This is a genomic window from Pseudomonas simiae (genome assembly GCF_900111895.1).
Lineage (GTDB): Bacteria > Pseudomonadota > Gammaproteobacteria > Pseudomonadales > Pseudomonadaceae > Aquipseudomonas > Aquipseudomonas simiae.
Window position 1 is genome coordinate 55,532 of record NZ_FOKB01000014.1, and the last position, 49,270, is coordinate 104,801.

At 60.6% G+C, this 49,270-nt stretch carries 43 protein-coding genes, 1 rRNA gene and 1 pseudogene (1 of these 45 only partly in view); 15 read left to right on the plus strand and 30 right to left on the minus strand.

Features of this window, described 5'->3' with window-relative positions:
- Positions 1–138: the 3' portion of a zinc ribbon domain-containing protein YjdM gene (locus tag BMZ57_RS27700; RefSeq protein WP_010206496.1), read on the plus strand. Its footprint begins 204 nt before the window's first position; the window shows 138 of its 342 coding nt (coding positions 205–342); its start codon lies beyond the left edge, outside the window; the stop codon is at positions 136–138.
- A 161-nt stretch (positions 139–299) separates the two neighbouring features.
- Positions 300–557 carry a PA4570 family protein gene (locus BMZ57_RS27705; protein ID WP_003194088.1) on the plus strand — a complete coding sequence of 86 codons (258 nt, stop codon included), beginning with the start codon at positions 300–302 and terminating at the stop codon, positions 555–557.
- A gap of 135 nt (positions 558–692) precedes the next feature.
- Here the strand turns inward: BMZ57_RS27705 and bamJ are convergent, their stop codons facing one another.
- Positions 693–1,310 (minus strand): BamJ family beta-barrel-assembly machinery protein, encoded by a 618-nt coding sequence (gene bamJ, locus BMZ57_RS27710; RefSeq protein WP_010206497.1) that lies wholly within the window; start codon positions 1,308–1,310, stop codon positions 693–695.
- A 386-nt stretch (positions 1,311–1,696) separates the two neighbouring features.
- On the opposite strand from bamJ, the pseudogene BMZ57_RS30315 reads away from it, so the two are divergent.
- Both BMZ57_RS30315 and BMZ57_RS30320 read left to right on the plus strand, forming a co-directional pair.
- Positions 1,697–2,626: pseudogene (locus tag BMZ57_RS30315) on the plus strand (methyl-accepting chemotaxis protein); the annotation flags it as partial.
- The gene (locus BMZ57_RS30320; protein WP_370636473.1) at positions 2,618–3,481 is read left to right on the plus strand and encodes a methyl-accepting chemotaxis protein; all 864 of its coding nucleotides are present in this window, start codon (positions 2,618–2,620) and stop codon (positions 3,479–3,481) included. The pseudogene BMZ57_RS30315 and the gene BMZ57_RS30320, both read left to right, overlap by 9 nt.
- A gap of 317 nt (positions 3,482–3,798) precedes the next feature.
- Here BMZ57_RS30320 and BMZ57_RS27720 read toward each other — a convergent pair whose 3' ends face one another.
- Genes BMZ57_RS27720 through BMZ57_RS27735 form a run of 4 tightly spaced genes read right to left on the minus strand, consistent with a single transcriptional unit; the run spans position 3,799 to position 7,884 of the window.
- Positions 3,799–4,167, minus strand: a complete 369-nt coding sequence (locus tag BMZ57_RS27720; protein WP_010206499.1) for a glyoxalase superfamily protein — start codon at positions 4,165–4,167, stop codon at positions 3,799–3,801.
- 29 nt (positions 4,168–4,196) lie between these two features.
- Positions 4,197–5,660: an N-acyl-D-amino-acid deacylase family protein gene (locus BMZ57_RS27725; RefSeq protein ID WP_044287868.1), complete on the minus strand. Its 1,464-nt coding sequence runs from the start codon at positions 5,658–5,660 to the stop codon at positions 4,197–4,199.
- Between the two features lies 1 nt (position 5,661).
- On the minus strand, positions 5,662–6,522 hold the full coding sequence (locus BMZ57_RS27730; RefSeq protein ID WP_010206501.1) for a MurR/RpiR family transcriptional regulator: 861 nt from the start codon (positions 6,520–6,522) through the stop codon (positions 5,662–5,664).
- A 12-nt stretch (positions 6,523–6,534) separates the two neighbouring features.
- A complete protein-coding gene (locus BMZ57_RS27735) occupies positions 6,535–7,884 on the minus strand; it encodes a GntT/GntP/DsdX family permease (protein WP_010206503.1) in 1,350 nt (449 codons plus the stop codon).
- A 248-nt stretch (positions 7,885–8,132) separates the two neighbouring features.
- On the opposite strand from BMZ57_RS27735, the gene BMZ57_RS27740 reads away from it, so the two are divergent.
- Positions 8,133–8,513 (plus strand): lysozyme inhibitor LprI family protein, encoded by a 381-nt coding sequence (locus BMZ57_RS27740; RefSeq protein ID WP_010206504.1) that lies wholly within the window; start codon positions 8,133–8,135, stop codon positions 8,511–8,513.
- A gap of 123 nt (positions 8,514–8,636) precedes the next feature.
- Here the strand turns inward: BMZ57_RS27740 and BMZ57_RS27745 are convergent, their stop codons facing one another.
- The 5 genes from BMZ57_RS27745 to BMZ57_RS27765 form a co-directional block, all read right to left on the minus strand.
- A complete protein-coding gene (locus BMZ57_RS27745) occupies positions 8,637–10,082 on the minus strand; it encodes a SulP family inorganic anion transporter (RefSeq protein WP_042571634.1) in 1,446 nt (481 codons plus the stop codon).
- Positions 10,083–10,278: 196 nt separating this feature from the next.
- Complete coding sequence (locus BMZ57_RS27750) at positions 10,279–11,172, minus strand: NAD-dependent epimerase/dehydratase family protein (protein ID WP_021492160.1); 894 nt, start codon at positions 11,170–11,172, stop codon at positions 10,279–10,281.
- 103 nt (positions 11,173–11,275) lie between these two features.
- Positions 11,276–12,172 (minus strand): LysR family transcriptional regulator, encoded by an 897-nt coding sequence (locus BMZ57_RS27755; RefSeq protein ID WP_045791637.1) that lies wholly within the window; start codon positions 12,170–12,172, stop codon positions 11,276–11,278.
- A 30-nt stretch (positions 12,173–12,202) separates the two neighbouring features.
- Complete coding sequence (gene mdaB / locus BMZ57_RS27760; protein ID WP_010206516.1) at positions 12,203–12,793, minus strand: NADPH:quinone oxidoreductase MdaB; 591 nt, start codon at positions 12,791–12,793, stop codon at positions 12,203–12,205.
- 120 nt (positions 12,794–12,913) lie between these two features.
- On the minus strand, positions 12,914–13,678 hold the full coding sequence (locus BMZ57_RS27765) for a sulfite exporter TauE/SafE family protein (RefSeq protein ID WP_010206517.1): 765 nt from the start codon (positions 13,676–13,678) through the stop codon (positions 12,914–12,916).
- Positions 13,679–13,801: 123 nt separating this feature from the next.
- Here BMZ57_RS27765 and BMZ57_RS27770 point away from each other — a divergent pair, with 123 nt between their 5' ends.
- Positions 13,802–14,692, plus strand: a complete 891-nt coding sequence (locus tag BMZ57_RS27770) for a LysR family transcriptional regulator (RefSeq protein ID WP_010206518.1) — start codon at positions 13,802–13,804, stop codon at positions 14,690–14,692.
- On the opposite strand, the gene BMZ57_RS27775 is transcribed toward BMZ57_RS27770, so the two are convergent.
- A complete protein-coding gene (locus BMZ57_RS27775; protein ID WP_010206519.1) occupies positions 14,638–16,044 on the minus strand; it encodes an amino acid permease in 1,407 nt (468 codons plus the stop codon). The genes BMZ57_RS27770 and BMZ57_RS27775 overlap by 55 nt on opposite strands.
- A 136-nt stretch (positions 16,045–16,180) precedes the next feature.
- Positions 16,181–17,431, minus strand: a complete 1,251-nt coding sequence (gene kynU, locus BMZ57_RS27780; protein ID WP_010206520.1) for a kynureninase — start codon at positions 17,429–17,431, stop codon at positions 16,181–16,183.
- A 144-nt stretch (positions 17,432–17,575) separates the two neighbouring features.
- Between kynU and BMZ57_RS27785 the strand changes: the two genes are divergently transcribed.
- Positions 17,576–18,049 carry an Lrp/AsnC family transcriptional regulator gene (locus tag BMZ57_RS27785; RefSeq protein ID WP_003176072.1) on the plus strand — a complete coding sequence of 158 codons (474 nt, stop codon included), beginning with the start codon at positions 17,576–17,578 and terminating at the stop codon, positions 18,047–18,049.
- A 104-nt stretch (positions 18,050–18,153) separates the two neighbouring features.
- Here the strand turns inward: BMZ57_RS27785 and catA are convergent, their stop codons facing one another.
- The 3 genes from catA to BMZ57_RS27800 are packed head-to-tail and all read right to left on the minus strand — an operon-like array spanning position 18,154 to position 20,555.
- Positions 18,154–19,083 carry a catechol 1,2-dioxygenase gene (gene catA / locus BMZ57_RS27790; protein ID WP_021492162.1) on the minus strand — a complete coding sequence of 310 codons (930 nt, stop codon included), beginning with the start codon at positions 19,081–19,083 and terminating at the stop codon, positions 18,154–18,156.
- 41 nt (positions 19,084–19,124) lie between these two features.
- Positions 19,125–19,415 carry a muconolactone Delta-isomerase gene (gene catC, locus BMZ57_RS27795; RefSeq protein WP_010206522.1) on the minus strand — a complete coding sequence of 97 codons (291 nt, stop codon included), beginning with the start codon at positions 19,413–19,415 and terminating at the stop codon, positions 19,125–19,127.
- 12 nt (positions 19,416–19,427) lie between these two features.
- Positions 19,428–20,555: a muconate cycloisomerase family protein gene (locus BMZ57_RS27800; protein ID WP_010206523.1), complete on the minus strand. Its 1,128-nt coding sequence runs from the start codon at positions 20,553–20,555 to the stop codon at positions 19,428–19,430.
- A 114-nt stretch (positions 20,556–20,669) separates the two neighbouring features.
- Here BMZ57_RS27800 and BMZ57_RS27805 point away from each other — a divergent pair, with 114 nt between their 5' ends.
- Positions 20,670–21,545, plus strand: coding sequence for a LysR family transcriptional regulator (locus tag BMZ57_RS27805; RefSeq protein ID WP_010206524.1), 876 nt, complete (start codon positions 20,670–20,672; stop codon positions 21,543–21,545).
- Between the two features lie 133 nt (positions 21,546–21,678).
- Here the strand turns inward: BMZ57_RS27805 and BMZ57_RS27810 are convergent, their stop codons facing one another.
- Positions 21,679–22,659 carry an AraC family transcriptional regulator gene (locus BMZ57_RS27810; RefSeq protein ID WP_010206525.1) on the minus strand — a complete coding sequence of 327 codons (981 nt, stop codon included), beginning with the start codon at positions 22,657–22,659 and terminating at the stop codon, positions 21,679–21,681.
- A gap of 312 nt (positions 22,660–22,971) precedes the next feature.
- Between BMZ57_RS27810 and antA the strand changes: the two genes are divergently transcribed.
- The 4 genes from antA (at position 22,972) to BMZ57_RS27830 (ending at position 27,404) form a co-directional block, all read left to right on the plus strand.
- Positions 22,972–24,363 (plus strand): anthranilate 1,2-dioxygenase large subunit, encoded by a 1,392-nt coding sequence (gene antA, locus BMZ57_RS27815; protein WP_010206526.1) that lies wholly within the window; start codon positions 22,972–22,974, stop codon positions 24,361–24,363.
- Positions 24,363–24,854 carry an anthranilate 1,2-dioxygenase small subunit gene (gene antB / locus BMZ57_RS27820; protein ID WP_021492163.1) on the plus strand — a complete coding sequence of 164 codons (492 nt, stop codon included), beginning with the start codon at positions 24,363–24,365 and terminating at the stop codon, positions 24,852–24,854. Before antA ends, antB begins: the two co-directional genes overlap by 1 nt.
- Before the next feature lie 66 nt (positions 24,855–24,920).
- Complete coding sequence (antC, locus tag BMZ57_RS27825; RefSeq protein ID WP_021492164.1) at positions 24,921–25,928, plus strand: anthranilate 1,2-dioxygenase electron transfer component AntC; 1,008 nt, start codon at positions 24,921–24,923, stop codon at positions 25,926–25,928.
- 72 nt (positions 25,929–26,000) lie between these two features.
- The gene (locus tag BMZ57_RS27830; protein WP_010206530.1) at positions 26,001–27,404 is read left to right on the plus strand and encodes an amino acid permease; all 1,404 of its coding nucleotides are present in this window, start codon (positions 26,001–26,003) and stop codon (positions 27,402–27,404) included.
- Positions 27,405–27,561: 157 nt separating this feature from the next.
- On the opposite strand, the gene kynA is transcribed toward BMZ57_RS27830, so the two are convergent.
- Positions 27,562–28,419: a tryptophan 2,3-dioxygenase gene (gene kynA / locus BMZ57_RS27835; protein ID WP_010206531.1), complete on the minus strand. Its 858-nt coding sequence runs from the start codon at positions 28,417–28,419 to the stop codon at positions 27,562–27,564.
- The gene (kynB, locus tag BMZ57_RS27840; RefSeq protein WP_010206532.1) at positions 28,416–29,066 is read right to left on the minus strand and encodes an arylformamidase; all 651 of its coding nucleotides are present in this window, start codon (positions 29,064–29,066) and stop codon (positions 28,416–28,418) included. Before kynB ends, kynA begins: the two co-directional genes overlap by 4 nt.
- 385 nt (positions 29,067–29,451) lie before the next feature.
- On the opposite strand from kynB, the gene BMZ57_RS27845 reads away from it, so the two are divergent.
- Entirely contained in the window at positions 29,452–29,796 is a 345-nt protein-coding gene (locus tag BMZ57_RS27845; protein ID WP_010206533.1) for a cupin domain-containing protein, read from the plus strand.
- Between the two features lie 48 nt (positions 29,797–29,844).
- On the opposite strand, the gene mmsB is transcribed toward BMZ57_RS27845, so the two are convergent.
- Entirely contained in the window at positions 29,845–30,732 is an 888-nt protein-coding gene (gene mmsB / locus BMZ57_RS27850) for a 3-hydroxyisobutyrate dehydrogenase (protein WP_010206534.1), read from the minus strand.
- Between the two features lie 15 nt (positions 30,733–30,747).
- The gene (locus BMZ57_RS27855) at positions 30,748–32,265 is read right to left on the minus strand and encodes a CoA-acylating methylmalonate-semialdehyde dehydrogenase (RefSeq protein WP_010206536.1); all 1,518 of its coding nucleotides are present in this window, start codon (positions 32,263–32,265) and stop codon (positions 30,748–30,750) included.
- A 131-nt stretch (positions 32,266–32,396) separates the two neighbouring features.
- On the opposite strand from BMZ57_RS27855, the gene BMZ57_RS27860 reads away from it, so the two are divergent.
- Positions 32,397–33,344, plus strand: coding sequence for a LysR family transcriptional regulator (locus BMZ57_RS27860; protein WP_010206538.1), 948 nt, complete (start codon positions 32,397–32,399; stop codon positions 33,342–33,344).
- Between the two features lie 330 nt (positions 33,345–33,674).
- Positions 33,675–33,965, plus strand: coding sequence for a DUF3077 domain-containing protein (locus BMZ57_RS27865; RefSeq protein WP_010206539.1), 291 nt, complete (start codon positions 33,675–33,677; stop codon positions 33,963–33,965).
- 45 nt (positions 33,966–34,010) lie between these two features.
- Here BMZ57_RS27865 and BMZ57_RS27870 read toward each other — a convergent pair whose 3' ends face one another.
- The 10 genes from BMZ57_RS27870 to rrf form a co-directional block, all read right to left on the minus strand.
- Positions 34,011–34,958, minus strand: a complete 948-nt coding sequence (locus tag BMZ57_RS27870; protein ID WP_010206541.1) for a LysR substrate-binding domain-containing protein — start codon at positions 34,956–34,958, stop codon at positions 34,011–34,013.
- Positions 34,958–35,806, minus strand: a complete 849-nt coding sequence (locus tag BMZ57_RS27875; protein ID WP_010206542.1) for an EamA family transporter — start codon at positions 35,804–35,806, stop codon at positions 34,958–34,960. The genes BMZ57_RS27870 and BMZ57_RS27875 overlap by 1 nt, the downstream gene beginning before the upstream one ends.
- 123 nt (positions 35,807–35,929) lie before the next feature.
- Positions 35,930–36,808, minus strand: coding sequence for a TauD/TfdA family dioxygenase (locus BMZ57_RS27880; protein WP_010206543.1), 879 nt, complete (start codon positions 36,806–36,808; stop codon positions 35,930–35,932).
- 349 nt (positions 36,809–37,157) lie between these two features.
- On the minus strand, positions 37,158–37,649 hold the full coding sequence (gene yfiB / locus BMZ57_RS27885) for an outer membrane lipoprotein YfiB (protein ID WP_010206544.1): 492 nt from the start codon (positions 37,647–37,649) through the stop codon (positions 37,158–37,160).
- A 4-nt stretch (positions 37,650–37,653) separates the two neighbouring features.
- Complete coding sequence (gene dgcN / locus BMZ57_RS27890; RefSeq protein WP_010206545.1) at positions 37,654–38,916, minus strand: diguanylate cyclase DgcN/YfiN; 1,263 nt, start codon at positions 38,914–38,916, stop codon at positions 37,654–37,656.
- On the minus strand, positions 38,913–39,488 hold the full coding sequence (gene yfiR, locus BMZ57_RS27895; RefSeq protein WP_010206546.1) for a regulatory sequestration protein YfiR: 576 nt from the start codon (positions 39,486–39,488) through the stop codon (positions 38,913–38,915). Before yfiR ends, dgcN begins: the two co-directional genes overlap by 4 nt.
- 142 nt (positions 39,489–39,630) lie before the next feature.
- Positions 39,631–41,700 carry an exodeoxyribonuclease V subunit alpha gene (gene recD, locus BMZ57_RS27900; RefSeq protein WP_069673198.1) on the minus strand — a complete coding sequence of 690 codons (2,070 nt, stop codon included), beginning with the start codon at positions 41,698–41,700 and terminating at the stop codon, positions 39,631–39,633.
- Positions 41,697–45,371 carry an exodeoxyribonuclease V subunit beta gene (recB, locus tag BMZ57_RS27905; RefSeq protein ID WP_045791630.1) on the minus strand — a complete coding sequence of 1,225 codons (3,675 nt, stop codon included), beginning with the start codon at positions 45,369–45,371 and terminating at the stop codon, positions 41,697–41,699. The genes recD and recB overlap by 4 nt, the downstream gene beginning before the upstream one ends.
- Entirely contained in the window at positions 45,368–48,820 is a 3,453-nt protein-coding gene (gene recC / locus BMZ57_RS27910; RefSeq protein ID WP_069673197.1) for an exodeoxyribonuclease V subunit gamma, read from the minus strand. Before recC ends, recB begins: the two co-directional genes overlap by 4 nt.
- Before the next feature lie 144 nt (positions 48,821–48,964).
- Positions 48,965–49,080, minus strand: a 5S ribosomal RNA gene (gene rrf, locus BMZ57_RS27915).
- Between the last annotated feature and the right edge of the window lie 190 nt (positions 49,081–49,270).

Below are 49,270 nucleotides of genomic sequence, written 5' to 3' on the forward strand. Positions count from 1 at the left end.
AAGGGCACTTCCCTGGTCGTGAAGGTCGGCACCAAGGTCAAGAACATCCGCCTGTGCGATGGCGACCACGATATCGACTGCAAAATCGACGGTATCGGTCCGATGAAGCTCAAGTCCGAGTTCGTGCGCAAAGTCTGAACGTATTGCCTCCATCCCGCGCCCGCCGCGGGATGGCGTTTCGCCCTCCCGTTTGATCCCGCGCAATATCCACACAGAAAAAACCAGAAACCGCCAATAGGCACTTGCTATTCTACGAATAAGAATTATTCTCATTGAAACCCATCAAGGAGATGAGAACCATGACTTATTTGATAGACGCCTGGCTGGACCGACCACACCCTTACCTGCGGATCCTGCATCGGGAAACCGGTGAAGTCTGTGCGGTGCTGGAAGAAGAAGCGCTGAACGAACTGCAGGACCAGGGTGACCTGGACGTCAACGGGCTGAGTTCGAGCGAACCCGGTGTGTTGAAGGAAGTGGTGCGCAATCTGTTTCTGTTCTGCTATGCCCGAGCGTTGCGCCCGGCGACGGAGCTGAATGGCAAGTTCCATCCATGAGCGACCACGCAAAACACTGTAGGAGCGAGCTTGCTCGCGAAGAACTTGAAACCGCCGCGCTACACCAGACGCGCGGCGTTATCGTTGACGTTTTTCGCGAGCAAGCTCGCTCCTACAGGTAATCAACAACAGGTCTTACAGAACGTCGAGCAGTTCGACGTCGAACACCAGAACGCTGTGCGGCGGGATGCTGCCAACGCCTTGAGCGCCGTAAGCCAGTTCGCTCGGCACGTAAAGGCGCCATTTGCTGCCGGCATTCATCAGTTGCAGGGCTTCGGTCCAGCCGGCGATCACGCCGCCCACCGGGAATTCTGCAGGCTGGCCGCGCTCGTAGGAGCTGTCGAACACAGTGCCGTCGATCAAGGTGCCGTGGTAATGAGTGCGCACTTGGTCTTCACGGGTCGGCTTGGCGCCGTCACCTGCGGTCAACACTTCGAATTGCAGGCCGGAAGCCAGGGTGGTGATGCCATCACGCTTGGCATTTTCAGCCAGGAACGCCAGGCCAGCGCCCGCTGCAGCTTCAGCCTTGGCGGCCGCTTCGGCTTGCATGACTTCACGGATCACTTTGAAGCTGGCGGCCATTTGCTCTTGGTCCACACGGCTTGGCTTGCCGCCGAAGGCGTCGGTCAGGCCAGCCAGGATTGCGTCCAGGCTCACACCTGGTGGCGGGTTGTCACGCAGTTGGTCGCCCAACTGACGGCCGATACCGTAGCTGACGCGGGTTTCGTCGGTGGACAGATTAACTTCGGACATGAAGAGGCTCCGCTGTAGGACAACACTGGTTTTCCCAGGCTACCCAGAACTAAAAGGGCCCGCAGACTAGCACACAAGATCGCCCCATGATCAGCCCCCCTCCCCGCGCCACGACTGCAGTGCGCCTCTTCGTCGCACCCGGCAAATTAGCATTTCAGATTCAACGCCCGCCGCCGATACAGCCCTACACAGCAGCTGGCTCCAAAATCAATAACCGTCCAGCACACCCCATCATTCTTGCGGAGCATTCGATGAATAGCTGGTTCGGCAACATCAGCGTCAACCTCAAACTGGGCCTGGGCTTCGGCCTGGTGCTTGTCCTCACGTCGATTCTGGCATTGACCGGCTGGACCAGCCTGGGCGGCCTGATCGACCGCAGTAACTGGATGAGCGATATCACCCAGCTCAACGCGTCGTTGACCAAGCTGCGTATCGTGCGCCTGCAATACATGCTCGCCAACGGCGACGAAGCGGTGGCCCAGAACGTACAGACCAACCTGGACGCTTTCGCTGCCCAGCAGCAGAAGCTGATCGACAGCTTCAAGAGCCCGGAAAACCTCAAGCTGCTCAACGAGCAGAAAGCCATCATCACCGCTTATCAGCAGTCGCTGAACAAAATGCGCGAGGCCTACCGCAACGGCAACGCCTCACGCCAAGTGATGGGCGACAAGGCGGATATTGCCAATGCACAGATCAACGCATTGGAAACCAGCGTGAAGCAAATGCCTGACAGTTCGGAACACCTGGCGCAGTTCCAGGCGGTGGCCGACGCCAAGATGCAATTCCAGTTGGCTCGCTACGAAGTACGCGGCTACACCGGTAACGTCAGCCCGGAGACCGAAGCGCGCGCAGCTGCACAGATTGAAAAAGCCATCGCCGGCTTGAAAGACCTCAACGCCACCTTTGGCGCCAGCCAGCAAAGCGCGCTGACCGCATTGGAAACCGCCCTGGGTGCCTACCGCAGCGCGGTGCAGAACTACAAGGCAGCCAACGCCAACATCGTGACTGCCCGTGCCGAAATGACCACCCAAGGCGCTGATATCGTCACAATCAGCGACAAACTGTACGAAATCCAGCTCACTCGCCGCGACGCAGAAAGCGCCCAGGCTCGCAGTCTACAGTTGATCAGCACCTTGCTGGCCTTGCTGGTTGGCGTGATCGCCGCACTGGTCATCACCCGTCAGATCACCCGCCCGATCCAGGAAACCCTGGCGGTGGTGGAACGCATTGCCTCCGGCGACTTGAGCCACAACATCCAGGTCACTCGCCGGGACGAACTGGGCGTGCTGCAACAAGGCATCCAGCGCATGGGCACCACCTTGCGTGAATTGATCAGCGGTATTCGCGACGGCGTAACTCAGATCGCCAGCGCTGCCGAAGAACTGTCGGCCGTCACCGAGCAGACCAGCGCCGGCGTGAACAGCCAGAAGATCGAGACAGATCAGGTCGCCACGGCGATGCACGAAATGACCGCCACCGTGCAGGAAGTGGCGCGCAACGCGGAGCAAGCTTCCCTGGCCGCCGCCGATGCCGATGGCCAAGCCCGCGCAGGCGACAAGGTGGTGGCCGAGGCCATCGCCCAGATCGAGCGCCTGGCCGCTGAAGTGGCGCGTTCCACCGACGCCATGACCCACCTGCAACAAGAGAGCAACAAGATCGGCAGCGTGATGGACGTGATCAAGGCCGTCGCCGAACAGACCAACCTGCTGGCCCTCAACGCGGCGATCGAAGCAGCGCGGGCGGGTGAAGCCGGGCGTGGGTTTGCCGTGGTGGCTGATGAAGTGCGCGGCCTGGCCCAGCGCACGCAGAAGTCCACCGAGGAAATCGAAGGCCTGGTCGCCGGGTTGCAGAATGGCACCCAGCAAGTGGCCAATGTGATGAACAACAGCCGTAGCCTCACCGACAGCAGTGTCGAGCTGACCCGCAAGGCCGGCGTGTCGCTGGAGAACATCACGCGTACGGTGTCGAATATCCAGTCGATGAACCAGCAGATCGCCGCCGCCGCCGAGCAGCAAAGCGCCGTGGCTGAAGAGATCAGCCGCAGCATTGTGAATGTGCGTGATGTATCGGAACAGACCGCTACGGCGAGTGACGAGACGGCCAAGTCGAGTGTGGAACTGGCGCGGCTGGGCAGCCAGCTGCAACAGATGGTCAGTCATTTCCGGGTGTAAGCAACCAAAAAGCCGCCTCGGCCTAAACCCAGGCGGCTCCACTTCTCAGACCTTAGCGGTCATCGAAGCTGTCTCGCAGGAACTTCCAGACGTGATAAGCACGCAGGCAGTTCACGACGAGGTTCCACGTACGTCGTGCAAACTTAGATATACTCGGCCCTCCGTGAGTTAGGCCTTACCTCCAGCGCACTTACCGGAACACATGAGCCTTTGGACGCGGGTCATCGCATCTTTGAGACAGCAACCCCAGCCACTAACTGGGATTGCAAAAAAAACCGCCCTACCAAGGCGGTTTTTTATTGCCTGCGATTTGCCCTTCAGCCCTCGCCTTCCTCGACAAACACCACGCGATTCCCGAACGGGTCCTTGATGCTCATCTCCCGCGATCCCCAAGGTGTTTCCTCAACCCCAGGCTTGGCATACCGATAATCCTTGCCCGCCAACTGCTGCTGATAGGCGTCCACCCCTTGCGCCTGGATCCGCACCGCAGCACCCGGCGAGGCATCGCCATGATGCTCAGTCAAATGCAGCACACACTCACCCAACGACACCTGCAAATACAGCGGGAAATTCGCCTCGAAACGATGCTGCCAATCCACCTTGAACCCCAGGAAATCGACGTAGAATTCCAACGCCTTGGCCTCGTCGAAAATCCGCAGGATGGGGGTGACTTTTCCTAAGTGCATGGCGACCGCTCCGTTTAAAAGAGCCCCCACTATAGAGACGAAAAACCCCGACGCAAATCCCCGCTGCGTGCCAGGAAGCGACCCGGCCGCTGACCGTTCGCCTGCCCCTCGCTGTAGCTCAGCACACCGTTGATCCACACCCCATCAATACCTTCCGCCGCCCGCTGCGGCGCCTTGAAATCTGCCACGTCGCGCACACGCAACGGGTCGAACAGCACCAGGTCAGCCCAGTGCCCTTCACGAATCTCCCCGCGCTCAGCCAAGCCAAACCGCGCCGCCGACAACCCGGTCATTTTGTGCACGGCGGTGTGCAACGGAAACAATCCGATATCCCGGCTGAAATGCCCCAATACCCGTGGAAACGCGCCCCACAAACGCGGATGCGGGAACGGATCCTCGGGCAACCCATCCGACCCGACCATCGACAGCGGGTGCGCCAGGATGCGCCGCACATCCGCTTCATCCATCCCGTAATACACCGCGCCTGCCGGTTGTAGCCGACGTGCTGCGTCCATCAACGAAACATCCCACTCAGCGGCAATATCCTGCAAGTCACGCCCGCTCACTTCCGGATGCGGCGTCGACCAGGTGATGGTGATACGAAACGCGTCGGTCACCTGCTTGAGGTCCAGGGTCGAGGAACTTGCCGCATAGGGATAGCAGTCGCAGCCCACCGGATGGGTTTTCGCCGCCAGTTCCAGCGAGGCCAGCAACTGCGGACTACGTCCCCAATTGCCGGCGCCGGCACATTTGAGGTGGGAAATAATCACCGGCACCTTGGCATGCCGGCCGATCAGGAAGGCTTCGTCCATCGCCTCCAGCACCGGCTCGAACTCACTGCGCAGGTGAGTGGTGTACACCGCACCGAACGCGGTGAGCTCTTCACTCAGTTGCAACACCTCATCGGTCTCGGCATTGAACGCACTGGCGTAGGCCAGGCCTGTGGATAAACCGAGGGCGCCGGCTTCGAGACTCTCGTGCAACTGCACGCGCATGGCGGCGATTTCATCCGCTGAAGCGGTACGGTGCAGGTCGTCCATATGATTGCTGCGCAGCGCCGTATGACCGATCAGCGCCGCGACGTTGACCGCCGGATGAGCCTTTTCGACCGCCGCTCGATAGTCGCTGAAACGCGGATAAACAAACGCCGAAGCGCTGCCCAACAGGTTCATCGGGTCCGGCGGATCGCTGCGCAACGTCACTGGCGACGCACTGATGCCACAGTTGCCGACAATCACCGTAGTCACACCCTGGCTGAGCTTGGGCAGCATCTGCGGCTGGCGGATCACCACCGTGTCATCGTGGGTGTGCACGTCGATGAAACCCGGTGCCAAGACGCGGCCACTCGCATCGATCTCATGCTCAGCCTGGGCGTTCGACAGGTCGCCAATCGTCTCGATGCGCCCGTCGCGCAGCCCCACATCGGCTACATAGCCGGGGGTGTTGCTGCCATCAATGATCAGCGCCTGGCGGATCAACGTGTCGTACTTCATATCAGTCTCCAAGCGGCAGGCTGTCGGGGCCGCCGCGATAATCGTCCAGAGCCAGCTTGATCCGGCGCAGGCGCTCTTGGTTGTCGTCTGGCAGGGCCAACGCCAGTTCGGTGGCGAGCAGGTCGATGGCCAGCAGCAGTCCGTAGCGCGCCGCGGTGGGCTTATAGATAAAACTGGTTTCGGCCGGTTGCAGCGGCAGCAAGACATCCGCCAACTGCGCCAAGGGGGAATCGGCCAGGGTGATGGCGACGATGCGCGCGTCGTAGTTGCGTGCCAGGGTCACCACGTCGAGCAACTCAGGGGTAAGGCCAGTCAGGGAGCACACAATCAACGCATGCTCGGGCCCTAGCGTCGCCGCCGTGACGCGCATCATGACCGGGTCATGGCAGGCGGCAATCGGATAACCCAGGCGCACCAGGCGCACCTGCAACTCATCACTGCACAGACTCGACGGACCGCCCATGCCGAACGCATGGATCATCCGCGCCTTGCCGAGCAAACTCACCGCATCGACGAAACTCGCCTGGTTGAACCCCGACAAGTGCTGACGCAACGTCGCCTCGATATCCCCCAGGATCTGCCGGTGAAATGCCGACTGTTCCGGCAACCCCGCAGGGTCGAGGAAGCGGCTGCCGACTCCACTGGCCTGGGCCAATTGCAGGCGCAAATCCCGCAGATCCCGACACCCCACGCTGCGCGCGAACCGCGACAAGGTGGCTGTGCTGACCTCGGCGCGCTGGGACAACTCTTCCAGGCTGGCCGATGCGGCAAACCCCACGTCATTGAGCATCAGCTTGGCGATACGCCCTTCGCCGGCGCTGAAGGCGTCCTGGCGGGCGCGGATCTGGTAGAGGATGTCCATGGGGTCTCCGGGTTACAAGATGCAGGACAGGCCATAAGTCAGACCGAAGGCGACCACGGAAATCAGAGTCTCCAGCACGGTCCAGGTCTTGAAGGTCTGGATCACCGTCATATTGAAGTATTCCTTGATCAGCCAGAAGCCGCCGTCGTTCACGTGGGAAAAGATCACCGAACCCGCGCCAGTGGCCAGCACCAGCAATTCGGGGTGTGGATAACCCAGGCCCATGGCGACAGGTGCCACCACGCCGGACGCGGTGGTCATGGCGACGGTGGCCGAGCCCGTGGCAATTCGCATCAACGCGGCAAACAGCCAGCCCATCACCAGTGGCGACAGCTGAAAAGCGTGGGCCAGGCCGAGAATTTCGTTGGTAACGCCCGCATCCACCAGGATGCGATTCAAACCGCCGCCCGCGCCCACCAACAAGGTGATGCTCGCGGTAGGAGCCAGGCATTCATTGGTGAATTTGAGGATCGACTCGCGATTGAAACCCTGCGCAATACCCAAGGTCCAGAAACTCACCAATGTCGCCACCAGCAGCGCAATCACCGAGTTGCCAATGAACAGCAGGAATTGGTTGAAAGCGCTGCCCGGGGAGGAAATCACGTTGGCCCAGCCACCGATCATCATCAGCACCACCGGCAACAGGATGGTGCCCATGGTCAGGGTAAAACTCGGCAAGCGGGTACGCGGTTCGCGGTCAATGAACTGACGTTCCAGCGGGTTTTCCGCTGGCAGATGGATACGCGGCACGATGAATTTGGCGTAGACAGGGCCTGCAATGATTGCCGTCGGGATACCGATCAGGATCGCATACAGCACGGTCTGCCCCACCGACGCGTTATAGGCCAGCACCGCCATCATCGCCGCCGGGTGCGGCGGCACCAGTGCATGCACCACCGACAGACCGGCAACCATCGGCAAACCGACCATCAGGATCGATACGCCGACCCGCCGCGCCACGGTAAAGGCGATCGGCACCAACAACACAAAGCCCACTTCGAAAAACAGCGGCAGCCCCACCAGAAACGCGATGCAGACCATCGCCCAATGCGCGTTGCGCTCGCCAAACCGGTTGATCAGCGTGCGCGCCACCTGCTCGGCACCGCCGGACTCGGCCATCATCTTGCCGAGCATGGTGCCCAGCGCCACCACCAGGGCGATATGCCCCAGGGTCTTGCCGACGCCCGCTTCGTAGGAGCCCATGATGGTGTCCGCCGGCATCCCGGCCATCAGTGCCAGGCCGATGGACACCAGGGTGATGACGATAAACGGGTTGAGTCGGTAACGTGCGATCAGCACGATCAAAGCAATGATGGCGATGGCAGCGTATGCCAACAGCCCGAAGCCCGGTGATGCGGCCATGCGGTACTCCTCGGAAAGGGTCACGTCGAATTGGTTGTGAAACTCATAAATCATTACCGAGGAGGATTTTCAATTTTTATGAAAGTAATTTTCGCCCATGGATAAGCGCTGTCGCGTTGGGATATGCCCGACGTTCGCCGATGAAAATTCGGGGGGTGTTCTTACATGAAGATCAGAGGATGCCGGAAACTCAAGCGCCGCCATCGAGTCATAGAATGCGCCTCCACTCATGCCCAGGAAAACCGACCATGATTCGCACCTCCCTCGCTGCCAGCGCTATGTTTCTCGCCCTGTGCGGCACCGCCTCGGCGGCCGATAACGCAGCGTTGAAAAAATGCATGGACAGCGCCAACACGACCGCAGACATGGTCAATTGCAACGCCAAGGAAGCCAAGGTGCAGGACACGCGTCTGAACAAGGCCTACAAAACCGCCCTCGCCGCCCAGGAAGGCGCGCGCAAGCAGCAACTGCAGGACGTGCAGCGCCTGTGGATAAAATACCGTGATGCCAATTGCGGCTTCGCAGGCTCCGCGACCGGCGGCACCATCGACCAGGTCAACGGCTCCGCCTGCCTGCTGGACATGACCCAGACCCGCGCCCAAGAGCTGGAAGACCTGGTCGGGCCATAAGGAATGGCCCCCCCTGTAGGAGCGAGTTTGCTCGCGAAAATCGTCAACGATAACGCGGATAACCTGAGTGCAGGTGGCGCACTCAAGTCTTTCGCGAGCAAGCTCGCGCCTACACGTTGGTGTTCAGTCGTGGTGAACCTTCGCGCGCTTGAGCAGCTTCTTGCACCGCTCCGACAGATGCAGCACCCGCAGATGCTTGCCGGCCTTGGTGTAACGCTCACGCAGGGTCATCAACGCGGCAATCGCTGAGTAGTCGACAAAGCTCAGGTGACGGCAATCCAGCGTCACCTGGGCCGGGTCGTTGGCCGGGTCGAACTGGTTCAGGAACGGCGTGGTCGAGGCGAAGAACAACGTGCCATGCAGGCGATAGAGCTTGCTGCCATCGGCTTCCAGGTGCTCATCCGCATACAGCTCTCGCGCTTGTTGCCAGGCGAAATTCAACGCCGCAATCACAATCCCGCACAACACCGCCGTGGCCAGATCGGTGAACACGGTGATGACCGTCACCGCGAGAATCACCAGCACATCATTGACCGGCACCTTGTTGATCACCCGCAAGGAGGCCCAGGCGAAGGTCTGCTGGGACACCACGAACATCACGCCCACCAGCGCCGCCAACGGAATGCGCTCGATAAACGGCGACAGAAACAGAATGAACAACAGGATCATCACCCCGGCAAACACGCCGGACAAACGCCCGCGTCCGCCGGAGCTGAGGTTGATCACAGTTTGCCCGATCATTGCGCAGCCGCCCATGCCGCCGAACAGGCCGGAGACCATATTCGCCGCGCCGAGGGCCACGCTTTCGCGGTCGGGGTAGCCGCGGCTCTCGGTGATTTCGTCGGTGAGGTTGAGGGTGAGCAGGGTTTCCAGCAAGCCGACCATGGCCATCAGGAACGCATAGGGCGCGATGATGCCGAGGGTTTCCAGGGTCCAGGGAATCTGCGGCAGGGAGAAGGTCGGCAGGCCGCCGGCGATGTGGGCCATGTCGCCCAACGTGCGGGTCGGCAAGCCCAGCAGGTACACCGCCAGGCCCACGCCAAGGATCGCCACCAACGCGGGCGGCACGGCGCGGGTGATGCGCGGCAGCAGGTAGACAATGGCCATGGTCACCAGCACCAGGCCGATCATCACGTACAGCGGCGTGCCGCTGAGCCACTGTTCACCGCTCTTGAAATGTTCCAACTGCGCCAAGGCAATGATGATCGCCAGGCCGTTGACGAACCCCAGCATCACCGGATGCGGCACCATGCGCACCAGCTTGCCCAGGCGCAGCAGGCCGAAGGCGACCATGATCAGACCGCCCAGCAACACCGTCGCCAACAGGTATTCCACACCGTGCTGCACCACCAGCGCCACGATTACCACTGCCATCGAGCCCGCCGCACCGGACACCATGCCGGGGCGGCCGCCGAACAACGCGGTCAGTGTGCAGATGATAAAGGCGCCGTAGAGCCCCATCAGCGGGTTGAGGTGGGCCACCAGGGCAAAGGCGATGCATTCGGGCAGCAATGCAAAAGACGTGGTGAGGCCGGCCAGGGCATCGGCGCGCAGACGGGTGAGGTTCATGAAGTACCAGGGTAATGCGGAAGATAAGGCGGGGAATGGTACGGAATTGAGGGAGGTGGGGCTAGTAATGTGTAACATCAGGTAAACCGAATCGCCGCCATCGCAGGCAAGCCCGGCCCCCACATTTGATGTGTGAACACAGTCCAATGTGGGAGCTGGCTTGCCTGCGAAGGCGCACCGCGGTCTTAAGCGAACATCACACCATCTCGTTGCGAATCCACTCCACGACCGACGTACGTTTCGGCGCCCAGCCCAGCCGTTCACGGGCGTGCTTGCCACGCACTCGGCTGTTGGAACCCAAACCATAGTTGGCCATTTCATAACCCCACTCGGCTTCGGCGTCGGCCAATGGCCAATCCTGGGGTTTGCCCAGGTTCAGGGCTTCGGCAATGGCGGTGGTCATGTCGATAAACGCCGCTTCGCTGCTTTCCACGAAGTAGAACGTGCCCGGCACATTCTTGGTCAGCGCCAGCAAATACAACGCCACCACATCTTCAATGTGCACGTTGGACCAGATGTTCTGCCCGCTGCCCACATGGCGCACCACCCCACTCTTGCGCGCCTGCTTGAGCAGACGCGGCAATTGCACGCTGTCGCGCTTCACGCCCAGGCTGTGGCCGTAGATCAATGTGTTGCAGATCACCGCCGAGTTCACGCCTTCTTTGGCTGCGGCCAGGATCAGGTTGTCGATGGCCACGCGGGCGGCCTTGTCGACGGTCGGCTCAGGCAGGTTGTCCTCGAAGTAGATGACCTCGCTGGACTTGCCGCCCGACGCATCACCCACAATGCTTGAACCGCTCGTGTGCAGGAACGGCTTGTTCGAGCCCTTCAACGCTGCCAACAGCGTTTCCACGGCGGCGCGATGGTCGCTGCTTGCGGCATTGATCACCGCATCGGCCTTCTGCGCTTGTTCGGTCAGTACGGCGGTGTCGTCCAGGCTGCCGATCACCGGAGTGATGCCCAGGGCGGTCATCTCAGCGGCTTGTTCGACACTGCGCACCAGGCCGGTAACGCTGTGGCCAGCCTTGACCAGGCCAGTTGCGATGGATCCGCCGATAAAACCTGCGGCGCCGGTTACAAATACCTTCATGGAGAGTGCTCCTGAGTGAGTCAGTGATGGGGCCAGTATCAAGGGCCGATCCCTGACGAATAAGCCCCTGTTGCCCAATTCACTCTTGCGCGAAGGTCACGAATCAGCAGGCATACCGCGCCAGCTTGGCCTGGATAAAGTCCAGGAAACACTGGATACGCAACGCCAACTGCGAGTTCCGGTAGAACACCGCGTGGATCGGCTGGCGATAACCGCTGTTGAACGCCTCAAGCACCGGCACCAGACGCCCGGCCTCGATGTCGTCGATGGTCATGAAATTAGACAGGCAGCAAATACCCTGCCCCGCCAACGCCAACTGGCGCACGGTTTCACCACTGGACGCTGCCACGCCGGGCTGGATCAGCCAACGGTCACCTTCCACATGGCGCAGCGGCCAGTGGTTGAGGGTTTCGGTCTGGGTAAACCCCAGCAAGGTGTGGTCCGCCAATGCGGCAACCGTGGTCGGCGTGCCGTACTGCTTGAGGTAGTCGGGGCTGGCGAGGATATGCAGTGGCGTACACCCCAGCGAGCGTGCATGCAGGGTGGAGTCGGCCAACGCACCGATGCGAATGGCGATGTCAGTGCTCTGTTCCAGCAGGTCGATGATCAAGTCATCGCTGTTCAGCTCCAGTTGAATGTCCGGGTAGAGGCTGCGAAACTCCGCGATATACGGCACGATCCCATGCAGCATGAACGGCACCGCAGCGTTGATGCGCAGGCGCCCCGCCGGCTTTTTCTGACGCGACGACAGGCGTTCTTCCAGCTCATCCATCTGCGCCAGGATCACCTTGGCCTGCTCGAAGAAGTATTTGCCCTCCTCGGTCAAGTCCATCCGCCGTGTGGTGCGGTTGATCAGCGTGGTGTCGAGCTTGGCTTCCAGGCGTGACAAGGTGCGGCTGACCGCCGAGGGCGTCTGCCCGACCTGTTCGGCGGCAGCGGAAATCGAACCGCATTCAATGACGCTGACGAAGATCTGTAGCTCATCGGATCGGGCTTTCACAGGCGCTCCTCGTTATCGGTTCCCAGCAGCTTACACCGAGAAATTGAAGACCTGCGCCAGATGCTGTTCGTAGCGCGCTACGTCAGCCTCGATCGCCGGGCGCTTCATCACGTCCACGCACAGGAAGGTCGGCAGGCCGGTCATGCCAAGGAATTCGTTGGCCTTGTGAAACGGGAAGTACACCGCATCCACGCCCTTGGCTTCGAAGAAGTCGGTCGGGTCGTCAAAGGCTTGCTGGGGTGCGTTCCAAGTCAGCGAGAGCATGTACTGCTTGCCCTGGATCAGGCCGCCGCTGCCGTATTTCTGCGAGGCATCGGAGCGCGTGCGGCCGTCGCTGGCGTAGAGGCTGCCGTGGCCTTCGGTGAAGACTTCGTCGATGTATTTCTTGACGATCCACGGTGCGCCCATCCACCAGCCGGGCATCTGGTAGATGATCACGTCAGCCCAGAGGAATTTCGCCACTTCTTCTGCCACGTCGTAGCCTGCGTCGATGTGCGTGACGTTGACGTCGATGCCGGCGCGGTCCAACACCGCCACGGCGGCGTCATGCAGGGTGGCGTTGTAGCGACCATCGGAGTGAGCGAATTTCTTGCCGCCGTTGAGCAGGAGGATTTTTTTCATGGGAAGGCATCCTGAGGGGTTAACACTGTCGGCCGGCAGGCTATCGACATTGTCCCCTTGGAATAAGCGGCGGCACGGCAAAATACATTTGACCGGAAAGCACGAATAAACCCTTTATTGTTAACCGCTGATCAGCAGATGCGCGCCCAGCAAGGCCATGCCAACGAAAAATACGCGCTTGAACAACACGGCACTGATGCGCTGGCGTAGCGCCTGGCCCAGCCACATGCCCAGCAGTGCCGGCACCAGCGCCAGCAGCGACGCATTGACCTCCCCGCCACCGAGCTCGCCTCGCCACACCAGCCCGGCGGCCAATGCCAAGGTGGAAACAGTGAACGACAACCCCAGCGCCTGCACCAACTGATCACGGTGCAATCCCAGGGCTTGCAGATAGGGCACGGAGGGAATCACGAACACGCCGGTCGCCGAGGTGATGATGCCGGTGATCACGCCGCACACAGGGCCCAGCCAACGCTCGGTCTCAGGCTTTACCTTGAACGTCGGTAGGAACAATCCGCTCAGTGCATACACCAGCAATGCCCCACCCAACGCATGGCCCACCCAGCTTCCCCCGCTCATACCCAGCCACAGCGTGCCAAGCCCGGTGCCGAGGAAGATCAGCAGCAACATCGGCCACAGGCGTTTGACCAATGCGCTCAGATGGCCGCCGAACGCCAGTTGCCACAGGTTGGTGATCGTCGACGGGATGATCAGCAAGGCCGCAGCCTGCGCCGGTAACATAGCCAGGCCGAGCAAGCCCATGGAGACTGTGGGCAAGCCCAGGCCGATCACGCCCTTGACGGTGCCGGCCAGGATGAAGGTGCCGATCACCAGCAGGGTCAGGGCGGGGCCGATATTTTGGTAGAACGTCAGGTAGGTATTCATGGGCGCAGTGTGAGGGTTTCCGATGACGCGGGAAATTCGCCATATACTGAGGCAGCCTCTTGTTTTGTGTGAGGCTGATAGACTCTTCGCGAGCAAGCCCGTCCAATCACTGGCCCCCCAACCATGCATTTTGATTTGATTGACCTGCGCCTTTATCTGCACATCCTCGACACCGGCAACATTACTGCCGGCGCCGGGCGCAGCCACTTATCCCTGGCCGCGGCGAGTGCGCGTATCCGGGCGATGGAAGCTTCGCTGGGCATTGAGTGCCTGGAACGCGGTCGCCGAGGCGTCACACCCACTCCCGCAGGCAAAGCCCTGGCCCGCCATGCCCGCTTGCTGCTGCAACAGGCCGAACATCTGCAACTGGACCTGGCGGAATACGCCAACGGCGTCAAAGGCCAGGTGCGCCTGTTGTGCAACACCACCGCCCTCAGCGAATACCTGCCGGAACTGCTGGCGGACTTTCTATGCGAGCACCCCAATCTCGATATCGATCTGCAGGAGTTGCCGAGCCTGCGTATCACCCAGGCCTTACGCCAGGGCACGGCAGATCTTGGGATCGTCTCCGACGCGGTGGACACCCACGGCCTGCAGACTCTGCCCTTTCGCGATGACCCGTTGGTGCTGATCACACCGCAGGATCATCCGTTCAGCGCAGGGAGTTTTGTCGATAGCCTGCAATACGACTTTGTCGGCCTCGCCCCCCACAGCGCATTGACGGTTTACCTCGAAGAACAGGCGCTGCACGCCGGTTTTCGCTTGCAGACGCGCATACGTGCCGAGGGTTTTGATGGGGTGATTCGCATGGTCGCCCGCGGCGCTGGCCTGGGCATCGTGCCCCAAGCCGCGCTGGAGCGCTGGCCACTGGAGCGCAGCGTCAGGGCCTACCCCCTGCAGGAAGCGTGGGCCCGCCGGAAACTGCAGTTATGCGCGCGCTCGTTCGAACACCTGCCCGGCTATGCCAAGGCCTTGTTCGACGCCTTGGCCCTGCCCTTGCGGAAGAATCCGTAATACACCGCCGATAGAATCAGCAGGAACGGCACGCCAAACACCAGGGTCATCTTGAACGCCTCGGTGAAATACGTGGTGACCATCACCGCGCCCATCAGCACCAGCCCCAGCAGCGTGCTGTAGGGAAACAGCCGGAGTTGGAACGACAATGTCGGCCCACCGTGACGCTTGCGATAACGCCGGAAAAACAGGTGGGTAAGGAAGATCATGAACCAGGTGAAGATCGCGCCAAACATCGAGATCGCCATCATCAGCGTGAACGAGCTTTCCGGGTACACCACGTTCAACAAAGTCGCCAGCGCAATGCCCGAGCTGGACAGCAGCAATGCATTCAGCGGAATGCCGTTCTTGCTCAACGCGCCCATGGACTTGGGGGCAAAGCCGGCACGGGACAGGCTGAACATCATGCGGGTGGTGATGTAGAGCTGGCTGTTCATGGCCGAGAGCGCCGCAATCAGGATCACGAAATTCATCACCCCGGTGGCGCCGGGTATGCCGATGGTCTGCATCACCGTGACAAACGGACTCTGGGCCTGCCCGGCCTGGTTCCACGGCACGATGGCCAGCATCAGCGCCAGGGTCAGCAAGTAAAACACCACCAGGCGCACGATGGTGGCGCGGAAGGCTTTCTTCACCGCCTGTTCCGGGTCGGCGGCTTCACCGGCAGCCACAGCGATCATCTCCACACTCAAATAACTGAAGATCGACACGATCACCGCGATCCACATGCCGCTCAGGCCATGGGGGAAAAAGCCGTCGTGGGCGGTGTAATTCTGCACACCGTACTGCGGGTTGCCGGAGCCGAACACCACGTACACGGCGAGGATAATGAAGCCGACGATGGCGCTGATCTTGATCGTCGAGAACCAGTACTCGAAGTTGCCAAAGGTCTTCACGCTGATGGCATTGAGCAGGATCAGCACACTGGAAAACGACACGATCCACACCCACTCCGGCACGTTGGCGAACCAGTACTTCATGTACATCGCCACCGCCGTGACCTCGGCGCCCACTGCCAGCACGATCGCCGCCCAGTAGGCATAGCGCACCAGGAACCCGGCGAGCGGGCTGATGTAAAACTCGGCGTAGGCGCCAAACGACCCCGAGGTGGAATGGGCCACCGTCATCTCCGCCAGGCAGCCCATCAACAGCAAGGTGATCAACGCGCCGATGGCGTAGCTCACCAATACGCTGGGCCCTGCATAACCAATGGCGTAGGCGCTGCCCATGAACAGCCCGGTGCCAATGGCGCCGCCGATGGCGATCATGCTCATCTGGCCGGAAGTGAGCTGGCGCCGCAGGCCCAGTTCGCGGTGGGTGATCTCTGCAAAGCCGTTGTCTGGCGTGGTCACGTGGCGTGCCCCTTTATTATTGTGATGGTTGTTGCTGACGCGGAACCCTGTGGGAGCTGGCTTGCCTGCGATCGCGTCGGTGCATTCACCACCGTCATCGCAGGCAAGCCAGCTCCCACCTTTGATCGGCGGTGGATCAGGTGACGCTGTTGCGGACTTTGAATTGCGGTTGGTTCCAGGTGTGGTTGTCGAGAATGTCGCCGAGGATTTCCACGGCTTCCCATACTTCGGTAAAGCGCGTGTACAACGGGGTAAAACCGAAACGCATGATGCGTGGTTCGCGGTAGTCACCGATCACACCACGGGCGATCAAGGCCTGGATCACCGCGTAGCCTTCAGGGTGTTCGAAGCTCACATGGCTACCGCGCTTGGCGTGTTCACGCGGGGTGATCAACTTCAAGTCGTGGGCAGCGCAACGGGCTTCGACCAACGCGATAAACAGATCGGTCAACGCCAGGGACTTGCTGCGCAAACTCGCCATATCGGTCTGGGCAAAAATCTCCAGGCCACATTCAACCATTGCCAGTGAAGTAATCGGCTGGGTACCGCACAAATAACGAGCAATGCCGGCACTCGGCGCGTACGTCGACTCCATAGCGAACTGCCGGGTGTGCCCGAACCAGCCCGACAATGGCTGGCGCACCACATCCACCAGCGCTGGATTGACCCACACAAACGCCTGGGAACCCGGGCCACCGTTGAGGTACTTGTAGGTGCAGCCGATCGCATAGTCGGCACCGGCCTGATGCAGGTCGATGGGCACCGCGCCCGCCGAGTGCGCCAGGTCCCAGATGCTCAGCGCACCGCACTCGTGGCTCAGGGCGGTCAGCGCCTGCATGTCGTACATGTAGCCGGTCTTGTAGTTGACGTGGGTCAGCATCACCACCGCCACGTCCTGATCGATGGCCTGGGGCAGTTCGTCCGGGCTGTTCACCAGGCGCAGGGAATAGCCTTGCTGCAGCAACTCGGCCAGTCCCTCGGCGATGTACAGGTCGGTGGGGAAGTTACTCGCCTCACTGACGATCACCTTGCGCCCAGGCTGGCGTTGGCGCTGCACGGTCAACGCGGCGCTCAGCACCTTGAACAGGTTGATAGAGGTGGTATCGGTGATCGCCACTTCGTTGTCACGCGCGCCGATCAACGGTGCCAGGCGGTTACCCAGGCGCAGGGACAAATCCGCCCAGCCGGCGTTGTTCCAACTACGGATCAAACCGTTGCCCCACTCCTCGGCAATCACCGCTTGCGCCCGCGCCAACGCCGCCACCGGCCGTGCACCCAGGGAGTTACCGTCGAGGTAGATCACACCCTCCGGCAAGGCGAACTGGCTGCGCAAAGGTGCCAGCGGGTCCTGGGCGTCGAGGGCTTGGCAATGGCTTCGAGTGGTCATGGGTTGTCCTGGTTTTTATAAGTAAGAATGGACCAAATAATGAACGAAGTTTTAGAGAATTTTCGTGCAAAGTGAGTAGCAACAGGCTAATTAAGCTGTAGGAAATTCGAATTTAACCCCCAAACACGCGGATTTATTCTAACCATGATTCTCGACGCCACCGACCTGCGCCTCCTGCATTTCCTGCAACAGGATGGCCGCATCAGCAACCAGGAACTGGCGGAAAAGGTCGCGCTTTCGCCGTCCGCCTGCCTGCGCCGTCTGCGCCTGCTGGAAAGCGAGGGGATCATCAGCGGTTACCGCGCGGTGCTGAATGCGGAGCAATTGGGGATCGAGCTGGAGGCCATCGTCCACCTGTCCTTGCGCCAGGATGTGGAGGATTGGCACGAGACATTCATCAAGAAGGTGCAGGGCTGGCCGGAAGTGGCCAGCGCCTACGTGATCACCGGCGCCAGCAACTATGTGCTGCGGGTGCAGGCACGCAACCTCAAGCACTTCTCGGACTTTATCGTGAACCACCTGAACCGCACGGCGGGCGTGATGGATATACGCTCGGAGATTGTGCTGCAGAAGATCAAGGATCGGGATGAGGTGCTGGACCTGGTCGTCCGCAAATAGCGCCAACACCACAACCCCCTGTGGGAGCTGGCTTGCCTGCGATAGCTAGGGTGCATTCACCCTCGTCATCGCAGGCAAGCCAGCTCCCATATTTTTAACCGCGTTTAGTCTTCGAGGGCGCGCACTCGTTGCATGCGCTTCTGCTCTACCGGCGCATCCGCCACCTGCAATTCAAAGTCAAAATCAATCTGCGCAAACCGCCCTTCCACACCGAACTCCCGCGCCAGCTGTGGATCGTCACTGAAGCGGATCTGCGCGATCAACTCATCCCGCGTCGCATAGGCAAAATCATCATGCAGGTACGGGTCATCCGACAGGTTGATCTGCGTGGTCAGGTGTCGATGCCCCGGCGCCGAAATGAAGAAGTGGATATGCGCTGGCCGTTGCCCGTGACGCCCCAGTTGATCCAACAGTTGCTGGGTCGGCCCGCTTGGCGGGCAGCCGTAGCCGGACGGCACGATACTGCGGAATCGGTAATTGCCCTGTGCGTCGGTCTCGATGCGTCGGCGCAGGTTGAACTCGGACTGCGTCGGATCAAACCACGAGTAAGTACCCGCCGTGTTGGCCTGCCACACGTCCACAATCGCCCCCGCCAATGGTTTGCCCTCGGTGTCACGCACCTGCCCGCGCATGAACAGCGGCACCGCGTCGTCCTTGCCATCATCCAACCGTGCCTCGTACTTCGACAGCGGCGCACCGGCCACATACAACGGGCCTTCGATGGTGCGCGGAGTGCCACCGGATTTGCCGGCTTCCTCATCGGCAGCGTCCATCAACAAGTCCAGGTAATGTTCCAGGCCCAGCCCGGCGGCGAGCAGTCCGGCCTCCTGGTGCTTGCCTAACTCGTTCAAATAGTTGACCGCCTTCCAGAATTCTTCCGGGGTCACTTCCAGGTCTTCGATGATGTTCACGGTGTCACGCAGGATCCGGTAGACCAGCGCTTTGGTACGCGGATTGCCACCGTCGTTGAGGTTGCCGCTGGCTTCTTCAAGAAACTGTTGGGCATGGGCAGTCTGGGACAGGCGGATGGACATGGTGCATTCCTCATTTTGTAGTTATTAAGGTGAATACCGGCCTAGCGGTCATCCTCATGGATCGACGAAGGGTGACGGCACAGGGCGTTCACCTCGATGGCCATGTAGGGGTAAAGCGGCAGTTGCATCAGCAGGTCGTGCAGTTCCTGCACGCTGTCGACATCGAACACGCTGTAGTTGGCGTAGTGCCCGGCGATGCGCCACAGGTGGCGCCATTTGCCTTCCTGTTGCAGGCGCTGCGCCAACGCTTTTTCTTCAGCCTTGAGGCCCGCTGCACGCTCGGGGTTCATGTCGAGGGGCAGGTTCACGGTCATTTTTACGTGGAACAACATGGCAGGCGCCTCTTAGTGTTTGTCACGACGGAAGAACGCCAGGCGCTCTTCATCGATGGCCAGGCCCAGGCCCGGTGCGGTGGAGACATGCAGCTGGAAATCGCGGTACACCGGCGGCTCGGTGAGGATGTCTTCGGTGAGCAGCAACGGGCCGAACAGTTCGGTGTCCCACGCCAGCTTGTTCAGCGTGAGGAAGGCATGCGCCGAGGCCAAGGTGCCAATGCCGCCTTCAAGCATGGTGCCGCCGTACAGGCCGATGCCGGCCGCTTCGGCAATCGCGGCGGTACGCAACACGGCACGCGGGCCGCCGTTCTTGGCGATCTTGAGGGCGAACACCGAGGCCGCGCCTTCGCGGGCCAGGTTAAAGGCATCCTCGACACACTCGATGGACTCATCTGCCATGATCGGCGCCGGGCTCGACAGGTTGAGCCGCGCCATGCCGCCGCGGTTGTTGCGTGAGATAGGCTGTTCGATCAGGTCGATTCCGTTGTCACCGAGCACTTTGCATGCACGCAGTGCCACCGCTTCATCCCAGGCCTGGTTGACATCGACGCGCACACTGGCGCGGTCGCCCAGGGCCTTTTTGATCGCGATCACGTGAGCCAGGTCGTGGCTGACCTCACCCGCGCCAATCTTCAACTTGAAGAGGCGGTGGCGGCGCAGGTCGAGCATCTTTTCCGCTTCGGCAATATCCTTTTCAGTGTTGCCGCTGGCCAGGGTCCAGGCCACCGGCAAGGCATCGCGCACACGGCCGCCGAGCAGTTCGCTGACCGGCAGGTTCAGGCGTTTACCCAGGGCATCGAGCAAGGCGCTTTCGATACCGGACTTGGCAAAGGTGTTGCCGCGAATACTGCGCTCCAGGCGCAACATGGCCGCGTTGATATTGCTGGCGTCCTGGCCGATCAACAGGGGCGCGAAGTGACGGTCAATGTTGACCTTGATACTGTCAGGACTTTCGTTGCCGTAACTGAGGCCACCAATGGTGGTGGCTTCGCCGATGCCTTCGATACCGTCGGCGCAGCGCAGGCGGATGATCACCAGGGTCTGGTTTTGCATGGTGTGCATCGCCAACTTGTGCGGGCGAAGGGTGGGGAGGTCGACGATGATCGTGTCGATCGACTCGATGGCGCAAATCGGCATGGCAATACCCGTTGGGTTCTTTATAGATTTGAGCCGATTTTGTGCCCTATTTTTAAAGGCTTCCAATATAGAATGGGTCTCAAGCAATACCCTCAAGGTATGAAAGGAACCGTTATGGAACTGCGTCACCTGCGCTATTTCCAGGTGCTGGGGGAAACCCTCAACTTCACCCGCGCCGCCGAACGCCTGCACATCGCCCAGCCGCCATTGAGCCGGCAGATCCAGCAGTTGGAGGACGAGTTGGGCGTGATCCTGCTTGAACGTAGCAGACCGCTGCGGCTGACCGAGGCCGGTCGGTTTTTCTATGAACACGCCACTGTGCTGCTGGAACAACTGAACAAGGTCTGCGACAACACGCGACGCATCGGCCAGGGTGAAAAGACCTGGCTGGGCATCGGTTTTGCACCGTCGACGCTGTACGGCGTGTTGCCGGAACTGATTCGGCGGCTGCGCACGCATGAGGCACTGGAGCTGGAGTTGGGGCTGTCGGAAATGACCACCTTGCAACAGGTCGAAGCGCTCAAGGCCGGGCGGATTGATGTGGGTTTCGGGCGGATACGCATCGACGACCCGGCCATCGTCCAGAGGGTGCTGGTGGAGGATCGGCTGGTGGCTGTGTTGCCCGCCGGACACCCCTTGCTGGACGCGCCCGCCACCCTCGCTCAACTGGCCGCCGAGCCCTTTGTGCTCTACCCCGGTAACCCACGGCCCAGCTATGCCGACCATGTAATTGCGCTGTTCGATGCCCACGGTTTGAGCCTCAAGGTGGCGCAGTGGACCAACGAGTTGCAAACCGCCATCGGCCTGGTCGGCGCCGGGATCGGCGTGACGCTGGTGCCTGCCTCGGTGCAGGTGTTGCACCGGGCGGACATCGGCTACACGCCGGTGGTGGAGGCCACCGCGACCTCGCCGATCATTCTCAGCCGGCGGGTGAATGATCAATCGCCGGGGCTCAGTCATTGCCTGCAACTGGTGGAAGAACTGATCTGATTTCTCCGAAACACCGCACATCCAATGTGGGAGCGGACTTGCTCGCGAATGCGGTGTATCAGTCGCCGAATAGGTTGACTGAGATACCGCATTCGCGAGCAAGCCCGCTCCCACAGTTTGACCTTCATTGTTTTCAGATACTGCGCATGCGTTTGCGCTGCTGGGTCTGGCTGGGGGATTCGTCGAACAGTTTTCGGTATTCGGCCGAAAATCGCCCCAGGTGGGTAAAGCCCCAGCCCAGGGCAATTTCGGAAATGGTGCGGGTAGAGCCGTGCTCGAGGATTTCCTGGCGCACCGCAGAAAGCCGATGCTTCTTCAAATAGGCCATCGGCGACAGGGCAAAGTACTTGCGAAAGGCATCGAACAACTTGAACCGCGACACCCCCGCAGCCGCTTCCAGATCTTCCAGGTGCACGGCTTCCCGAGCGTTGTCATGGATGTACTGGCGCGCACGGATCAGGTAATGCGGCAGTTTCACACCGAGCATATCGCGCAGTTCTTCGGAGTAATTGTTCGGCTGGGCCAGGATCAGGCCCTTGATCAGCGAGCTTTCCAGGTCGCGGGTAAACGCCGGCTGTTCATACAACTCGCTGCCGTGTTCCAGCTCCGCAATGAAGTAGCGCGCCATGCGCCACCACGCCGCCGAGGCGCCGTCCACCGCGTCCATCACCGACTCGAAGCGCAACGGCGCATCAATCGGCCGTTGCAGCAAACCTTCCAGTGACTCCCCCATCGCCGCCCGCGTGATCACCACCTGCAACTTGCGGCAGTCGCCGGAAATCGCCAGCACCTGATGTTCATTGGGTGAAATGATCACGCCTTGGTCGCGGTTGGAACTCAGGCGCTCGCCGTTCTTGCTCAACTCCTGCTCGCCCACCAGGGGCAGGCTCAGGCTGTAGCTGCTGAAGTGCTCGGCGTCTTCGATGTCGATGGTCACATCGGTGCCGTATTCGATCACGCCCAGGGTGGTGGCGCGGGACTTGAACACATTGGCGCTGTGGTGAAAGCGCAGGCGCTCGGGCGTGGCGGTGGCGAGGCGATGGGGCCCGCAGATCCCGGACATCCAGCTGCGGGCGCCTTCAAGGTCGAAGCGTTGAATCGTTTGGCTGCTCATCAGGATGCACCCACGGCGGTTAGGCTGTTGCGCGCTCTGGCGGCGCGTCGTTGTTGTTCGACAGCAAATAATGCGCCACGCCAGCGCAATGGCCAGCGGGTGGATAGCATTGGTCGACTAAATGGATAAGAAAGCGGTTTTTCCGGCCATTGCCCGACAAGACAGTAGCGCATCCCATCACCACACTGCACCGGGTTGGGTATTTGCTGCCCAATTATCCGGCGCAGGTTCCCCCACTAAGCGGATAGCCCGCACCCCGCCCCGCTGCCTCTAATGGACCACCGATTAGCCCCTATCAAAAAGGTGCCTCCCATGAGTGGTGCAAGAAGCGTCGAGCAGTGGAAAACATTTATCGAAGGTTGTCTGGATTTTCGCCCGGCGGATGAAGTGTTCCGTATCGCCCGCGACATGTTCACCGAGCCGCAGCTGTTCGATCTGGAGATGGAACTGATCTTCGAAAAGAACTGGATCTACGCCTGCCACGAAAGCGAACTGGCGAATAACCACGACTTCGTCACGATGCGCGCCGGGCGCCAGCCGATGATCATCACCCGCGACGGCGAAGGCCAACTCAATGCGCTGATCAACGCCTGCCAGCATCGCGGCACCACCCTGACGCGGGTCGGCAAGGGTAACCAGTCCACTTTCACCTGCCCGTTCCATGCCTGGTGTTACAAGAGCGACGGCCGGCTGGTAAAGGTCAAGGCGCCGGGGGAGTACCCGGATGGTTTCGACAAGGCCACGCGCGGGCTGAAAAAGGCGCGTATCGAGAGCTACAAAGGCTTCGTGTTCATCAGCCTGGATGTGGCTGGCACCGACAGCCTGGAAGACTTCCTGGGTGACGCCAAAGTGTTCTTCGACATGATGGTCGCCCAGTCCGCCACCGGCGAGCTGGAAGTGCTGCCAGGCAAATCCGCCTACACCTACGACGGCAACTGGAAGCTACAGAACGAAAACGGCCTGGACGGTTATCACGTCAGCACTGTGCACTACAACTACGTGGCCACGGTTCAGCATCGCCAGCAGGTGAACACCGAGAATGGCGCGGGCGCAGGCAGCACCCTGGACTACAGCAAACTCGGCGCGGGTGATGCAAACACCGACGACGGTTGGTTCGCCTTCAACAATGGCCACAGTGTGTTGTTCAGTGACATGCCCAACCCCAGCGTGCGCTCCGGCTACGCGACCATCATGCCGCGCCTGGTGGAAGAACACGGCCAACAAAAAGCCGAGTGGATGATGCACCGCCTGCGCAACTTGAATATCTACCCGAGCCTGTTCTTCCTCGACCAGATCAGCTCGCAACTGCGCATCATCCGCCCGGTGGCGTGGAACAAGACCGAGATCATCAGCCAATGCCTGGGGGTGAAGGGCGAATCCGACGCGGACCGCGAAAACCGTATTCGCCAGTTCGAGGACTTCTTCAACGTATCGGGCATGGGCACGCCGGACGACCTGGTGGAGTTTCGCGAAGCCCAGCGCGGGTTCCAGGGCCGCCTGGAGCGCTGGAGCGACATCTCACGCGGCAGCCATCGCTGGGAAACCGGGCCCACGCCGAACAGCGAAGCCATCGGCATCCAGCCGGCCATGACCGGCACCGAATTCACCCATGAAGGCCTCTACGTGAACCAGCATCGCAACTGGCAGCAGTTCCTGCTCAATGGCCTGGACAGGCAAGCGCTGACACTGCGGGAGGTGAAGTGATGAATGCGCAATTGCAGTATCAGATCGAGCAGTTCTTCTACCGCAAATCCGAGCTGTGCGACGCCCGGGACTGGGACGCCTATGTGCAGTTGTTCGACCCGCAGAGCGAGTTCCACCTGCCGCAGTGGGACTCGGAGCACGTCTACACCCGCGACCCCAAGCGCGAGATGTCGTTGATCTATTACGCCAACCGCTCGGGCCTGGAAGACCGCGTGTTCCGCTTGCGCACCGGCAAAGCCGCGTCGGCCACACCAATGCCACGCACCTTGCACCTGATCAACAACGTGCGCATCGCCGAGCAGGCGGATGGCACGCTGGAGGTGCGACTGAACTGGCACACGCTGTTCTATCGCCTGGCCACGTCGGAGCAGTTCTATGGCCACGCCACCTATCGCCTGAAACCCGATGGCGACAGTTGGTTGATCACCCGCAAGCATGCGCTGCTGCTCAACGACACCATCAACTCGGTGCTGGATTTTTATCATCTTTAAACGCGCCTTTTTGGCCAGTCCGCTCGCCACAGGGTGCGCGCGTCATACATACGCGGAGAGCAACACATGAATCACAAAGTGGCCTTCAGTTTTGCCGACGGCAAGACCCTGTTCTTTCCGGTGGGTGCCAACGAAATCCTGCTGGATGCCGCGCTGCGCAACGGCATCAAGATCCCCCTGGATTGCCGCGAAGGCGTCTGCGGTACTTGCCAGGGTCGTTGCGAGTCTGGCGATTACAGCCAGGACTATGTGGACGAAGAAGCCCTGTCCAGCCTCGACCTGCAACAGCGCAAGATGCTCAGTTGCCAGACGCGGGTGAAGTCCGACGCTACGTTTTACTTCGACTTTGATTCGAGCCTGTGCAATGCGCCCGGCCCGGTTCAGGTAAAGGGCACCGTGAGCGCAGTGGAGCAGGTGTCAGCCAGCACGGCGATCCTGCAGGTGCAGTTGGATCAGGCGCTGGATTTTCTGCCCGGCCAGTACGCGCGCCTGTCAGTGCCTGGCACGGACAGTTGGCGGTCCTATTCCTTCGCCAACCTGCCAGGCAATCACCTGCAATTCCTGGTGCGTCTGCTGCCCGACGGGGTGATGAGCAATTACCTGCGCGAGCGCTGCCAGGTGGGTGACGAGCTGTTGATGGAAGCGCCACTCGGCGCCTTCTACCTGCGCCACGTCACGCAGCCATTGGTGCTGGTGGCGGGCGGCACCGGGTTATCGGCCTTGCTGGGTATGCTCGACCAACTGGCCGCCAATGGTTGCGAGCAACCGGTGCACCTCTACTACGGCGTGCGCGGTGCCGAGGACTTATGCGAAGCAGCGCGCATACGGGCCTATGCCGCGAAAATCCCAAACTTGCGCTACACCGAAGTGCTCAGCGCACCTTCAGAAGAGTGGTCTGGTAAACGCGGCTACCTCACCGAGCATTTCGACCTGGCCGAATTGCGGGACGGTTCGGCGGATATGTACCTGTGCGGCCCCCCGCCAATGGTCGAATCCATCCAGCAATGGCTGGCGGATCAGGCACTTGATGGCGTTCAGTTGTATTACGAAAAGTTTACGCAGAGTAATATCTGACCCCTCAGCACTTCTGAGGGGCTGATGCGGCGTGCACTCAACCCTGAGAAAAACAAGTAGAAGGGAATGTTAATGGCGGATGACATGGTTAACCCGGTAGGCCTCAAGCGTGGCCTGAAGAACCGGCACATTCAGCTGATCGCCTTGGGAGGGGCGATTGGCACGGGGTTGTTCCTCGGCTCGGCCGGGGTGCTCAAGTCGGCGGGGCCGTCGATGATCCTGGGTTACGCGATTGCCGGTTTCATTGCGTTCCTGATCATGCGCCAGCTCGGTGAGATGATCGTCGAAGAGCCGGTGGCCGGCTCGTTCAGCCACTTCGCCCACAAATACTGGGGCGGCTACGCAGGCTTCCTGGCGGGCTGGAACTACTGGGTCCTTTACGTCCTGGTGGGCATGGCTGAACTGACGGCCGTGGGCAAGTACATCCAGTTCTGGTGGCCGGACATTCCAACCTGGGTCAGTGCGCTGGTGTTCTTTGTCGCAGTGAACTTGATCAACACCCTGAACGTGAAGTTCTTCGGTGAAACCGAGTTCTGGTTTGCGATCATCAAAGTGGTAGCGATTGTCGGCATGATCGTGCTCGGCTGCTACCTGCTGTTCAGCGGCACCGGCGGCCCGCAAGCCTCGGTGAGCAACCTGTGGAGCCACGGCGGGTTCTTCCCGAATGGCGGCATGGGGCTGTTGATGTCCATGGCGTTCATCATGTTCTCGTTCGGTGGCCTGGAGCTGGTGGGCATCACTGCCGCCGAAGCCAGCGAGCCGCGTAAAGTGATCCCGAAAGCGATCAACCAAGTGGTCTACCGGATCCTGATTTTCTACGTCGGCGCCCTGACCGTGCTGCTGTCGCTGTACCCGTGGGACCAACTGCTGCAAACCCTCGGCGCGTCGGGCGATGCCTACAGCGGTAGCCCGTTCGTGCAGATCTTCTCGCTGATCGGTAACGACACCGCCGCACACATCCTCAACTTCGTGGTGCTGACCGCGGCGCTGTCGGTGTACAACAGCGGCGTGTACTGCAACAGCCGCATGTTGTTCGGCCTGGCCGAGCAAGGCGACGCCCCCAAATCGCTGATGAAGCTCAACAAGCAAGGCGTGCCAATCCGCGCCCTGGCGATTTCGGCGTTGGTGACGATGCTGTGCGTGGTGGTCAACTACGTGGCGCCGCAGAGTGCCCTGGAGTTGCTGTTTGCGCTGGTGGTTGCCTCGCTGATGATCAACTGGGCGCTGATCAGCATCACCCACATCAAGTTCCGCAAAGCCATGGGTGAACAAGGCGTGACGCCGTCGTTCAAAACCTTCTGGTTCCCGTTCAGCAACTACCTGTGCCTGGCGTTCATGGTGATGATCATCAGCGTGATGCTGGCGATTCCAGGCATCAGCGAGTCGGTGTATGCGATGCCGGTGTGGGTGGGGATTATCTACGTGGCGTATCGGTTGCGGGTCCGCAGAAGTCACGCGGTCGTCAACGCACAGTGATACCTGTGGGAGCCCGGCTTGTGTGGGAGCCGGGCTTGCCCGCGATACAGGCGACTCGGTTTACAGTAAGACCCAGAGGATGCCATCGCAGGCAAGCCAGCGCCCACAGTTGATTGCATGTCAAAACAACAAGCCCCGGTAATCCGGGGCTTTTTGCTTAGAGCGTGGAGCGGACTCGCCAGAGTTCGGGGAACAGCACGGTGTCGAGCATCTTGCGCAAATACCCCACACCTTCCGTGCCGCCAGTGCCGGGCTGGAAGCCGATGATCCGCTCCACCGTCGTCACATGGCGGAAGCGCCACTGACGGAACGAGTCCTCCAGGTCGATAAACTTCTCGGCCAACTGATACAGGTCCCAATACCGGCTCGGATCGCGATACACCTCGCGCCACGCCGCCTCCACCGATTCATCGTGAACCGTCGCCGCCGTGGGGTCGCGCTCGGCGCGTTTCGGATCAATCGCCAGGCCGGCCTGGATCATCAGGTTGATCGCCTCGTCATACAGCGACGGCGTGGCAATCGCCACTTTCAACTCGTTCAACAGCTCCGGCCGATGGGCGTGGGGCCGCAACAGCGCCGCGCTCTTATTGCCGAGGATAAATTCAATCTCGCGGTACTGGAACGACTGAAACCCCGACGATTGCCCCAGGAACGGGCGGATCGACTTGTACTCCGACGGCGTCATCGTCGCCAGCACCGCCCAGGCGTGCACCAGTTGATCGAAGATCCGCGACACCCGCGCCAGCATCTTGAACGCCGGCGGCAGCTCGCCCAGGCGCACGTGTTCGCGGGCGGCCTTGAGCTCGTGGAGCATCAACTTCATCCACAGCTCGGACGTCTGGTGCTGGATGATGAAGAGCATTTCGTTGTGGTCCGGCGACAGCGGGTGCTGGGCGCTGAGGACTTTGCCCAGGTCCAGGTAATCGCCGTAGCTCATGGACTCGGAAAAATTCAGTTCGGCGTTGTGCCACTCTTCAGGCGGTTGGTAGTCGGCAGAGAAAGGACATTGGCTCATCGCGTGGGCTCCTTGAGCGGGCGCAGGATTGCGCGGACCGGGCTGGCATCGAGGTTGGCAAAACGCAGCGGCAGGGCGATCAGTTCGTAGTCGCCTTCCGGTACGTCATCGAGCACGATGCCTTCGAGAATCGCCATGCCATGGCGCGCCACGGCGTTGTGGGAATCCATGGTCTTGGACTGCTGCGGGTCCAGGGATGGGGTGTCGATACCAATCAAGCGCACACCCAGGCTCGCCAGCAGCTCAATGGTTTGCGGGGCGACGGCGGTGAAGTTCGAATCCCATTCAGTCAGTGGCGCTTGTGGATAAGTGCGCAGCAGCACACGCTCGGGCAACTTATCCACACGGCCTTCCAGCTGATGCGGCTGCACCAGCGCGCCGCTGTCCAGGCAATGCAACACCCGGCACGGGCCCATGTACACGTCCAACGACACCTCGCCAATCGGCGCGCCGTCTGCACTGTAGTGCAGCGGCGCATCCACGTGGGCGCCGGTATGTGGCGACAGCGTGATACGCCCGACATTCACCGGGCACTCCGGGCCGAACTGCCACACGCGCTCTTCCTGGAACGGCGTATCCCCCGGCCAGGTCGGGGTCGCCGTACTCAAGGGCGGGCTGATATCCCACCACGTTTTTATTGGGTTCATTTCAAGGCTCTTGGCGGTTACTGGAGTGAATGATACGAGGGCCGGCTGCGAATTTTCTTGCGAATTCTGGCGTGAAGCAGGAAATCTTTCGCACTTACTGCGAAGAATGGGCGTGTAGACGCTTAGATATATCATTCCGGCACGGTGGCTCAGCCACTGAAGAACCAATGTGGGAGCGGGCTTGCTCGCGAATGCGATAAGTCAGTCAATGTATGTGTGGCTGACACACCGCAATCGCGAGCAAGCCCGCTCCCACATGGACTGCACGGTGCCCAAAGAGTCGCACTCCCCTGCGCTTCTGGGCATCCCGATGTCGAGTTCAGACCACTGGCGCAACGCCCGAGGCCTTAGGGTGGATCTTTCCATTCCCTGCCCTGGAGACATCATGTCCAAGCCCATTACCGTACTGCGCGACACCCACCCCCTGCCGGTCCTGGATGCCTGCAAGTGGGAAAAACTCGAAGGCGACCCGCACACCGTCAACCTCAACGCCTACACCAGCGAAGACGGCAGCAAGATCATGGGCACCTGGATCTGCACCCCGGGCAAGTGGTACGTGGACTACGTGAAGTGGGAATACTGCCACTTTCAGGAAGGCTACTGCATCATCACGCCGGAAGGCCTGGAGCCGATTCACTTGCGGGCTGGGGATATCTTCGTGGTGGAGCCGGGGATGAAGGGGACGTGGGAAGTGGTCGAAACAGTGCGTAAGTATTTTGTGTTTGCTTGAGCCGCAAAAAACCGGGAGCCCGCCACAGGCGGGCCCCCGGAACACGCCCTATTTGGGCTTGCGATAGCTGTTAATAATCGCCGAGAAGTCCTTGCCCCCTTCCCCACGTTGGCTCATCGATTGATACAACTGCTGGGCCACGGCGCCCAGGATCACCGGCTGCTTCACCTGGCGCGCCGCTTCAGTGGCCAGGCCCAAATCCTTGAGCATCAGGTCGGCACCGAACCCGCCGGTGTAGCCACGTGACGACGGCGCGGTTTCAATCACGCCCGGCCATGGGTTGTAGGTGTCGGAACTCCAGCAACGCCCGGTGGAGCTGTTGATAATTCCCGCCAGCACTTGCGTGTCGATACCCAGCGCATCGCCCAGGGCCATGGCTTCGCTGACGCCGACCATGCTGATGCCCAGCAACAGGTTGTTGCAGATCTTGGCGATTTGCCCGGTGCCCACCTCACCGCAGTGCACGATGTTGCGGCCCATTTGCGCCAGCACCGGTTGCAGGGTGGCGAACAGTTCCGGGTTGGCGCCGACCATGAAGGTCAACGTGCCGGCCTGGGCGCCGCCGGTGCCGCCGGAGACTGGCGCGTCGGCCACAGCTACGTCTTGCTTGGCCGCAGCAGCCGCTACGTCGCGGATGGTTTGCGGGTCGATGGTGCTGCAATCCACCGCCGGTACGCCTTTACCGATGCCGGCCAAAACGCCGTCTTCATTCAGCCACACGCTGCGCACATGCGCCGCCGCCGGCAGCATGGTAATCACCAGCTCCGCGTCTTTCGCCGCATCACGCGGTGACTCGCTGACAGTGCCGCCAAGCTCGGCCAGCTCCTTGAGTACCGTCTGGTTCAAGTCGAACAGGTTCAGCGCGTGGCCGGCCTTGATCAGGTTGCGGGCCATGGGTGCGCCCATGTTGCCCAAGCCGATAAATGCAATCTTCATGATCGTCTCCCGGTATCAGCGCAGATTGATGGTGGTGTTGACGCCATCGTTGACCGTATCGTCATCGAACCAGCGGCTGGTGACGGTTTTGGTCTGGGTGTAGAACTGCACCACTTGCTTGCCGTACGGGCCGAGGTCGCCCAGCTTGGAACCGCGCGAACCGGTGAAGCTGAAGAACGGCACCGGCACCGGGATCGGGATGTTGATACCGACCTGACCCACGTCGATTTCGCTCTGGAACTTGCGCGCCGCCGCACCGCTCTGGGTGAACAGGCCGGTGCCGTTGCCGAAGGGGTTGGCGTTGACCAGCGCGATGGCTTCATCGAGGGTCGCCACTTCCAGCACCACCAGCACCGGGCCGAAGATTTCCTGGGTGTAGATCTGCATGGACGGGGTCACGCCCGAGAACAGGGTCGGGCCGACAAAGTTGCCTTGCTCGAAGCCCGGCACCTTGATGTCGCGGCCGTCCAGCTCCAGCTTGGCGCCTTCTTTCACGCCGCTTTCGATCAGCTCCAGGATACGTGCCTTGGCGCGTTTGGAGATCACCGGGCCCACATCGGTACCGGCTTCGCTGCCCGCGTTGACCTTGAGCTTCTGCGCCAGCGCCTTGAGGTCCGGCAGCCACTGCTTGGACGCGCCCACCAGCACCACCACCGAGGTGGCCATGCAACGCTGGCCCGCTGCGCCGAAACCAGCACCGACCAGAGCATTGAGGGTGTGTTCGCGGTTGGCATCGGGCAGTACCACCGCGTGGTTCTTGGCGCCCATCATCGATTGCACACGCTTGCCGTGTTTGCCGGCCAGGTCGTAGACGTGAGTGCCCACAGCCGTCGAGCCAACAAAGGACACGGCCTTGATGTCTTTATGGGTGCACAGCGCATCCACCACATCCTTGCCACCGTGCACCACGTTGAGCACGCCGGCCGGCACACCGGCTTCAAGCGCCAGTTCCACCAGCAGCATGGTCGACAGCGGGTCCTGTTCGGACGGTTTGAGGACGAAGGTGTTACCGCAGGCGATGGCCATTGGGAACATCCACAGCGGAATCATCGCCGGGAAGTTGAACGGGGTGATGCCGGCGCACACGCCGATGGGTTGGCGCAGGGTGTAGGTATCGACGCCACCGGCAACGTTTTCAGAGAACTCGCCCATTTGCAGGGTGCCGATGGAACAAGCGTGTTCGACCACTTCCAGGCCACGGAAAATATCGCCCTCGGCATCGGCAATGGTCTTGCCCTGCTCATTGCTGAGCACCACGGCAATGCGCTTGGAATGTTCGCGGATCAAGGCTTGCAGCTTGAGCATGATGCGCATGCGCGCGCCGATCGGCGTCAGCTTCCAGGTCTGGAAGGCGCGATGGGCGGCGTCGATGGCAGCGTTGACTTCATCGGCAGTGGCGAACGGGACTTTGGCCAGCACCTCTTGAGTGGCCGGGTTAACGATGTCTTGCCATTCGGTGGTCTTGGACTCGACCCACTCGCCGTTGATCAGCAACTTGACCTGTTGCACGGAAATATCGGCAGATGCGTTCATGTGGTCTCCAGAATCTTGTAGTTATGCAGAGACAAGGCGCGTAAACCGCCTTGGGAATGAGGCGTTCGGACAGTTTTTGGAGTATAGATGTGCAAATCTCTAATAAGAACGCACATAAAAGCCGGACCAATATGCAAAAAAACATCACGTCGCTGGGCTCCCTGAACTGGGATGACCTAAAGTTTTTCCTCGAAGTGGCCCGCACCCGCAAGGCCAGCGTGGCCGCCAAGCGCCTGGCGGTGGACTACACCACGGTGTCGCGGCGTATCAGTTCCCTGGAAGTGTCCCTCGGCACCCTGCTGTTCGAAAAATCCCGGACCAACGGCTTCGTCCTCACCACCGAAGGCCAACGTTTGCTGGGCTATGCCGAGTCCATCGAAAGCACCCTGCACATGGCCTGCGAGCAAGTCTCCGGCTCCGGCGTGGCGCTGTCCGGCCACGTGCGCATGGGCTGCACCGAAGGATTCGGCAGCTTCTTCGTCACTCCGCAGTTGAGCCACTTCGTCGACACCTACCCGGCCATCTCGGTGGACATCCTGCCCCTGCCCCACTTCATCAGCCTGTCCAAGCGCGAAGCCGACATCGTCATCGCCTTGGAGCGCCCGGAACACGGGCCCTATGTGTGCTGCAAACTGTGCGACTACAAACTGCAGCTGTACGCGACCCAGGACTATCTGGACCAACACCCGCCCATCCGCAAACCCGCCGATTTGGCCGAACATCCGTTTATCAGCTATGTGGATGACCTGGCGTTCAGTTCGGAGCTGCTGTACCTGGCGAACGTGGTGCCCGGCGCCAGCGCCAGCCTACGCAGTACCAGCGTGATCGCGCAGTACGTGGCGGCGCAGCAAGGGCGGTCGATGGCGATATTGCCGTGTTTTCTCGCGGCGCAGGATCCACGGCTGCTGCCAGTGCTGGGGGAGCAGATTACGATTACGCGGCAGTTCTGGATGTATTGCCGAGAGGACTTGAGGAAGCTGAAACGGATTACGTTGTTGTGGGATTACATCCGCGAGGTGACTGAGCAGAATCAGGGGTTGTTGATGGGGGAGACGCGGGAGATACGGTTTGCGGATTAAAGGGCCATCAACGACGATTCGCTTTAAATTGCAGGACGTTTCCTAGAGACTCTCCACCCTATTGCGCCCTATCGTCTGGGTCACTAGCCTCCTGACTTCGCTGTACATCAGCGATCGGGTTTAGCGATCCGGGCTTCAGGCGTGTCACCGCTCCCAACACTATCAGCCGGCGTTTGCCCGCTTTTAACGTTTTATGGTGGCTGTGTGCTGGAGACCTTCGAGTCTACCCGGGGTGCTCCTGGCCCGGATCGCTAACCTGCACACAGCTGCCACCCTCTTCATGTTTAGCGATGTGATGTGGCGGCTCTACTTCAGCAGAGAGCAATCGTCATGACTAAAATCGTCCCCGACCCACCGATCTCCTCCATCTCCACCCTCGGCGTCGTCACCTTCGGAGACTACGGCGAAAACCAAAAACCCCTGTTCCGCGTCAACGCCGGCATGCCGATTGAGGAAGCTTTGGAACACGCCTCCACCCTACTTTTTTACTCCAAGAAACTCGCGATGGAAGCCGCCATGGATGTCCGCGGCGAGCAATACGCATGGGCTGCGCATTACCTGTGTGAAATGGGCAAGGCCGTGGTAGATGACCTGACGCAGGCGATGACACCGGGCCGGTAAGCGAATACCGTTCGAATGCGGGAGGAGCCTTGCTCCTTCCTACATTTAAATCGCACCAGCCCCGGCAATTTGCGGATACCGAGCCCGAACTTCGCGCAAAAACTTATTCGCACTGGTCTTGAGCCATTCAATCAACCGAGCGATATCCGGCTCTAACTGCCGGCCGTTTTGACAGATGATGTAGTACGCCGCTGGCGACATCATCACGGGGCTTTTCAACGCAACCAACGCGCCGTCTGCCAATAGGTCATATACCAACGCAGTCCTGCCCAGTGCAATGCCTGTGCCCTTCACCGCCAGACTGATCGCCAGGCTCGAATCCGGAAATCGCGGCCCATGGTGATAAGGCGGCGCCGCCAACCCCTGAAACGCAAACCAGCTTTCCCACCCCGGACACACCTGATCGTCCACCCGATGAATCAGCGGGTACCGGGCGACATCCTCCAGTGAAATATCCCCCTTCAACCGCAGAAATTCTGGCGAGCAAACGGGAAATACCGCGTCGCACATCAGCAATTCAACATGGTGATCCGGATAATCGCCGTACCCCATCACCACCGCGACATCGTATTGATGAGCTTCCAGGCTGGTGCTGTTCATATCGGCGCTAGTCAACACCAGATCGAGGTTGAACGAGGCCTCTGTGTGCGACCCATGCATCCTGGGGATTAGCCACGTCGAGCAGAGAGAAGACGTGCACGAGAGGTACAACGGTCGGGATTTACCGGGGTTGAGCGATTGCAGTACCCCATCCAGCGCCTTGAAAAAGCCATCGGTAACCGGCAACAAGGCTTGCCCCGCTGGCGTCAGCTTGACGCCGCGTGAATGCCGCTCAAACAACTGCACGCCCCACCATTCCTCCAAGCCTGCAATTTGATGACTAATGGCGCTGGCAGTGAGGTTAAGGTCAGAAGCCGCACGCGCAAAACTACCGGCTTGCGCAGCGCTGACGAACGCTTGAAGCATCGGTGTGGGAGGCGGACGCTGAGCCATCAGGTGCTCACTTTGATCAAGATGATCCCGCTAACAATGACGAATGCCGACAGCATCCGTCGCCAACCGAACCGTTCATGAAAGAACAGCGCGGCAATAATGGCGCCGATAATAACACTGGTTTCCCGCAGCGCTGAGACCTTGGCCACCGCGTCCAGCGACAATGCAAACAACACCAATGCGTAGGACGCCAAGTAAAAAACGCCGCCTAATAGGCCGACTCGCCAGTGCCCACGTATCGCTTGAGCCAAAGCCGAGCGCTCTTTGGAAAACGCCAGCAGTGGGATCGGAATACTCTGGAACACCGTCAGGTAGACGATGTACTGCAACACCGTCTCACTGGTTCTTACACCTTTGGCGTCCACTACAGTGTAAGACGCGATAAACGCTCCAGCGCACACCGCCATCAGGATCGGCTTGAACATCTGCGCCGTCATCCGACGCACAAAGGTCAGGCTGATAATTCCCACACATATCAGCGACACACCCACCAGTGCCTGAACTGACAACTGTTCATGCAACAGAAAGTAGGAAAACAGCGCGACCAATACCGGCGGTACCCCACGCATCACCGGGTAAACCTGACCGAAGTCACCCGTTTCGTACGCTTTGATCAGAAATAATCGATAGACCGTATTGAGTACCACGGAGACGAGGATATAACCCCCTACTTCCAGGCTCGGTACACTGACAAGCGGCAACGCCAACAGGCATATCACCAGCGCGGTGCCATCCACCATGGCCAAGGTCATGAAGCGACTGCTACCGGCACGGACTACGGCGTTCCAAGTGGCGTGCATAAAGGCAGAGATCAGGACCAGCGTGATCGCGATATCGGAGTTTTCCATGGGGTTCGGCTTATGGCGGATAGAGGGGGGGATGTAACTTAGGCGCCTCGAGGCATCATTGTTTGCGTAACCACATCCGTAGCATGTAGCGATTTAGATCGTTCAAGGACTCGCCATCATCAATCACACAACGTGGAATATCATATCTATAAAGTGCGTGCGGGTATGGAGAAACTTGTTATCGGCTGAAATGAGTACCTGCCCTGGTTCCAGCAACACTCGATGCTGAACCGATGACTGATCGAGAACGGTGTCCAGAAAGTCTAGCGCTTGGGATTGGGCCATGGTTAATGGCACTCCCGCCTTAAGGTGAGCGGACTCAATGTAGACGCGAAAGTATCTGACCAGTGGAATACCTTCATCGGAAAAACTCAGGATAGGCGCTTTGAACAACTGCTCCTCATCTGACATGCCGCGGTTTTCAAAAAAGAAGTCGCATTTAAGTTCTTCCAGTATTTCTGGAAACGCCATCAGCTCCGCGTATACCGCGCTTGCATCAATCAGAATGCTCTCACCTCCCAAAAGCGCTTTTTGTCCGCACGCCAGTATCAAGTAATCGATAGGCAACGGGTCGCTCACTCCATCGTTGTGCACATAGGCACCTTGGCGGGTTTGATGGTATCTCGCACCATCTTCAATGCTCTTACCGCCCCTGTCATAAACCTCAATCACCTTATGACCGAGATGGTTCTGCACCATTGGCACACCGAGTAGAGAACCAAATGTCCATATCAGCGATTTGAAACTCGAAAGTTTGTCGACCTTAAAGCCATCAAGAATCAAAACATGGCTTTCATGATCGATCATGGTTCGGATTCTATCTAGCTCCTTGCTCAGGACGGGTGATTGTAGAGGATTGATGTGCGCGGCTTTGGTATCGAATCGAATTCCCTGACTTTCAGACTCGAACAACGCTCTTGCGCTCAACAGCTCATTAAAAGCACTGTGTGAAAGCCTAGTTTTAAAAACCTCTTGGCGGAAGTTACTGACGTTTATGCTCATCGCAGTCCTTTACGGTGGTTACTTGGAGCGGCCATTTAACTAAGCCCACCCTTTGCGAAAAAGCGAAACTTCGTCAGCCTAGCCATCAAGATTCGTCATGGCAGACTTCTCCTACAGGAAACATGCTTGACGATCTTTGCTGAGATACGGTGATGGTGCGTCAACGCAGGCGATGACATCGGGCCGGTAAGCGAACGCTGTAGCCAGGCACCGCAAAACCCACTGTGGGAGCTGGCTTGCCGGCGATGGCAGTGTGTCAGTCAGTACATCCCGTACTGAGACACCGCTATCGCCGGCAAGCCAGCTCCCACAGTTGATTGGGTTTTACATTGAGGTCGGTAGGACGGGCTCAGTCCGCGATCACCACAATCGACACCCGCCGATTTTCGGTGCGTCCCGCCACTGTGTCGTTGGACGCCACTGGCTGGCTGCTGCCCAGCCCGCGCAGCTGGATGTTTTCTTCTTTCATGCCCACGCCGGTCAACACCGTCGCCACACTTTTGGCACGGCGCAGGGACAGTTGCTGGTTGTAGGTTTCCTTGCCCGACGCGTCGGTGTGGCCGTCGACGCGAACGCGTTCGATACCCACGCCCAGCAGGGCTTTGCCGATACGCTGGACAATCTCGGTACTGGGTTGGTTGAGCGTCTCGACGTCACTGCCGAACAGCACTTTGCCGGACAGGCCGAATGCCCAGCCGTCATCGGTCAGCTCGAAGCCCTGCTGCTTGAGGACGGCCACTTGCGCTGGGGTCAGGCCTTTGGGTGGCGGCGTCTGGCAGCCGCCAAGGGCGAGCAGTGCCACGAGCAGGGTGATAAACATGAAACGCGCGGTCGAGAACAAGGTGTCAGCTCCTGTGTTGAACGTTGGCGGCCGAGTGCTCCGACTCCGCCGTTTGCTGGCCGCCCGAAGACAAACGTTTGGCCTGGTACATCGCCGCGTCGGCGGCATTGAGCAAGGCACCTGGGGTGGCACCATGATCGGGGTAGATGGCGATGCCGATGCTAAGGGACGTCAGTACCTGGGTGTTGCCTGGCACGGGGATCGGCAGGTCCATGCTGGCGATGATCTTGTCGGCAATACGCTCGGCGTCTTGCGCCTTGTGCAACGGCGCCAGCAGGATGGCGAACTCATCGCCGCCCAAGCGCGCCACCAGGTCATCTTCACGCAATTGCGCACGCACGCGCTCCGCGACGGCGACGAGGACTGCGTCGCCGGCGGCGTGGCCAAAGCTGTCATTGATCTCTTTGAAGCGGTCGCTGTCGAGGTAAAGCACCGCCACCTGTTCTTTGGCCTTGGCCGCACTGCGCAGCGCCCGAATCAAACGGCCTTCGAAAAAAGCACGGTTGGGCAGGCCGGTGAGGCTGTCGTGGTTGGCCTGATGGGCGAGGGATTCGTTTTCGCTTTGCAGATGGCTTTGCCAGGCTTCCATCTCGCCGAGCAAGGCGTTGAAGTCACTGCCCAGGCTGTCGAGTTCGGCGATTTTTGCCGGGGGTACGCGGCGGTCGAAGTCGCGTTCACTGCGCGCGGCGTGGGCCACCGCGGCGAGGCTTTGCAGCGGGCCGGTGATGCCGCGCAACAGGCGCCGCGCCAGGTGCAGGGCGATCCACGCGCTGAGCGCAGTGCAGATGAGGATCCCGGCCAGGCCGCTGAGCAGGAAGCGCAGCAAGCTGCCGCCGTGACCGGTGAGGTGGGTGCTGCCGATGACTTGACCTTGATGCAGGATCGGCTGGCTGATGGGTTGTTCGAGCAGGGTATGCGCCAGCTCCAGCTCGACCCGAGAAAGCATGCCGGTTTCCGGGCGTATCCACTTCGCCAACAACGTGCCGTTGACATCGAAGACTTCGGCCTCGGCCACTTCTTCGGTGGAGGCGATCAGGCTGAGGGCTTCGGTGGCCGCCGCGCTGTCGTTGAACACCACCGCCGCTTCCACGGTGTAATTGATGGAACGTGCGATCAGGTGCAGGTTGTGCTCGGCATAGACCCGCAACGCCAGCACCCCGAGCAAGGTCAGAGAGACACTCGCCAGGGTCACGGCCACCAGCGCCAGGATCAGGTGTCCTCGGCCGATGACGGAACCCAGGGTCGGCCGCACTTTGACAACCGTCATGACGCAGGCGCTCGGCGACGGGACAACTGCAGCACGCTCGGGTGAATGCGTACACCGCTGCGGGCGACGGAGTCGAGGTTGACCTCGAACGAAACCTGCTCATCGCTCACCCGCAGACAGAACAGACTGCCCACCGTGCATTGGTCGCCACCTTCGCTGATGCTCAGTACCGGATGGCCGATCAACGACGTGAACAGCTGGCTGCGCTCATCGGCACTGAGTTTGCCGATGTACACCGCGTCACAGGCATTGACGATATCCGGATGGTTGGCCAGCAGGCGCTGAACCACGACGGGACGGCCGGTGGCCTGGGTGGTGCCTTTGATCAAATCGTCGGTGTACTGGGTCGGGCCAACAATACACAGGCGCAATTGCGCAGGCTCTACCGGCCAGCGCGCATAACTGAGGATACCCAGTACCACTTGGGTGACCGCCTGGGCGCGGTGTGCGGCAAGGCCTGCAGGGTCGGATGCCTGGGCGCAGGCGTGTGGCGCGAGCACACACAGGACCGCCACCAGTAGCAGGCGTCTCCAGCTCAAACTGCGCTCTGTGGACGCGACAGCCACGTTCATGCAGCGATTCTCTCAGGTGTTTTTATAAATGATGCCGCAACGATAGCACAGCGGCGGAAAACCCCACGAAGACGGGCGTTGGCGGGGCTCGCTATTTTTTCAGAAAAATCAGACGCCTGAATAAGAAATATTGCATGAGCTGTCAGTCAGTTTTTTCTGATTCGTGACCCAACTCCAGCATCAACCCACTCAAACGCTTGACCTTACGCCTGACGGCTTCTTCAAACACGCCGCCTCGGGGCTCGATCAGGCTGAACCAACGCTTGGCCCGAGTGATGCCGGTATAGATCAGCTCTTTAGTGAGCACCGGGCTCAACGCATCCGGCAGGATCAGCGCGGTATGCGTGAATTCCGAGCCCTGGGACTTATGCACGGTCATGGCGTACACGGTTTCCACATCGTTCAGACGGCTGGGCAACACAAAACGCACGCCGCCCTGGCCGTCGTTACGCGGGAAAGCCACGCGCAGCACCTGGGGACCGCCGTCGCTTTCGGGCAATTTGAGGGCGATGCCGATGTCACCGTTCATCAAGCCCAGGCCGTAATCGTTACGGGTCATCAGCACCGGGCGCCCCTCGTACCATTGTTCGTCGCCGTCGATCAGCCGTACCTTGCGCAGGGCGGCGGTGATGCGCAGGTTCAGGCCTTCCACGCCCCAGGGGCCTTTGCGTACCGCGCAGAGCAGTTGGAACGCGTCGAAAGCTTGCAGCAGTTGTTGCGCCCAGTGGGTCCAGGCGTCGCTTTCGCGCGGTGTTTCCGGCGACGGACGCGCGCTTTGCAACAGGTTGAGGTAATAGCGATAGCCCTCGGCACCCTCGCCCTGCCCGTCCAGCACCAGGCGTTCCAGGGCGTGATCGTGTTCGCCCTTGAGACTGACGCAAAACAGATCATCGTGACTGCGCGCAGCAAACAGTTTGCGGGCTTCTTCAGGGTTTTGCTGGTTGACCCAGCGCGCCAGTTGGCCGATGCCACTGCCTTCGCCGAAACGTCGCGAGTAACGCAGCATCACCACTTGCTGGGCCAGGGGATGGCTGCCGTCGAGGTCTTCCTGCAGGCCGCTGGCGCTGAGGTCTTCACCGCTGACGGCCTGCAGCCATTGGCGCGTCTCGGCGCTGTAGAAACCGGCTTCGGCGTCGCGGCACAAATCACCGAGCACGGCGCCCGCTTCTACCGACGCCAGTTGGTCCTTGTCGCCCAACAGCACCAGGCGTGCATGGGGCGGCAAGGCGTCGAGCAGGTTGGCCATCATTTCCAGGTCGATCATTGAGGCTTCGTCCACCACCAGCACATCCAGCGGCAATGGGTTGCCGATGTGATGACGAAAATGCCGCGTGCCCGGACGACTGCCCAGCAGGCGGTGGACGGTGGTGACCTGGGTTGGGATTTTTTCCTTCACGCTGTCAGGTACTTTCAGCGACAGCACTTGTTGGCTGATGGACTCGGTGAGGCGTGCGGCGGCCTTACCGGTGGGCGCGGCCAGGCGAATGCGCAGTGGGCTGCCGACTTCCACAGCCGGCGCCTGCAACAGCGCGAGCAAGCGCACCACGGTGGTGGTCTTGCCAGTGCCGGGGCCGCCGGTGACGATGCTGAATGCGCCGCGAGTGGCCAACGCGCAGGCGAGTTTTTGCCAGTCGATCACGCCGTCGGGCGGTGGTTGGTCGAACAGGCTGTTGAGGCGCTGCGGCAAATCAGCGGCGACACTCTCCTGAGTAGCGAGACGCAGGCGCAGGGCGGTGTCGATGCGCCGTTCGTAGGTCCAGTAGCGGCGCAGGTACAGGCGCTTGCCGGAGAGTACCAAAGGGCGACTTTGGGCGGATTCGCGGCCATCGACTGCCAACGCCACCAAGTGACTGGCGGCCAGCGCGTGGCACCAGTGGGCGCCGTCCAGGCCGTCGAGCAACTGCGACGGCAGCAGCATGGCGCCGGTTTGCAGGTCGCCTTCAGGCGGCAACGACAGGGCGAAATCCGGCGCCTTGAGGGTTTCGAACAGGTCAAGGCAGACATGGCCGTGGCCCAATTGATGGCTGGTCAGCGCGGCGGCCAGTAGCATCAGCGGGTCCGCCTGTGGATCAAGCTCGTGCAGGAAACCGACAAAGGCTTTGTCCAAGGCACGCAACCAGCCACGGTCGACCCAACGTTCCAGTAATTGCACCAGGTCGGCGGCGCGGCTGAGGGGCGTCAGTTCCTCCAGCGGTAACGGCAACAGGCTCATAACAACACTCCTTGTTCCCAGGCGGGCTCAACCTTGGGCGGGATGGGCTTGCCCTGGAACAGCAGGTCCAGGCCTTCAATCAATTCCCGCGGCGGTCGGGTGAAATACGCACCCTGACTCGCGGACTGCGTACCCCGCAGGAAAATGTACAACGCACCGCCGACATGGCGGTCGTAGTCGTAGTCCGGCAGGCGCGCCTTGAGTTGGCGGTGCAGGGCCAACAGGTAAAGCACGTATTGCAGGTCGTACCGATGATCAAGGATCGACTGTTCCATGGCATCAAAGGTGTAGGCCGAATCGTCGGGGCCCAGCCAGTTGGATTTGTAGTCGGCCACGTAATAGCGGCCGTCATGTTCGAAGGTCAAATCGATGAAGCCCTTGAACATACCGTTGAGCAGCACCGGCTCTGCGGCGACGCGGGATACACCGTTGTGGGTGTATTGGCAGACCAGCTTGTCGAGGGCGAGTACGTCGACCTTGTGGCTGGCGAACCAGAATTCCATCTCGATCTGGTACTGCTGCAAACCACTGAGGGAGACGTGGCTGTTATTCACAGGCAATGGCGTTTGCAGCAGGTGGCCGAGCCAGCTGCTGAGGGTAATGATCCAGCCTTCCCAGTTGCGCCGGTTGCAGCGGGCGCCCACGGCCTTTTCGATCGCCTCGGGCGTGACGTTGAATCCGTCCTCCCCTGCCCATTCCAGCAGGCCGTGCAGGAAGGTCCCTGGGTTAGGGCCGCGTGGGAAACGGTGAATGTCGCCGCCGGATGCCGCCACTTCGCGCGGTGCGTCGGGATCGAGGCGTTCGTCATCAAACAGCTTTTGGGCCTGCGGGCTTTCCGGTGCTTCGAGGGTGGCGGCGCTCATGCTGTCGCCGATGCGCAAGGCGCTGTAGGAAGCAATCCACCAGTTTTCTGCAGCCTTGCGTTTGGGCAGGAGGGGCGCTCGCAGCGTGGCTTCGTTGCGGGGTGGGTGGAAGAGGTTGTCTTGCGCTTCGGGCACCTGGCCATAGTGGATTGCCGTGCACCCTTCTTGAAGGTCCAAGAGCCAGCGCGCCAAGCCGGCGGACTCACCCAGTGATGCTCCTGCGCCAAGCAAATAGCCCAGCGCCGACAGGTGCAGTACGGAGTTGTTGCTGTTGCCGCGCTTGAGGTCGGCGATACCCAGCCAGCACGCATGCTTGGCGCGGGTCAGGGCTACGTAGAACAGGCGCAGGTCTTCGGCCAGCCGTTCGTTGTCCGCCTGGGCGATCAGCTCAGGCGTAGGGCGCAGGCTGACGTGGGATTTGCCGTTTTCATCATGGTAATGAAGGGGCAATCGGCTACCGTCCACGGGTTTGGCTGAGCAGATGAAGGGCAGGAAAACCAGGTCGTATTCCAGGCCCTTGGATTTGTGGATGGTCACGACCTTGACCAGTTGTTCATCACTTTCCAGGCGCAGGATTTGTTCTTCGCCCGCCTGGCCGGAAAGTGCCAGGTGCTCGGCCAAATGGCGGATCAGTGCCTGCTCGCCATCAAGTTCAGAAGCTGCCTGTTGCAGCAGTTCACTGAGGTGCAGCAGGTTGGTCAGCACACGCTCACCGTCACTGCGTGCGATCAGGGTTTGCGGCAGCTTGAAGTCGTGCAGCAGGCGACGCAGCATCGGCAGCACGCCTTGGGTGCGCCAGATCGTGCGGTAGCCACGGAACTGCATGACGCGGCTTTCCCACGCCAGCTCGTCCTGGTTCAGGCGCTCCAGTTCTGCCAGTGACAGGTTGAGCGTGACGCAGGCCAGAGCGGCGCGCAGCGGGCGTTCGACATCCGGCTCGGCGCAAGCCTTGAGCCAAGCCAGCAGGTCGTGGGCCTCCTGTGCGGCGAAGACGGAGTCCTTGTCGGACAGGTAGACGCTGCGCACTCCACGGGCGGCCAATTCGCCGCGTACGGCTTGGGCTTCCTTGCCGTCGCGCACAAGGATCGCGATGTCTGACGGGCGTACACCTTTGAAGCTGCCGTCCGGTTGTAGGAAACCTGCGCTGCCTTGCTGCCCGCCGTTGAGCAACTCAACAATGTGCGTGGCACAGGCGGCCGCCAGCTGCTGACGATAAATCACGTTGGAAACCGGCTGGTCGGTGGGTAAGTGCCAGAGGTTCATCGCGGGCAGCGTTTGCCCACCGACCTGCAACTGTTCCTTGCGCCCCTGGGACAGTACCGAGTGGAACGGCACCGGGTTTACACCATCGGGCTCGCGGAACAGGAATGCACCACGGCCCGTTTCCGCACGCTGAAACACATGGTTCACTGCCTCGACCATCGCGTGGCTGGAGCGGAAGTTGGTGCCCAACGTGTGGTGGCGGCCGGTGGTGGACTGACGGGCGCGCAGGTAGGTGTAGATATCGGCGCCACGGAAGGCGTAGATCGCTTGCTTGGGGTCGCCGATCAGGAACAGGCCACTGTCGAGGTGGTTTTCTTCAATGCGGTAGATACTGTCGAAGATGCTGTATTGCACCGGGTCGGTGTCCTGGAACTCGTCGATCAGGGCCACCGGGAATTGCTCGCGGACCACACTGGCCAGGCGTTCGCCGCCGTCGGCTTGCAGCGCGGCGTTGAGGCGGATGAGCATGTCGTCGAACCCCATTTCGGCGCGACGGCGTTTTTCTTCTTCAAAGCGTTTGCCCACCCAGCCGGCGGCGTGTTGCAACACGGCGGCGTCGGGGGTCGGCAGCGCATCGAGAGCCGCCTTGAGACCGGCCATGGCGTCGATGCCAGGATGCTGCGGTGGCTCGCCTTTCCAGGCTTCGGCCATGCCGTCAGGCGTCAGGCGCGTGAAGCCGGTGCCGATGTCGAGTTGTTCGAGGGTTTCGTCAGCAGCCCAGGCACTGATTTTTTCGAACCAGGGTTCGAAGTAGCGCGCCTGCATCTTGCGCCCGTCGACGGCTTTGGCGGCCACGGCTTGCAGGCAGATGTCGCGCAGCTCAGTGGCCCATTGTTGCCAAGGCGCCTTGAGGGTTGTCAGCGCTTCGCGGCGCTCTTGCAGGCAAGCCGTGATCAGTTCTGCGGGCTCGCGGGTTTCATCCGTCGGCCGCTCGCTGCCGAACAACGCGCGTACCCGTGGCATCAACGCAGCAGGTCCACCCCAGTGACTGCGCACCCAGTTGAGTGCGTCGTCATGCATCGGGTAGCAGAACAGCCGCCAGTAATCGCGCAACACTTCGCCGAGCAAGTCGCTGTGGTCGGTTTCCAGGGTCTGGGTGAACAGGCTGCCGCTGTCGAACGCATGTTCGCGCAGCATGCGCTGACACCAACTGTGGATGGTCGAGACGGCGGCTTCGTCCATCCACTGGGCGGCGATGTCCAGGCGGTTGGCGCAGGCAGGCCATTGTTCGGGTAGGTAATCCGCGCGCAGATCGGCGATCAGGGCGTCTGGCTGTTCAATCTCTTCGCGAAAAAAACGAGCGGCTTCGGCCAGGCGGATGCGGATGCGTTCGCGCAGTTCTTTGGTGGCGGCATCGGTGAAGGTCACCACCAGGATCTGCGGCGGCAGCAGTTCGCGGCCAAAGCTTGATTCATCGCCACCGTGGCCGAGGACCAGGCGCAGGTAGAGGGCGGAGATGGTGAAGGTCTTTCCGGTACCGGCGCTGGCTTCAATCAGCTGGCTGCCTTTGAGCGGAAAGGCCAGGGCCAAGGGTTTGCTGGTCATGCGCTGGCCTCCTCGCCGGTGAGTGATCGCCACGGGGCGTTGAGCAGCGGGCGATACAGGGTTTCGCACCAACCTTCGAATTCTTCACTGGCGATGAGTGTGGCGTAATCGGGGAATTGCCGGGTGAGCGCCGGCGTTTCGCGGCGTTCGCCTTCGTTGTTGAGCCCATCACCTTCGTAGGTTTTAACTGCGGCTGCTTCGGCCTTGACGGGGTCGGTCTGGCTGAGCCACGCGAAAGCGGTTTTGACGGCCACGGGCAACGGTTTGCTCATTCCGGCATGCCAGGCGAGCAGCAAGTGGCCGAGGACTTCCTGGGCATTGGCTTTATCCAGAGGCGGCAGCAGCAGGGTGTCATCGCTAGCCACCAAGCCGGTGCTCAGCGGCAGACCGCACGCACAGGCAACCAGGTGATTGACCCAAGGGCGAATCAGGCGATGCCACTTGCGGGTCTTGATCGAGCCGATGCTGTTGGGAATGGTGGTAACGCTTAGCAACCCGCCATCACTGCGTCGATGCAGACCGCTGATCCAGCCTTCCAACTGCACGCCGTGATGCTCAAAACTGACCGGTTCGGCACCGGTGTGCGGGGTAGGCCAGAGGGCGAGCAATTGCTGATAGCGTCGCAACAGATCGGGTAAAGGCTCGATCAGTTCGTTGCGCAGGCATTCGCCGAAACCAACCATCGGCAACAGGCCACTGCCTTGCAGGCGCAGGGCCTGGGCGTTCAGGGTCTGGTCGAGCTGATCGGGTCGGGTGAGCGCGGCGTTCAGCAGGCTGTCACTCAGGCTGTAGCGTTGCAGTGCGTCGAGAACAAAAGGCTCTTCGTCGGCCAGCGGCACTTCGGCGGCTTCGAAGAATACTTTCAGGCGCTGGCTGAAGAAGTGTTTGACCGGGTTGCGCAGGAAGTCTTGGAGCTGGCCGAGACTCAGGGGTTCTTCCTGTTGGTGGGGAGCCAGGTCGTGTTCTGTCGGGAGGGCATCGGAGGCTTCATGAAGCAACTGCCATTCGCGCGCGTAGCTGAACAGCGCATCGCCTTCATGGAAGTAGCGGGCGCTGAACGGTTGCAGCGGATGCTCTTGGGTCATGGCTTCGATCAGCGGTATGTCACTGTTTGCCAGGTGCCAGCCACTGGCGAGATGGTCACGCAGTTGGCCGATGAGTACCGACGCTGGGCGGTCACTGTTGTCGCGGATGCTGCGGCCGACCCAACTGACGTAGAGCTGGTCACGTGCTGAAAGCAGGGCTTCGAGCAGCAGGTAGCGGTCGTCTTCACGGCGTGAACGGTCGCCTGGGCGGTAGTCGCTGCCCATCAGGTCGAAGTCCAGCGGTGGTTGCGCGCGCGGGTAATCACCGTCGTTCATGCCGAGCAGGCAAACGAGCTTGAACGGGATCGCACGCATGGGCATCAGAGTGCAGAAATTGACAGCCCCGGCGAGGAAGCGTTGGGACAGGCGACCTTGGTCCAGCCCCGCAAGCCAGGCCTCGCGGACCACTGTGAGAGGTAATTCGTCTTGCAGGCCGACGGATTCGCAGGTCTCCAGCCAGGTTTCCCTGAGTTGTTCGAGTTGGCCCAGCAGGTAGTCATCGTGCTCGCTGCTGGGTAGGAAGAACAGTTGTATCAGGCGTTGCAAGCGCTCGCCCCATTGCGTCGGTGAAGCCGGCAGTGATAACGCTTGATGCGCATCGCTGAGTGCGTCGAGCAAAGCGACCAAAGGGCCGATGAGCGCCGCATCAAGGCCACCGATTTCGTCGTAGGGCTCGATACCATCACACGCGGCGCCGGTGCCGACGGCGTAACCGAGCAACATGCGGCGCAGGCCGAAACGCCAGCTGTTTTGTTCCAGTTCTTTTGGCAGGCCCAGACCGGCACGTTGTTCGGCGTTGAGCCCCCAGCGGATGCCGGCGCCTTCGATCCAGCGATGCAGCGTGGGCAGGTCGCGCTCCTTGATGGCGAAGCGTTCGCGCAGGGCCGGCACGTCGAGCAGATCGAGGATCTCGCTGACCGGGAAGCGGCTGTCGGGCAGTTTCAGCAGGTGTTCGACGGCGATGAGCAGCGGGTCACGGCCGCGTTGGCCTTGGTCGGTCAGGGTGAACGGGATGAAGCGTGGGTCATTGCGTTCGAGTTGGCCGAACACGGCGCGGATGTGCGGCGCATAGCTGTCGACATCCGGGACCATGACGATGACATCCCGCGGGCGCAGCGAGGGGTCGGCACTGAAGCGTTGGAGCAGTTGGTCGTGGAGAATTTCCACTTCGCGCTGCGCGCTGTGGGCGATGTGGAAGCGAATCGAGGTATCACGTTGCAGGTCGACAGCAGGCCATAGCTCGCGTGTTTCATTGAGTGGACGCAATTCCAGGATGTCGTCCTGGAGTTGATTGAGCAGTGTGGTGGGCTCGCTGTCGCTGAACAGGTCGATGCGGCCATCGCGGAATGCAGCGCGGTAGCTATTGGGGTCGTCGTAGCTGTCCAGCAGGCTGATGTAGTCACGGCCTTGTTTGCCCCAGGCGGCCAGTAGCGGGTGGGCGTGCTGGTGCAGGGTTTGTGGGTCGATGGTGACCGGCATGCCGGCTTTGCGCGCCTGGCGTTTGTATTCGTTACGCAGGAGGTCTTTGTCGGCGACGATGTCGGACCAATGGTGGCGGCAAGGGTTGTGCACGCAGAGCAGAACTTGGCTGAATCGCGCGAGGCCGGCGAGGGCTTCCAGTGCCTGGGCGGGCAACGAGGAAATGCCGAAAACGATGACTCGGGATGGCAGGCCCTCGGGCGCTTTTTCCAGTGTATTGATGCGCTCGATAAAGCGCTGATGAACGCCGGCGCGGCTTTCGGCCATGCCTTCTTCACCAACATCCAGCAGCAGTGCTCGCCATAGTTCGGCTTGCCAGCAGTTGGCAGGGTTGAGTGGCTTGGATTCGCCTCGACCGTTGCGCAGCTGGTGGCGGCCGGCAGCCCAGTCTTCGAGCCAATCGGCACGGTAGACCTGATATTGGTCGAACAGGTCAGCCAGACGCTCGGCGAGTTGGTAGCGTTTGCGTAAATCGGTGTCGTGGGTGAGAAAGCGCTGGAGTGGTTCGAAGTGCGGTTGATCGATAAGCTCCGGAAGCAGGCGCATGAGGCGCCACGTCAGCGGGGCTTTATCGAGCAGGGATTTGGGCGGAATTTCATCTTTTCCCAAGACCATACGGTAGAGCTGCCACATAAAGCTGCCGGGTAGTTGAACATCGATGGCGGCGGCGATGCCGCACCCCCCCATGTCGTCGTCTTCCGGATCTTCCGCCAGGGCCAGCTTGAGCCACTGGGCGATACCGTTGCTTTGGACCAGGGCGATTTCGTTTTCCAGGGGAGCCAGGGGGTAGCGGCGCATCCAGCTGACCACCAGGCTGCGCAGTTCGTCCAGGCGATTGCCGTGAACCACCATGAATCCAGCGCTGAGGGACGTCGCATCCGGCATAACGGCTTCCTTGGGAAAAGCGAAAATCGAGGGTGCGACTTTAGCACTGTGGGCAGTTGTTGGCGGAATTGCGATGTGAGCTGTCTTTCCGACCGCCCAAAACAAAACCCCATCTGCTTTCGCAGATGGGGTTTCGGAATTTAATCTTGACGATGACCTACTCTCACATGGGGAAACCCCACACTACCATCGGCGATGCATCGTTTCACTGCTGAGTTCGGGATGGGATCAGGTGGTTCCAATGCTCTATGGTCGTCAAGAAATTCGGGTACTGAGTCGTGACCTGATGGCCTCGCTTCAGCAAATTGGGTATGTGACAGATCGGTGTTTTGTGAGATATCGAACTTTCGGTTCGTATCATCTTCACACACCGCAATCTGATGCTCGTTAGAGTAGTCAAATTGCTTGGGTGTTATATGGTCAAGCCTCACGGGCAATTAGTATTGGTTA

Bases quoted from the DNA above. Each gene is read 5' to 3' on its own strand.
- BMZ57_RS27705 (WP_003194088.1), top strand. From the start codon at position 300: ATGACTTATTTGATAGACGCCTGGCTGGACCGACCACACCCTTACCTG.
- bamJ (WP_010206497.1), bottom strand. From the start codon at position 1,310: ATGTCCGAAGTTAATCTGTCCACCGACGAAACCCGCGTCAGCTACGGT.
- BMZ57_RS30320 (WP_370636473.1), top strand. From the start codon at position 2,618: ATGGGCACCACCTTGCGTGAATTGATCAGCGGTATTCGCGACGGCGTA.
- BMZ57_RS27720 (WP_010206499.1), bottom strand. From the start codon at position 4,167: ATGCACTTAGGAAAAGTCACCCCCATCCTGCGGATTTTCGACGAGGCC.
- BMZ57_RS27725 (WP_044287868.1), bottom strand. From the start codon at position 5,660: ATGAAGTACGACACGTTGATCCGCCAGGCGCTGATCATTGATGGCAGC.
- BMZ57_RS27730 (WP_010206501.1), bottom strand. From the start codon at position 6,522: ATGGACATCCTCTACCAGATCCGCGCCCGCCAGGACGCCTTCAGCGCC.
- BMZ57_RS27735 (WP_010206503.1), bottom strand. From the start codon at position 7,884: ATGGCCGCATCACCGGGCTTCGGGCTGTTGGCATACGCTGCCATCGCC.
- BMZ57_RS27740 (WP_010206504.1), top strand. From the start codon at position 8,133: ATGATTCGCACCTCCCTCGCTGCCAGCGCTATGTTTCTCGCCCTGTGC.
- BMZ57_RS27745 (WP_042571634.1), bottom strand. From the start codon at position 10,082: ATGAACCTCACCCGTCTGCGCGCCGATGCCCTGGCCGGCCTCACCACG.
- BMZ57_RS27750 (WP_021492160.1), bottom strand. From the start codon at position 11,172: ATGAAGGTATTTGTAACCGGCGCCGCAGGTTTTATCGGCGGATCCATC.
- mdaB (WP_010206516.1), bottom strand. From the start codon at position 12,793: ATGAAAAAAATCCTCCTGCTCAACGGCGGCAAGAAATTCGCTCACTCC.
- BMZ57_RS27765 (WP_010206517.1), bottom strand. From the start codon at position 13,678: ATGAATACCTACCTGACGTTCTACCAAAATATCGGCCCCGCCCTGACC.
- BMZ57_RS27770 (WP_010206518.1), top strand. From the start codon at position 13,802: ATGCATTTTGATTTGATTGACCTGCGCCTTTATCTGCACATCCTCGAC.
- kynU (WP_010206520.1), bottom strand. From the start codon at position 17,431: ATGACCACTCGAAGCCATTGCCAAGCCCTCGACGCCCAGGACCCGCTG.
- BMZ57_RS27785 (WP_003176072.1), top strand. From the start codon at position 17,576: ATGATTCTCGACGCCACCGACCTGCGCCTCCTGCATTTCCTGCAACAG.
- catA (WP_021492162.1), bottom strand. From the start codon at position 19,083: ATGTCCATCCGCCTGTCCCAGACTGCCCATGCCCAACAGTTTCTTGAA.
- catC (WP_010206522.1), bottom strand. From the start codon at position 19,415: ATGTTGTTCCACGTAAAAATGACCGTGAACCTGCCCCTCGACATGAAC.
- BMZ57_RS27800 (WP_010206523.1), bottom strand. From the start codon at position 20,555: ATGCCGATTTGCGCCATCGAGTCGATCGACACGATCATCGTCGACCTC.
- BMZ57_RS27805 (WP_010206524.1), top strand. From the start codon at position 20,670: ATGGAACTGCGTCACCTGCGCTATTTCCAGGTGCTGGGGGAAACCCTC.
- BMZ57_RS27810 (WP_010206525.1), bottom strand. From the start codon at position 22,659: ATGAGCAGCCAAACGATTCAACGCTTCGACCTTGAAGGCGCCCGCAGC.
- antA (WP_010206526.1), top strand. From the start codon at position 22,972: ATGAGTGGTGCAAGAAGCGTCGAGCAGTGGAAAACATTTATCGAAGGT.
- antB (WP_021492163.1), top strand. From the start codon at position 24,363: ATGAATGCGCAATTGCAGTATCAGATCGAGCAGTTCTTCTACCGCAAA.
- antC (WP_021492164.1), top strand. From the start codon at position 24,921: ATGAATCACAAAGTGGCCTTCAGTTTTGCCGACGGCAAGACCCTGTTC.
- BMZ57_RS27830 (WP_010206530.1), top strand. From the start codon at position 26,001: ATGGCGGATGACATGGTTAACCCGGTAGGCCTCAAGCGTGGCCTGAAG.
- kynA (WP_010206531.1), bottom strand. From the start codon at position 28,419: ATGAGCCAATGTCCTTTCTCTGCCGACTACCAACCGCCTGAAGAGTGG.
- kynB (WP_010206532.1), bottom strand. From the start codon at position 29,066: ATGAACCCAATAAAAACGTGGTGGGATATCAGCCCGCCCTTGAGTACG.
- BMZ57_RS27845 (WP_010206533.1), top strand. From the start codon at position 29,452: ATGTCCAAGCCCATTACCGTACTGCGCGACACCCACCCCCTGCCGGTC.
- mmsB (WP_010206534.1), bottom strand. From the start codon at position 30,732: ATGAAGATTGCATTTATCGGCTTGGGCAACATGGGCGCACCCATGGCC.
- BMZ57_RS27855 (WP_010206536.1), bottom strand. From the start codon at position 32,265: ATGAACGCATCTGCCGATATTTCCGTGCAACAGGTCAAGTTGCTGATC.
- BMZ57_RS27860 (WP_010206538.1), top strand. From the start codon at position 32,397: ATGCAAAAAAACATCACGTCGCTGGGCTCCCTGAACTGGGATGACCTA.
- BMZ57_RS27865 (WP_010206539.1), top strand. From the start codon at position 33,675: ATGACTAAAATCGTCCCCGACCCACCGATCTCCTCCATCTCCACCCTC.
- BMZ57_RS27870 (WP_010206541.1), bottom strand. From the start codon at position 34,958: ATGGCTCAGCGTCCGCCTCCCACACCGATGCTTCAAGCGTTCGTCAGC.
- BMZ57_RS27875 (WP_010206542.1), bottom strand. From the start codon at position 35,806: ATGGAAAACTCCGATATCGCGATCACGCTGGTCCTGATCTCTGCCTTT.
- BMZ57_RS27880 (WP_010206543.1), bottom strand. From the start codon at position 36,808: ATGAGCATAAACGTCAGTAACTTCCGCCAAGAGGTTTTTAAAACTAGG.
- dgcN (WP_010206545.1), bottom strand. From the start codon at position 38,916: ATGACGGTTGTCAAAGTGCGGCCGACCCTGGGTTCCGTCATCGGCCGA.
- yfiR (WP_010206546.1), bottom strand. From the start codon at position 39,488: ATGAACGTGGCTGTCGCGTCCACAGAGCGCAGTTTGAGCTGGAGACGC.
- recD (WP_069673198.1), bottom strand. From the start codon at position 41,700: ATGAGCCTGTTGCCGTTACCGCTGGAGGAACTGACGCCCCTCAGCCGC.
- recB (WP_045791630.1), bottom strand. From the start codon at position 45,371: ATGACCAGCAAACCCTTGGCCCTGGCCTTTCCGCTCAAAGGCAGCCAG.
- recC (WP_069673197.1), bottom strand. From the start codon at position 48,820: ATGCCGGATGCGACGTCCCTCAGCGCTGGATTCATGGTGGTTCACGGC.